Below are 57,671 nucleotides of genomic sequence, written 5' to 3' on the forward strand. Positions count from 1 at the left end.
CGATAGCGGTGGGGCAGTCAAAGAATCTGGTGACTGATCCACCGCTATCGCAGGCAAGCCAGCTCCCACAGGGTATTAGTGGTGGCTGGGCTGTTTCAGATCAGCTCTTCCACCAGTTGCAAGCAATGACCCAGCCCCGGCGATTGATCATTAACCCGCCGGCTGAGAATGATCGGCGACGTCGCGGTGGCCTCGACAATCGGCGTATAGCCGATATCCGCCCGGTGCAGCATCTGCACCGAGGCCGGCACCAGCGTCACCCCCATGCCAGCCCCGACCAGGCCGATGGCGGTCTGCAACTCATTGGTCCATTGCGCCACCTTGATCGCCAGGCCGTGGGTGTCGAACAGTGCGATCACATGGTCGGCATAGCTGGGGCGCGGGTTGCCGGGGTACAGCACCAGTGGCTCGGCGGCCAGTTGCGCGAGGGTCACCGGTGCGCCCAGCAGCGGGTGCCCGGCCGGCAACACCGCCACCAGCCGATCCTCCACCAGCACGCGCTGGACAATGGCCGGGTCATCAATGCGAATCCGCCCGAACCCCACATCGATGCGCCCGGCCTTGAGCGCCTCGACCTGTTGCAGGGTGGTCATCTCCGCCAGGCCCAATTCCAGCTCCAGCGCGTCATGGCTGCGCAGGCGGCGGATCAGCTCTGGCAGCACGCCATACAGGGTCGAGGGGGCAAAGCCGATACCCAGCCAGGTCTTCTGCCCCAGGCCGATGCGCCGGGTGTTGTCGCAGGTCTTGGTCAATTGCTCCAGCAGCACATTGGCGTGTTCATAGAAGTAGCGCCCGGCTTCGGTCAGCCGCAACGGCCGGCCACGCTCCAGCAGGACCACGCCCAACTCGTCTTCCAATTGCTGGATCTGCCGGCTCAACGGCGGCTGGGCGATATGCAGGCGTTCGGCGGCGCGGGTGAAGTTCAGGGTTTCCCCCAGCACCTGGAAGTAACGCAAGTGGCGCAGTTCCATACGGGTTCCTCTCATACCTTGAGGGTATTGTTCGAGACCAATTCTATATTGGAAGCCAACAACAATGGGCGACAGAATCAAGCAAGACCTATAAAGAACCCAACGGGTATTGCCATGCCGATTTGCGCCATCGAGTCGATCGAGACCATCATCGTCGATCTCCCCACCATCCGCCCGCACAAGCTGGCGATGCACACCATGCAAAACCAGACCCTGGTGATCATCCGCGTGCGTTGCGCCGACGGCACCGAAGGCATTGGCGAGTCCACCACCATCGGTGGCCTGAGCTACGGCAATGAAAGCCCCGACAGTATCAAGATCAATATCGACCAACATTTTGCGCCGCTGCTGATCGGTCAGGATGCCAGCAATATCAACGCGGCGATGTTGCGCCTGGAGCGCAGCATCCGTGGCAATACCTTTGCCAAGTCTGGTATTGAAAGCGCCTTGCTCGATGCCCTTGGCAAGCGCCTGGCTTTACCGGTCAGCGAACTGCTCGGCGGCCGCGTGCGCGATGCCTTGCCGGTGGCGTGGACCCTGGCCAGCGGCAACACCGCAAAAGACATCGAAGAGGCCGAGAAGATGCTCGACCTACGCCGCCACCGCATCTTCAAACTGAAGATCGGCGCCGGTGAAGTCAGCCAGGACCTGGCCCATGTGATCGCGATCAAACAAGCCCTGGGCGAGCGCGCCAGCGTGCGGGTAGACGTCAACCAGGCCTGGGACGAAGCCGTGGCCCTGCGCGCCTGCAAGGTGCTGGGCGATAACGGGATCGACCTGATCGAACAGCCGATCTCGCGCAATAACCGTGGCGGCATGGCCCGCCTCAACCTGTCGAGCCCGGCGCCGATCATGGCCGACGAGTCCATCGAATGTGTCGAAGATGCCTTTAACCTGGCCCGCGAAGGCGCGGCCTCGGTATTTGCCCTGAAGATCGCGAAAAACGGCGGCCCGCGCGCGGTGTTGCGCACGGCGGCGATTGCCGAAGCGGCGGGGATCGGCCTGTATGGCGGCACCATGCTCGAAGGCGGGATCGGCACCCTGGCGTCGGCCCATACATTTCTCACCCTGAACAAACTGGCGTGGGACACCGAGCTGTTCGGGCCGCTGCTGCTCACCGAAGATATTCTTACCGAGCCGCTGGTGTATCGCGATTTCCACCTGCATGTCTCGACCGCCCCGGGCCTGGGCCTGGCCATCGATGAGGAACGCCTGGCGTTCTTCCGTCGTGACAAACATTAAGAGGACGCCTGCGATGTTGTTTCACGTAAAAATGACCGTCAACCTGCCCGTGGACATGAACCCCGAGCGCGCGGCGGCCCTCAAGGCCGACGAAAAAGCCCTGGCCCAACGCCTGCAGGCGCAGGGCAAATGGCGCCACCTGTGGCGCATCGCCGGGCTGTACGCCAACTACAGCGTGTTCGATGTCGACAGCGTGCAGGAACTGCATGACCTGTTGATGCAACTGCCGCTCTATCCCTACATGGCCATCGAAGTGAATGCCCTGTGCCGGCATCCGTCGTCGATCCATGAGGATGATCGCTGAGTCTGTCTAGCCACTTAATAATTACAAGATGAGGATTGCACCATGTCCATTCGACTGTCCCAGACTGCCCATGCCCAGCGCTTTCTCGAAGAAGCCAGTGGCAACCTCAATGACGCCGGCAACCCACGGGCCAAGGCGCTGATCTACCGGATCCTGCGCGATACGGTGAATATCATCGAAGACCTGGAAGTGACCCCGGAAGAGTTCTGGAAGGCGGTCAACTACCTCAATGAACTGGGCAAGAACCAGGAAGCCGGGCTGCTTGCCGCAGGCCTGGGCCTGGAGCATTACCTGGACCTGTTGATGGACGCCGCCGACGAGCAAGCCGGCAAGTCCGGCGGCACCCCGCGCACCATCGAAGGGCCGCTGTACGTGGCGGGTGCGCCGCTGTCCAAATACGAAGCGCGCCTGGACGATGGCTTGGATACGGCTGTGCCGCTGTTTATGCGCGGGCAAGTGCGCGACGTCGACGGCAAGCCGTTGGCCGGGGCGATTGTGGATGTGTGGCAGGCCAACACCGGCGGGACTTACTCCTGGTTCGACCCATCGCAATCGGAGTTCAACCTGCGCCGCCGGATCGAGACCGATGCCCAGGGCAATTATCGTTTCCGTAGCATCGTGCCGTCTGGCTACGGCTGCCCACCGACCGGGCCGACCCAGCAGTTGCTCGATCAACTGGGGCGCCACGGCCAGCGGCCGGCGCATATCCACTTCTTTATCTCGGCACCGGGGCATCGGCACCTGACCACGCAGATCAACCTGTCGGATGATCCGTATCTGCATGATGACTTTGCCTACGCGACGCGGGATGAGCTGATTGCCGAGATTCGCTTTAGCGAAGACCCGCAACTGGCGCGGGAGTTTGGCGTAGAGGGCAAGTTTGCGCAGATCGATTTCGACTTCGAGTTGCAGCCGGCGGCCGCGCCCGTAGAGCAAACACGCATGCAACGCGTACGCGCCCTCGAAGACTAAACGCAGTCAAACCTGTGGCAGCTGGCTTTTGTGGGAGCTGGCTTGCCTGCGATAGTATCTCCTCGGTATTGCAGATAAACCGAGGTGTCTGTATCGCGGGCAAGCCCGGCTCCCACAAAAGCCAGCTCCCACAGGTGATCGGCGGTGTTTTGGCTATTTGCGCACGACCAGGTCCAGCACCTCATCCCGATCCTTGATCTTCTGCAACACAATCTCCGAACGGATATCCATCACCCCCGCCGTGCGGTTGAGGTGGTTCACGATAAAGTCGGAAAAGTGCTTGAGGTTGCGCGCCTGTACCCGCAGCACGTAGTTGCTGGCGCCGGTGATCACATAGGCACTGGCCACTTCCGGCCAGCCCTGGACCTTCTTGATAAAGGTCTCGTGCCAGTCCTCCATATCCTGGCGCAACGACAGGTGGACGATGGCTTCCAGCTCGATCCCCAACTGCTCGGCATTGAGCACCGCGCGATAACCGCTGATCACCCCCTCACTCTCCAGCAGGCGCAAGCGACGCAGGCAGGCGGACGGCGACAGGGCGACTTTTTCCGCCAGTTCCTGGTTGCTGATACGGCCATCCTGTTGCAAGAAATACAGGAGGCGCAGGTCGGTGGCGTCGAGAATCATGCTTAGAATTAATCCGCGTATTTGGAGGTTAAATTAGAATTTCCTACAGCTTATTAAGCCAGTTGCCGCGCACTTTGCACGAAAATTCTGCAAATCTTCGTTCATTATTTGGTCCATCGTCACCTATAAAAACAGGACTTTCCATGATCAGCCGCAATCACTGCCAGACCCTCGATGCCCAGGACCCGCTGGCGCCCCTGCGCTATCAGTTCGCCCTGCCGGAAGGGGTGATCTACCTCGACGGCAACTCCCTCGGCGCACGTCCGGTGGCGGCGCTTGCGCGGGCGCAAGCGGTGATTGCCGAGGAGTGGGGCAATGGTTTGATCCGCAGCTGGAACAGCGCCGGCTGGGCCGACCTGTCCCAGCGCCTGGGCAACCGCCTGGCGCCGCTGATCGGCGCGGGCGAGGCTGAAGTGGTGATTACCGATACCACCTCGATCAACCTGTTCAAGGTGCTCAGCGCCGCCTTGAGCGTGCAGCGCCAACGCCAGCCGCAGCGTAAGGTGATTGTCAGCGAGGCGAGCAACTTTCCCACCGACCTGTACATCGCCGAAGGCCTGGCCGCGCTGCTGCAACAGGGCTACAGCCTGCGCCTGGTGAACAGCCCGGACGAACTGCCGGCGGCCATCGACCAGGACACTGCCGTGGTGATGATCACCCACGTCAACTACAAGACCGGCTACATGCACGACATGCAGGCGCTGACCGCCCTGAGCCATGAGTGCGGCGCACTGGCGATCTGGGACCTGGCGCACTCGGCGGGCGCAGTGCCGATTGACCTGCACCAGGCCGGCGCCGACTACGCTATTGGCTGCACCTACAAATACCTCAACGGCGGCCCGGGTTCCCAGGCGTTTGTCTGGGTCAACCCGGCGCTGGTGGAGTTGGTGGCGCAGCCCTTGTCGGGCTGGTTCGGCCATAGCCGCCAGTTCGCCATGGAGTCCAACTACGTGGCGGGCAAGGGCATCACCCGCTACCTGTGCGGCACCCAGCCGATCACCTCGCTGGCGATGGTCGAGTGCGGCCTGGATATCTTCGCCCAGACCGACATGGCCAGCCTGCGCCGCAAATCCCTGGCGCTCACCGACCTGTTTATCGAACGGGTGCAAAGCCGCTGCGCCGCCCATGACCTGACACTGATCACTCCGCTCGACCATGCCAAGCGCGGCAGTCATGTGAGCTTTGAACACCCGCAAGGCTACGCCATCGTCCAGGCCCTGATTGCCCGTGGCGTGATTGGTGATTACCGTGAGCCGAAGATCATGCGCTTTGGTTTTACCCCGCTGTACACCAGCTTTACCGAGGTGTGGGATGCGGTAGAAATCCTTGGCGAAATCCTCGATGAGAAAACCTGGGACCAGCCGCAATTCAAAGTGCGCCACAGCGTCACCTGAAAAACCACAAAACCCATGTAGGAGCTGGCTTGCCTGCGATCAAATCGCCTCGGTCTCACTGACAGACCGAGGTGCCTGCATCGCAGGCAAGCCAGCTCCCACAGGTGCTTGGCCAGCAGTAACCATCACAATAATAAAGGGGCACGCCACGTGACCACGCCAGACAACGGCTTTGCAGCAATCACCAACCGCGAACTGGGCCTGCGGCGCCAGCTCACTTCCGGGCAAATGAGCATGATCGCCATCGGTGGCGCCATCGGCACCGGGTTGTTTATGGGCAGCGCCTATGCCATCGGCTATGCCGGGCCCAGCGTGCTGGTCAGCTACGCCATTGGCGCGTTGATCACCTTGTTGTTGATGGGCTGCCTGGCGGAAATGACGGTGGCCCATTCCACCTCCGGCTCTTTTGGCGCCTACGCCGAGTTCTATATCAGCCCCCTGGCCGGGTTTTTGGTGCGTTATGCGTACTGGGCGGCGATTGTGCTGGCGGTGGGCGCCGAGGTCACGGCGGTGGCGATGTACATGAAGTACTGGTTCGCCAACGTGCCGGAATGGGTGTGGATCGTCTCGTTCTCCAGTGTGCTGATCGTGCTTAACGCCATCAGCGTCAAGACCTTCGGCAACTTCGAGTACTGGTTCTCCACGATCAAGATCAGCGCCATCGTCGGCTTTATCATCCTCGCGGTGTATGTGGTGTTCGGCTCCGGCAACCCGGATTACGGGGTGCAGAACTACACGGCCCATGGCGGGTTTTTCCCCAATGGCCTGAGTGGCATGTGGATCGCGGTGATCGTGTCGATCTTCAGCTACCTGAGCGTGGAGATGATCGCGGTGGCGGCGGGTGAAGCGGCCGACCCGGAGCAGGCGGTGAAAAAAGCTTTCCGCGCGACGATTGTGCGGCTGGTGGTGTTCTACCTGCTGACCCTGGCGCTGATGCTGGCCATCGTGCCGTGGAACCAGGCCGGGCAGAGCCAGAGCCCGTTTGTCACGGTGATGCAGACCATCGGCATTCCCGGCGCCACCGGGGTGATGAACTTCGTGATCCTGATTGCCGCACTGTCGGCCATGAACAGCCAGCTGTACATCACCACGCGCATGATGTTCAGCCTGTCCCGCGCCGGCTTTGCGCCAAAATCCATGGGCGCCCTGAGCAAGAGCGGGATCCCGCTCAATGCCCTGTTGCTGTCCAGCTCGGGCATCGCCCTGGCGACCCTGCTCAACGTGGTGTACCCGGAAAGCTCCTTCACCTTGATGATGGCCATCTCGATGTTTGGCGCGATCTTCACCTGGTTCATGATCTTCCTCACGCATCTGTTCTTCCGCCGCTACCGCAAGCGCCATGGCGGGCCGAAGTTATCGTTCCAACTGCGGCTGTTTCCCTACAGCACGCTGCTGGGGCTGGTGCTGATGGGCGCGGTGATGATCACCACGTTCTTCACCGAGGCGTTCAAGATGACCCTGGTGTTTGGCGTGCCGTTCCTGCTGATTCTCTCGGCGGTGTATTACGTGTTTTTCCGCAAAGGCACGGACAAGGCATCGAGCAAGGCCCTGGCATAACCCGGCAACTGCTCGAACGAACGCGCGCACACCAGCAGTTTGCGACAGGCCCAGTCCTCCGTCAGGGGCTGGGCCTGGAAGGGCTGCGCGTGGGGCCAGCGCTGCAACGCCGCCAGCGGCACAATCCCCAGCCCGGCGCCACGGGCGACCATGCGCATCACCCCATCAAAGCCATCGGCCCGCACCCGGGTCTGCAAGCGAAAGCCCGCGTGCAGCGCCTGCTCCTCCAGGTACACCGCCAACGCGCTGTCGGCGGCCAGGCCTACATAGTCGTAAGGCAGGCTGTCGATAAAACTCACTGCGCCGGCCGTCAGCGGATGCCCTGTCGGCAGGATCAGCATCAACGGGTCGTCGCGAAAGGGGCGGGTCTGCAAGCCATGGGTGTCCACCGCATCGGAAATAATCCCCAGGTCCGCCGCGCCCTGGCGCAGGGCATGGGTGATGCGTAGGCTGGGCAGCTCTTGCAGGTCGATATCGAGGTTGGGGTGGGCGCAGAGAAAATCCGCCAGCAACTCCGGCAGGTATTCGCTAAGGGCGGTGGTGTTGCACAGCAGGCGCACCTGGCCTTTGACGCCGTTGGCGTATTCCGCCAGCTCTTGTTGCAGGCGTTCGGCTTGTTGCAACAGCAGGCGCGCGTGCCGGGCCAGGGCGTTACCGGCGGCGGTCGGGGTCACGCCACGGCGGCCGCGCTGCAGGAATTCGACGCCCAATGAGGCCTCCATGGCGCGGATGCGCGCACTGGCGGCGGCCAGGGACAAGTGGCTGCGGGCGGCGCCGGCGGTGATGTTGCCGGCGTCGAGGATATGCAGGTAGAGGCGCAGGTCGATCAGGTCAAAGTGCATGGCTGGGGTTCTCGGGTGCCTGGACGGGCCTTATCGCAGGCAAGCCAGCTCCCACATTTGGAAGGGTGAACACATTCAGAATGTGGGAGCTGGCTTGCCTGCGATAGCGGTCTGAGCCTCACACAAAACAAGAGGCAGCCTCAGTATATGGCGAATTTCCAACCCCACGCCAAACCCGCAAACTCCCCCCATGACTACCTTCCTCGCGTTCTACCAACACCTCGGCCCAGCCCTGACCCTGCTGGTGATCGGCACCTTCCTGCTGGCCGGCACCGTCAAGGGCGTGATCGGCCTGGGCCTGCCCACCGTTGCCATGGGCCTGCTCGGCCTGGCTATGCTGCCGGCGCAGGCTGCGGCCCTGCTGATCATCCCTTCGACCATCACTAACCTCTGGCAACTGACCTTCGGTGGGCACTTGGGCGCATTGAGCCGGCGCCTGTGGCCCATGTTGCTGCTGATTTTTCTGGGCACCGGGCTCGGTTCGCTGTGGCTGGGCATGGACGGCGGCCCCTGGGTGGTGCGGGCCTTGGGCGGGGCGCTGTTGGTGTATGCGCTGTGCGGGCTGTTGCTGCCGACGCTCCGTGTGCCCGCCCGCACCGAGCGCTGGCTGGGCCCACTGTGCGGGCTGCTGACGGGGATCATCACCTCGGCCACCGGCGTCTTTGTGATCCCGGCCGTGCCTTACCTGCAAGCACTGGGCTTGCACCGTGACCAACTGGTGCAGGCGCTGGGCCTGTCCTTCAGCGTGTCCACCCTGGCCCTGGCTGCCGGGTTGTTCTGGCGCGGCAACCTCGGCGCTGGCGAGCTGAATGCCTCGTTGCTGGCGTTGGTGCCGGCGCTGCTGGGCATGTGGCTGGGGCAACAGCTGCGCCAGCGCATCAGTGCCACGGTATTCAAGCGCGTGTTCTTTATGGGCATGGCGGCCCTGGGCGGGCACCTGTTGATAGGCGGCTAGCGCAACAATCAAATGATTACTCGTGCTTGAAGGTCAAAAGTGTTTTGCCGATCCGAGGCTTACTCACCCGAGGGGTTGCCCGTAGCCTGGGCTCATGCATTTTCAACCTTCAGGTAAACCCTTATGAAAAAAGTTCTGTTGCTCAACGGCGGCAAGCAATTCGCCCACTCCGATGGCCGCTACAACAACACCCTGCATGATGCGGCCCTGGCCGTGTTGGACCGGGGTGGTCTCGACGTGAAAGTCACCCATATCGACGCCGGCTACGACGTGGCCGAAGAGGTCGCCAAGTTCCTCTGGGCCGATGTGATCATCTACCAGATGCCCGGCTGGTGGATGGGCGCCCCGTGGATCGTCAAGAAGTACATCGACGAGGTATTCACCGAAGGCCACGGCAGCCTGTACGCCAGCGATGGCCGCACCCGTTCCGATGCCTCGCAAAAATACGGCAGCGGCGGCCTGATCCAGGGCAAGCAGTACATGTTGTCGCTGACCTGGAACGCGCCGCAGGCGGCATTCGATGACCCGAGCGACTTCTTCGAGGCCAAGGGCGTGGACGCGGTGTACTTCCCGTTCCATAAGGCCAACCAGTTCCTGGGTATGAGCGGCCTGCCGACGTTCCTCTGTGTGGACGTGATGAAGCGCCCCGCCATCGAGGCCGATGTGTTGCGCTATGAACAGCATCTGGCCCAGGTGTTTAACCTGGCGCTGTAATACGGCTAGTATCCACGCAGCCGTATTCACGAGGATGCACGTTGAAAGCCCGATCCGATGAGCTACAGATCTTCGTCTGCGTCATTGAGTGCGGTTCGATTTCCGCCGCCGCCGAGCAAGTCGGGCAGACGCCTTCGGCGATCAGCCGCACCTTGTCGCGGCTCGAAGCCAAGCTCGACACCACCCTGATCAACCGCACCACGCGGCGCATGGACCTGACCGAAGAGGGCAAGTACTTCTTCGAGCAGGCCAAGCGCATCCTGGAGCAGATGGACGAGCTGGAAGAGCGCCTGTCGTCGCGGCAGAAAACCCCGTCCGGGCGCTTGCGGATCAATGCGGCATCGCCGTTCATGCTGCATGCCATCGTGCCGTACGTCGCCGAGTTCCGCCGCCTGTACCCGGATATCCAGCTGGAGCTCAACAGCAACGACCTGATTATCGACCTGCTGGAGCAGAGCACCGACATTGCCATCCGCATCGGCGCCCTGGCGGATTCGACCCTGCACGCCCGCTCTCTGGGCAGCAGCCCGCTGCATATCCTCGCCAGCCCGGCGTACCTTGAGCAACACGGCACGCCAGGCACAGTGGCGGAGCTGGCCAACCACACTTTGCTCGGCTTTACCCAGACCGAAACCCTCAACCACTGGCCGCTGCGCCATGTGCAGGGCGACCGCTGGCAGATCGAGCCGGGCATTGCCGCGTCCAGCGGGGAAACCCTGCGCCAGCTGGCGTTGGAGGGGCAGGGGATCGCCTGCCTGTCGCACTTCATGACCAGCGACGACATCAACGCCGGCCGCTTGCAGTCGATCCTGGCCCCGTTCAACAGCGGTTATCGCCAGCCGATCCACGCGGTGTACTACCGCAACTCGCAACTGGCCCTGCGTATCCAGTGCTTTTTGGACTTTATCCAGGAGAAGCTGGCGCGCTACGCCTGTTGACCGGCGCCTACTGGTCCGGTGTGGTGGTTTTCCGTACCATCGCCCCCTCATTTCCCGCCACGCCCCCGGTAAACCCATGAAGCTCTCTCGTCTGCGCGCCGACGCCCTGGCCGGACTCACCACGTCTTTTGCCTTGTTGCCCGAATGCATCGCCTTTGCCCTGGTGGCTCACCTCACCCCACTGATGGGCCTCTACGGCGCCTTTATCATCTGCACCTTGACCGCCTTGTTCGGCGGTCGGCCGGGGATGGTCTCGGGGGCGGCCGGGTCGATGGCGGTGGTGATCGTCGCGCTGGTGGTGCAGCACGGGGTGGAGTACCTGCTGGCGACGGTATTGCTCGGTGGCCTGATCATGATTGCCTTCGGCCTGCTGCGCCTGGGCAAGCTGGTGCGCATGGTGCCGCACCCGGTGATGCTCGGTTTCGTCAACGGCCTGGCGATCATCATTGCCCTGGCGCAACTGGAGCATTTCAAGAACGGTGAAGCCTGGCTCAGCGGCCCACCGTTGTATGTGATGGGCGCCTTGGTGGCGGCGACCATGGCCATTGTCTACCTGCTGCCGCGCCTGACCCGCGCGGTGCCGCCGGCGCTGGTGGCGATTCTTGGCGTGGGGCTGGCGGTGTACCTGCTGGGTTTGCCTACGCGCACGCTGGGCGACATGGCCCACATCGCCGGCGGCCTGCCGACGTTTGCCTTGCCGCAAATCCCCTGGACCCTGCAAACCCTGGGTATCATCGCGCCTTACGCTTTCCTGATGGCCATGGTCGGGCTGCTGGAAACCCTGCTGACCTTGAACCTCACCGATGAAATCACCGAGACCCGCGGCTACCCCGACCGTGAAAGCGTGGCCCTGGGCGCGGCGAATATGGTCAGCGGGGTGTTTGGCGGCATGGGCGGCTGCGCGATGATCGGGCAGACGGTGATCAACCTCAGTTCGGGCGGGCGCGGGCGTTTTTCCGGGGTGTTGGCCGGGGTCATGATCCTGCTGTTTATTTTGTTCCTGTCGCCGCTGATCGAGCGCATTCCCCTGGCGGCGCTGGTGGGGGTGATGTTTGTGGTATCCCAGCAGACCTTTGCCTGGGCGTCGCTGCGGGTGATCAACAAGGTGCCGCTCAATGATGTGCTGGTGATCATGGCGGTGACGGTGATCACGGTATTCACCGACCTGGCCACGGCGGTGCTGTGCGGGATTGTGATTGCCGCGCTCAATTTTGCCTGGCAGCAGGCGCGGGAGCTGTACGCCGATGAACATCTGGAAGCCGATGGCAGCAAGCTCTATCGCCTGCACGGCACCTTGTTCTTTGCCTCGACCACGCCGTTCTTGAACCAGTTCGACCCGGCCAACGACCCGGCCCAGGTCACGCTCGATTGCCGTCACCTGAGTTTTGTCGACTATTCAGCGATTGCCGCGTTGATGACCCTGCGTGAACGCTACAGCAAGGCCGGCAAGCACCTGCGGGTGCTGCACCTGTCGGAGCGCTGCAAGAAGCTGCTCAAGCGCGCGCGGGTGCAGCACGACTGATCTTCCAGGGATTGGGAGGGGGTTATGGGCCGACGAGGTTTTCCAGTTCCTCGGCGCGGGTCTGGGTCATGTCCAGCACACAGCCGGAGCCGTTGACCTGATCAATATTGCCGCCGGTCGCGGAGCCGGCAAACGCGCAATTGGCATCGCGGTATTTGATCCACAGGCGCTGTACATCCTGCAGTTGCTGCCTGCGCGGGCCTTGCTGGGCTTGCAGTGCGGTCTTATAGGCCGTGTTCAGGCGCTTGTCCTGCACCTTGGTTTCCTGGGCATTGCAGCCGAGCATCGCGGCGGTGGTGTTGGCGGCGTCCAGGCACTGTTGCAGGGCCGGGCTGCTGCCAGCGGCCGTTGCGGTGCCGGACAAGGCCAGCAATAACGCGCTGAGGGCAACGATTCTACGATTCATGACGGGCTTCCTGAAGATGATGCGGTGTGCAATCTGAGACCGGACAGTGGCAGTCGAGTTTCTCGCACTTAGCCCTGCTTGCATGTAAGAACGATCCCCCGATTTACATCCCGGGTCTGCGGGCATGTCCCAAAGCGACAGCGCTTATCCGTGGGCGAAAATTACTTTCATAAAGTTTGAAAATATTCCTCGGTAATGATTTATGAGTTTCACAACCAATTCGACGTGACCCTTTCCGAGGAGTACCGCATGGCCGCATCACCGGGCGTCTGGCTGTTGGCATACGCTGCCATTGCCATCATTGCATTGATCGTGCTGATTGCACGTTATCGGATCAACCCGTTTATCGTCATCACCCTGGTGTCCATCGGCCTGGCGCTGCTGGCCGGGATGCCGGCGGATACGATCATGGGGTCCTACGAGGCGGGGGTCGGCAAGACCCTGGGGCATATCGCGCTGGTGGTGGCCCTGGGCACCATGCTCGGCAAGATGATGGCCGAGTCCGGCGGCGCCGAGCAGGTGGCGCGCACCTTGATCAACCGCTTTGGCGAGCGCAATGCCCACTGGGCCATGGTGTGCATTGCCTTCCTGGTGGGGCTGCCGCTGTTTTTCGAGGTCGGGTTTGTGTTGCTGGTGCCCATTGCCTTTACCGTGGCCCGGCGCGTGGGCGTGTCGATCCTGATGGTCGGCCTGCCGATGGTCGCCGGCCTGTCGGTGGTGCATGCCCTGGTGCCGCCGCACCCGGCGGCGATGATGGCCGTGCTGGCGTATAACGCCTCGGTCGGGCAAACCGTGTTGTATGCGATTTTGATCGGCATCCCCACCGCGATTATCGCCGGCCCGGTGTACGCCAAGTTCATCGTGCCACGCATCCATCTGCCCGCCGAAAACCCGCTGGAACGCCAGTTCATCGAGCGCGAGCCACGCACCCGCCTGCCGAGCTTCAGCCTGACCATGGGCACCATCCTGTTGCCGGTGGTGCTGATGATGATCGGCGGTTGGGCCAACCTGATTTCCACGCCCGGCAGCGGCTTCAACCAGTTCCTGTTGTTTATCGGTAACTCGGTGATCGCCTTGCTGGTGGCGACCCTGATGAGTTTCTGGACCCTGGGCCTGGCCCAGGGCTTCAACCGCGAGTCGATCCTCAAGTTCACCAACGAGTGCCTGGCGCCGACTGCCAGCATCACCCTGCTGGTGGGGGCGGGCGGCGGCTTGAACCGGATCCTGGTGGATGCCGGCGTGACCCATGAAATCCTCGGCATGGCCAATGCCTTCAACCTGTCGCCGCTGGTGATGGGCTGGCTGTTTGCCGCGCTGATGCGCGTGGCCACCGGCTCGGCCACCGTGGCCATGACCACCGCGTCGGGCGTTGTCGCGCCGGTGGCCCTGGGCCTGGGTTATCCACACCCGGAATTGCTGGTGCTGGCAACCGGTGCCGGCTCGGTGATCTTTTCCCACGTCAACGACGGCGGCTTCTGGCTGATCAAGGAATACTTCAATATGACGGTGATCCAGACCTTCAAGACCTGGACCGTGCTGGAAACCCTGATTTCCCTGGTCGCATTCGGTCTTACTTATGGTCTGTCTTGCATCCTGTAACCCGGAGACTCCATGGACATCCTCTACCAGATCCGCGCCCGCCAGGATTCCTTCAGCGCTGGTGAAGGACGTATCGCCCGGCTGATGCTTGAGGATGTGGGCTTTGCCGCATCCGCCAGCCTGGAAGCGCTGTCCCTGCGCGCCGAGGTCAGCACCGCCACCTTGTCGCGGTTCGCTCGCAGCGTCGGTTGCCGCGACTTGCGCGACCTGCGCCTGCAATTGGCCCAGGCCAGCGGCGTGGGCAGTCGTTTCCTGGATCCTGCGGGGTTGCCCGAGCAGTCGGCGTTTCATCGGCAGATCCTCGGCGATATCGAAGCAACCTTGCGCCAGCACCTGTCGGGCTTCAACCAGGCCGCTTTTGTCGATGCGGTGAACCTGCTGGGCAAGGCGCGGATGATCCACGCCTTTGGCATGGGCGGCCCATCGAGCCTGTGCAGCGCCGAGTTGCAGGTGCGCCTGGTACGCCTGGGCTACCCGATTGCCGCCTGCCATGACCCGGTGATGATGCGGGTCACCGCCGCCACATTGAGCGCCGAACACGCACTGCTTGTCTGCTCCCTCACCGGCCTGACCCCCGAGCTGCTGGGCGTGGTGGAACTGGCCCGCAACTATGGCGCACCGATTATCGCCATCACCCTGGCCGACTCGCCGCTGGCGCAGTTGGCCGACGTGTTGCTGCCGCTGCAACCGGCCGAAACCAGTTTTATCTATAAACCCACGGCGGCACGCTACGGCATGCTGCTGGCCATCGATGTACTCGCCACCGAACTGGCCTTGGCCATGCCGGACGACAACCAGGAACGCCTGCGCCGGATCAAGCTGGCCCTGGACGACTATCGCGGCGGCCCTGACAGCCTGCCGCTTGGAGATTGAGATGAAGTACCACACGCTGATTCGCCAGGCGCTGATCATTGATGGCAGTAACACACCGGGGTATATCGCCGACGTGGGGCTGCGCGACGGGCGGATCGAGACGATCGGCGACTTGTCGGCCGCCCAGGGCGAGCATGAAATCGAGGCCAGTGGCCGGGTACTGGCGCCGGGTTTTATCGACGTGCACACCCACGACGACACGGTGGTGATCCGCCAGCCGCAGATGTTGCCCAAGCTCAGCCAGGGCGTGACCACGGTGATCGTCGGCAACTGCGGCATCAGCGCCGCGCCGGTCAGCCTGCGCGGCGATCCGCCGGACCCGATGAACCTGCTGGGCAAGGCCGAGGCGTTTGCCTATCCGCGTTTTCTCGATTACCGCGCGGCAGTGGAAAACGCTCAGCCGGCCCTCAATGTTGCGGCATTGATTGGCCATACCGCTTTACGCAGCAACCATATGGACGACCTGCACCGCACCGCCACCGCCACCGAAATCGCGGCGATGCGCGAGCAGTTGCAGGAAAGCCTCGAAGCGGGCGCCCTCGGCTTATCCACAGGCCTGGCCTACGCCAGCGCGTTCAACGCCGACACCGACGAAGTGCTGCAACTGAGTGAAGAACTGACGGCGTTCGGCGCGCTGTACACCACCCATCTGCGCAGTGAATTCGAGCCGGTGCTGGAGGCCATGGACGAGGCGTTCCTGATCGGCCGCCATGCCAGGGCACCGGTGATCATCTCCCACCTCAAATGTGCCGGCGCGGGCAACTGGGGGCGCAGCCCGCAACTGCTGGCGTCCCTGGAACAGGCGGCGAAGAACCATCCGGTGGGCTGCGATTGTTATCCCTATGCCGCCAGTTCCTCGACCCTGGACCTCAAGCAAGTCACCGATGCCTTTCGCATCACCATCACCTGGTCGACGCCGCACCCGCAAATGGGTGGGCGGGACTTGCAGGAGATTGCCGCCGAGTGGGGCGTGTCCCTGATGGACGCTGCCCGCCGCCTGCAACCGGCGGGGGCGGTGTACTACGGCATGGATGAGGCCGATGTACAACGCATCCTCGCCCATCCGCTGTCGATGGTGGGCTCCGATGGCTTGCCGGAAGACCCGTTCCCCCATCCACGCTTGTGGGGTGCATTCCCGCGGGTACTCGGACATTTCAGCCGCGACCTGGGACTTTTCCCGCTGCACACAGCTGTATACAAAATGACCGGCTTGTCGGCCGCGCGCTTTGGCCTGGCCGGGCGTGGCGAAATCCGCGAGGGGCACTGGGCCGACCTGGTGCTGTTCGACCCGTTGCGGGTAAGGGATGTGGCGGACTTCAAGGACCCGCAACGTGCCGCCGAGGGCATTGAAGGGGTGTGGGTCAATGGTGTGTTGAGCTACTGCGACGCTCGGGCGAACGGTCAGCGGGCAGGGCGTTTCCTGGCGCGTAGTGGTGATTTGCGGACGGGTTTTGTCCTACAGTGATTTGGCGCTATACGACGCCAGATGTGTCAGATTGTGGTCAATGATGGCTTACAAAAAACGGGTTGTGGGTGTGGGGGGGCTATCTAAAGATAGGCAGGACTTTTTACGGAGATCCTGTATGCACAATCAATATGATAGCGTCAGTCGTTTCGGTAACCCGTCCATCTTCACTGCCACTGCGACCGACGGAAAACGCACGGACGAGGCAGATTTGCCAGGCGACAATGGGCTGGAAACCTTTCCGTTCCCCCGCGATACGATCAAAGGCTGGATCCAGGAAAAAGTCTGGAACCTGACCCATCAATGGATCGATCCAGACAAGGTTTACCTGCATAAATTCTCATCCGCCAACAGCACGCACAACACCAGCGCGGTGACGGGCTGGGAGCATAGCGGGCCGCCCGAATCCTCCATGACCCTCACCGAGGCCGTCGCCAGCGATTTCTTTTCGGCAGAGCGCTATGGCACCGCCGGTAAGGCCCAGGCGGTCGCGCATTTCATTTCCTCGAACAAAAGCCCGTTCTCGTTGCTTGACAGTGAAAGTGTCCCGGACTTTTTCAAGCGCCTGGGCCTGTTCATTCTTGATCGGACCGGGCCTGGCTACATCTATTCAAAGTTTCATGAAGATGTACCCAATGCCAAGGAGGCCTGGCGTGATCTGGATTCGGTCTACGGCCTCTATCTGGATGGCCCGCAAAAGGGCAGCTATAACGCTGACAATCAACTGCGCCTGAAACCCAGCGAGTTGTTGGATGTGGTGCGCGAGGGTGACCTGCAGAAGAAGGTGATCGCCAAGCTGGACGACTTCTGGACCCAGAACGGCAGCGAGTGGCGCACATTGGCGAAAAAACAGTTTGTCATCGAGGCTCGCGCTGCCCGGGACCTCAACCAAAAGGATCCCAGCCAGGGCTTGAGCCCTCAGGCGTATGCCAGTGTCATGCAAGCGGCGGCGCCCAACGTGCCGCTCGAAGGGCCGGTGTCGAAGGCGCAATTGCAGGCAGAAGCCACGCCAGCCCAGGATACCAAGGTGCTGTGTTTTGATATCAATGGCTACAGCTCCAACAATATTTTGCGGTTTGTGGCCTCGGACGGCGGTGAAACCTTGTATATCCCCGGGAACACCCCCTCCCTGTTGTCGTTCAAGGACCGCGCGGCGGTGGATCAATGGGTGCTTGAGCAGAGCAAGGACCCGGCGAAGGCCACGGCGCTGGAGGAGCATTTTTCCCTGCGTGATCGTCAGCAGGGCATCTTCGGTGCCCTGAGTAGCAACGGGGTGGACAGCACCCTGAAAAAAATAAGCACCGGGAACATGGCGGCCAACGACAGCCATATCAACACCCTGAATTACCCTATCGGTGGCGACGTGTTTTCCTATATGGCCAGCCAGACCCGCCAGCGCATCAACAACGATGCAGACACCGAAATGAAGTCCAATGCCGAGGTATATAAAGACGATGCCCTGGGTATGTTGCAGGCGGGCAACGCCGTATTTTCGATTCCGATGGCCCTGCTCGGGCCGATTGGAATCGCGATTGGGGCGGCGTCGTATGGCGCGCAGGTGGGGTTGGAGATCGACCAGGCGGTCGAAGGCGATACCCAGGCCGAGCGCAAGAACGGCCTGCACGCCGCCGCGATGGACGTGGCGACCATGGCGTTCTTCCATGCCTTGGGCAAGTCAGGGTCATCTACCGGCGAGGCACCTCTTGAAACGGTCCCGCAGCCAGCGGCGGGTGAGGCCGCAAGCGCATCCGGCAATAAACCCTTTTTCAATTACCGACGGGTGAACGGGAAAATCGGGGTCGTGATGAGCCCGACCGCTCCCCCCCGTTTGCCAGAGCCGCAGGGGGGGAAACTGAATCCGCTATGGGATCCGTCCATGGAGATTTACTTGCAGCCGGGCGCCAAGCGGCCCCCGGTGCAGCCCAGCTATGAGATCGTGGAATCACCCAACCCCAAAAGGCCAAGGCTTGATGAGTCGGAAGGTGAACTGTCGGAGGATGAGCAGTCGCCGCCTTCCGTGGCTTCGGATGCCACGTCATCCGGGGATTACGAGCCTTATGAGGATAATATCATCAAGACCAACCCCTTCAAGGACCGTGTCACCCTGCCTGCCGGTGGTTATTTCAACAGTCGGGGCATGATCGAGCGCACTGACCTGCCCAAGCTGTACCGCGTCGAAAAGGCAGAGCGCGTGGAGCGCCGGGGGAATCCGGAAAATATTGGTTTCAGGGATTCCAATTTCTTTTCCGGTCCCGAAAAAATGATGGACGGCAATGTGGTGGTGGCTTCCCGCTCCAAGGCGGCGGCCATGCACTTTGGCGATACGGAGTTCGGCGGCGATTATAATCTGTACGAAATCGATAGCCGCGGCATTCCTGCTGTGTCCTTCAATGAAAATATCGAGGCCAACCCCCAGTTCGTCGAAGCCCGTCAGTGCGTGGCGCCAGGCACCCTTGAGCGTCTGCGCAAGGAGGGCCGTCTGGATGAGTTTGCGGCAAATTCCTACAAGTTCGATGAAGTACATCTGTCCAATGATGACCTGTCGAACGCGCGGATTACCAAGATTCCCCATTCTTGAGTGCAAAACTGCCAAGCGCTTGGGGTAGGGTGGTGCATTGACAGGACGTTTTCTGGAGTTGGAGAGTCTTATGCAGTTAGGAACAGTCACGCCCATCCTGCGGATTTTCGACGAGGCCAAGGCGCTGGAATTCTACGTCGATTTCCTGGGGTTCAAGGTCGATTGGCAGCACCGGTTCGAGGCGGATTTCCCGTTGTATCTGCAAGTGTCCCTGGGCGAGTGCGTGCTGCATTTATCCGAGCACCATGGCGACGCCTCGCCAGGCGCGGCGGTACGGATTCAGGCGCCGGGGGTGGATGCGTTCCAGCAGCAATTGCAGGCCAAGAATTATCGCTTCGCCAAGCCTGGAGTCGAGGAAACACCCTGGGGCTCACGGGAGATGAGCATCAAGGACCCGTTTGGTAATCGGCTGGTGTTTGTCGAGGAGGGCGAAGGCTGATCGACAAATCGCAGGCAATAAAAAACCGCCTTGGTAGGGCAGTTTTTTATTGCAATCCCCGTTAGTGGCTGGGGTTGCGCGCTCACAGGAAGCACTGACGTGTTGGCGATACTACTGCCGCTTTATGGCTTTATGCAAGACCTGACGAGAAACGTTCGCCACTCTCGTCCGTGCCAGTTTTTGTTACTGGCAAACGCAAAAAACAGCAACAACTTTGCAGGGGGATCCGCCGCTGTTTGTCACACCTTGGCGTGAGGTGCTGAGCTAATATCGCCCTCGTTTTGCGTTCGCCGTGAAGTAGGTTGGCTGGGTTCGCGCGCACATTTTGGACCGACTGCCACGGGCTGGTAATCCGTGCCGGATTCATGCAGGAGGACCATCAACCCCGCCGCCTCACAGGAGCACTGACTAGCGTCCAAAGGCTCACGTGTTCCGGTAAGTGTGCTGGAGGTAAGGCCCAACTCTAGGAGGGCTGAGTATGTCCAAGTTTGCACGACGTACGTGGGACCTCGTTGTGAATTGCCTGCGTGTCTATCACGTCTGGAAATTCCTGCGAGACAGCTTCGATGACCGTTAAGGCCTGAGAAGCGGAGCCGCCCCGGTTTCGGCCGGGGCGGCTTTTTGCTGTTTGCTTGGAATTGCGAAGAAGGCGAGGTTGGATCGACAAATCGCAGGCAATAAAAAACCGCCTTGGTGGGCGGTTTTTTATTGCAATCCCAGTTAGTGGCTGGGGTTGCGGCCTCAAGAGACGCAATCGACCTGCCGGGAAATACTAACGTTGGTCATATCGGTTTGCAAGGTTCAACGATGATTGGCCCCGATCGTTTCTAAAGCTTTTTTCGCATCAAATCAGGCTGCAAAAAACTGCAATAAATCACCTATCAAATACTGGATGTTTGACCACTGTTGGTCACACCTTGGGCCGAAGTTTTGGTTAGGATCTTCCCCGTTCTGCGTTTGTCGTTTTTGGGGGCGTCGGGCACGCACGCGAATTCCGGACCGGCCGCCACGGGCTAGTAATCCGTGCCGGATTCATGCGGAAGGACCATTAGCCCGGCCACCTCAAGAGACGTAACCGACCTGCGTCCAAAGGCTCACGTGTTCCGGTAAGTGTGCTGGAGGTAAGGCCCAACTTTTGGAGGGCTGAGTATGTCCAAGTTTGCACGACGTACGTGGGACCTCGTTGTGAATTGCCTGCGTGTCTATCACGTCTGGAAATTCCTGCGAGACAGCTTCGATGACCGTTAAGGCCTGAGAAGCGGAGCCGCCCCGGTTTTGGCCGGGGCGGCTTTTTGCTGTTTGCTTGGAATTGCGAAGAAGGCGAGGCCGGATCGACAAATCGCAGGCAATAAAAAACCGCCTTGGTGGGCGGTTTTTTATTGCAATCCCAGTTAGTAGCTAGGGTTGCTATCTCAAAAGGAGCAATCGACTCGCAGGGATATTAGCGCTGTTCATATCGGTCTGCAAGATTGAGCGATGATCGTCTCTGAAGGTTTTCTCGCGTCAAATCTGGCTGCAAAAGGCTGCAATAAATCTACCGTCAAATACTGGATGTTTGACCACTGTTGGTCACACCTTTGGCCGAGATGTTGGTTAGGATCTTCCCCGTTCTGCGTTTGTCGCTTTTGAGTGAGTCGGGTACGCGGGCGAATTCCGGACCGGCCGCCACGGGCTAGTAATCCGTGCCGGATTCATGCGGAAGGACCATTAGCCTGGCCACCTCAAGAGGAGCGATCGACTCGCGTCCAAAGGCTCACGTGTTCCGGTAAGTGTGCTGGAGGTAAGGCCCAACTCTAGGAGGGCTGAGTATGTCCAAGTTTGCACGACGTACGTGGGACCTCGTCGTGAATTGCCTGCGTGTCTATCACGTCTGGAAATTCCTGCGAGACAGCTTCGATGACCGTTAAGGCCTGAGAAGCGGAGCCGCCCCGGTTTTGGCCGGGGCGGCTTTTTGTTCAGACCCGGAAATGGCTGACCATCTGCTGCAACTGGCTGCCCAGTCGTGCCAGTTCGACACTGGACTTGGCGGTCTCGTCGCTGGCTGTGGCCGTCTGCTCCGAGACATCACGCACATTGACGATGCTGCGGCTGATTTCTTCGGCCACGGCGCTTTGCTGTTCGGCAGCGGCGGCGATCTGTTGGTTCATCGACTGGATGTTCGACACTGTGCGGGTGATGTTCTCCAGGGAGACGCCGGCCTTGCGGGTCAGTTCGACGCTGCTGTCGGTCAGGCTGCGGCTGTTGTTCATCACAGTGGCCACCTGCTGGGTACCGTTCTGCAAGCCGGCAACCAGGCCTTCGATTTCCTCGGTGGATTTCTGCGTGCGCTGGGCCAGGCCACGCACCTCATCGGCGACCACGGCAAACCCGCGCCCGGCTTCACCGGCGCGTGCGGCTTCGATGGCGGCGTTGAGCGCCAGCAGGTTGGTTTGTTCGGCCACGGCCTTGATCACGTCCATCACACTGCCGATCTTGTTGCTCTCTTGTTGCAGGTGCGCCATGGCGTCGGTAGAGCGCGCCACTTCGTCGGCCAGACGTTCGATCTGGGCGATGGCTTCGGCCACCACCTTGTCGCCCTCGCGGGCCTGGCCATCGGCGGCCGATGCGGCCTGGGAGGCCTGTTCGGCGTTACGCGCCACTTCCTGCACAGTGGCCGTCATCTCATGCATGGCGGTGGCCACTTGATCGGTCTCGATCTTCTGGCTGTTGACCCCGGCGCTGGTCTGTTCGGTCACGGCCGACAGCTCTTCGGCGGCGCTGGCGATCTGCGTGACGCCGTCGCGGATACCGCTAATCAGCTCGCGCAAGGTGCTGCCCATGCGCTGGATGCCTTGTTGCAGCACGCCCAGTTCATCGTGGCGGGTCACCTGGATGTTGTGGCTCAGGTCGCCAGAGGCGATACGCTCGACCACCGCCAGGGTTTCCTGCAGGGGGCGGGTGATCTGCCGGGTGATGACCAGCGCGGCGATAATGCCCACCAACAACGCCAGCACCGTGCTGATCAGTTGCAGGCTGCGGGCCCGGACGCTTTCGGCGTCGCGACGTTGCAGCTGGATGTCATACAGCGCTTCGCTGCGTGACACGATATCGGCGCCCTGCACGGTCATTTCCTGGCGGGCGAGGACGATATTGGCGTTGGCCGTTTTATACACCTGCAGTGCATTGCGGTAGGCGCCCAGGGCGTTTTCCAGGGCGGTCAGCTCGGTTTGCTGGGACTCGCCGAACACGTTCTTCAAGCCTTTGAGGCCATTGATCGCCGATTCGATTTGCGCCGCCGCACGGGCCTCGGTGTCCGGGTTGACGTTGCCGGTGTAGCCGCGCACTTCATAGCGGGCCACCTGGAACTCTTCCTTGGCATGGTTGACCGCTTCGTACTGGGCGAAGCGCTCACTGCTTTCAGGCATCTGGCGTACGCTGTGGTCCAGGGCCGCAATCACCAGGCCGGCGGCGTCGGCGCGCTCGCCCATGGTTTGACGTGCCGCGTTGCCGTTACGGTAGGCCTCGCGCATTTTGTTCAATGACTGCTGGTAAGCGGTGATGATGGCTTTCTGTTCGTTGAGCAGCTTGAGGTTTTCCGGGCTCTTGAAGCTGTTGATCAACTGTTGCTGCTGCGCAGCAAAACTGTCGAGGGTGGCCTGGACATTCTCTGCCACGGTTTCGTCGCCATTGGCGAGCATGTATTGCAGGCGCACGATCCGCAGTTTGGTCAGCGAAGCATTGAGCTGGGTGATATCGCTCATCCAGTTGCTGCGGTCGATCAGGCCGCCGAGGCTGGTCCAGCCAGTGAGCGCAAGGATCGAGGTGAGCACCAGGACCAGGCCGAAGCCCAGGCCCAGTTTCAAGTTGACGCTGATGTTGCCAAACCATGTATTCATCGAATTCCTCCAGGAACAGATTGCGTGTACATCAGTTGCTGGAAGATCGCCCAGCCGATGGAGAGTCAGGGGGTATCGGCAGGCAGGGCGAGAGCTGAAACGGTTTTTTAATCAAGGCAGGCTTCGTGGATGAGTGGTTGCTTTCAACCGCTGGCGCCCAGTGGCGAGCGTGCAAGCCCGCTCGCCACTGGGCGGTGGGGGTCAGCTTGTGGGCAGGATGCTCAGGACCAGGCACGACGCCGCCTCCCGGCTCATGTGCAGACGATTGTGCGCGATGCGCGGGTGCCTGGCCTGGCCCTCGGCTTCGCCGCTGTTGGGGTTGACGTCGAAGCGTGGGAAGTTGCTACTGGATATGTCCAGACGCAGGCGATGGCCCTGCTTGAACAGGTTGCAGGTGGCAAAGGGCTCAATAGTCACCTTCACCCGCTGGCCGGGCGTCAGCGGTGTGGGCTGCTCCCAAGCGTCGCGATAACGGCAGCGGCGGATGCCATCGGTGATGTTCATCGCAAAGCCTTCCGGGTAGGCGGCACTCGGTGGGTAGACGTCCACCAGCTTGGCGGTGAAATCGGTGTCCGGTGCGTCGCTGTCGATCCACAACTCGATCTGCACCGCCCCGGCGACAATCAGGTCGGCCGCCAGGGGCGCGGTCTGGAAACTCAGCACATCGTCACGCTCGCACAAGGGCCGATTGTCACCACGGCTGCCAAAAAAATCTGCGCGTTCGCGCTGGTCGAAGGCCCCGCCGACAAAGATCGGCGCGCCGGACGTCAAGGCCCCGCCCACGGTCGGCACCGGGTTGGCCGGGTCGGCGTAGTAACCCAAGACGGCCTCGTCAGTGCTGGGTGCAACCTCGGTCAATTGCCGTTGCTTATCCAGGTACAAGGTCAGCGCCTGGGTGCCGGGCAGTGGCCAGTGCTCGGCCTGCAACCAGCGCCCGCCATGTTGCAGGCGCCCCTTTTCATCCGGCAAGCCGCTGCCGCCGCCCATCAGGAACACCTTCACCTGGGCCTGCGGTGGCGGCATCCCGGGCTTGAGGGATTGCTCGAACCAGTGCAGGCGGCAACTCAACCAATCCTCGGCCACCTGGCCGTCAAACGCGGCCTGAGCGCCGAACTCCACATCGCCGCTATGGCTGATATTGCGGTCACCGTGCAACCACGGCCCCATGATCAACTGTTGCGGTGCGCGGCTGGCCTGGTTAAAGGCCGCGTAGTTGGCCAGGGTCGAACTGACATAAGCGTCGTACCAACTGGACATGAACAACACGGGAATATCCGGCAAGCGCCCGTAATGCCCTTCGGCATAAATCCCGGGTTTCTGCCAGTAGGGGCCGAAGGTGCCCTGGGCCCACTGCTCCAGCAGATAGGCTTCGTACTCGGGCACATGGCGCAATGGCGACTGACCCGCCTGCCAGGGCATACGGCGGAACCATGCGTGCAGATCTTCCGCTTCCAGCGCCTGGCGCACCTGCGGGTCGGCCAGGGCGGCCGGGCTTTCCTTGGCCTGGCGAAACGCCCAGGTGGCCTGCTTGAGTTCAAACGCGCCGCCCTGGCGAATCCCGCACTGGTAGGCGTTGGCGAAGCCGCCGCTGTCGAGCACCATGCTGCTCAGGCCCGGCGGATGCAGGCAGGCCATCGCCAGTTGGGTATGGGCCGCGTAAGACAGGCCCATGCTGCCGATCCTGCCATTGCACCACGGCTGGCGGACGATCCAGGCCAGGGTGTCGAAACCGTCTTCACCCTCGGCGGTGTACTTGGTGAACAGCCCTTCGGAGGCGTAGCGCCCGCGGCAATCCTGGAAGATCGCGACAAACCCCCGGGCGGTAAAACGCGCCGCCATTTGCTCGCGGGAGATGTGCTGGCCGTCGAGCTGTTTTTCCGAGCGCGACGGTTTGCACTTGTCATAGGGCGTCCGCTCGATCACCACCGGAAACGGTCCTGCGCCGTCCGGCAGGTAGATATCGGTGGCCAGGTGGATGCCATCGCGCATGGCGATCATCTGGTTGTGCAGGGTTTGCATAGGTAAAACACTCATCGACTCAATATCCGGTGTGCACGGCAATCGCCAACAGCACCATCGCCAGCACCGCATAGATCAGGAACAGCGGCAGGATATAGCGCGCCCACTGGCCCCAGCCGACGTTGGCGGTGGCCAGCAGCACCAGCAGGCCGCTGGAGGTCGGGGTGATCATGTTGGTCAGGCCGTTGCCCATCAAAAAGGCAAACACGGTGGTTTGCGGGCTGACCCCGGACAACTGGCCCAGCGGCCCGAATATCGGCATGGTCACCGCGGCCTGGCCGGAGGTGGACGGGATCAGCACATCCAGCCCCAGCTGCGCGAAGAACATGCCGTAGGCCGAGACCACCGGCCCGTGGTCGCCCACCAGGTTGGCCAGGCTGTTGACGATGGTGTCCAAAACCTGGCCCGTGCTGAGGATGATTTCCACGGCGGTCGCCAGGCCGATCAAGACGCCGGCGATCAGGACCTTTTTCATGCCATCGACAAACGCGCTGGCGGCGGTGCTGGCGGCCAGCCCGGCGATCACGGCGAAGGCCACGGTCAGCAGCAGGTAGAACGCCGACAGCTCATGGTATTTCCAGCCCCAGCGGTTGGAGGCATACACCAAAAAACCGATCCCGCCGCCCAGCACCAGCAGGTTCAGCAGGTGGCGAATCGGCAGGGGCTTGCTTTCAAAGGCGATCTGCGCGCTGGCATCAAAGCCGTGCCTGCGAATGCTCCACAACACAAACGCGATGCCCACCAGCAGGAAGGTGCAATAGGCCGCGACGCGCATGCTCAAGCCACTGAAGATTGGCAGGCCGACCATCGGCTGGGCCACGGACAAGGCCACCGGGTTGGAGATGGACGCCAGGTAGCCGATCTTCACCGAGATGGTGACGATGGCCAGGCCAATCAGGTTCGACAGCCCCAGGCGATTGGCCATGGCCACCATCAACGGCACGATCAGGATGAATTCCTTGGCCAGCCCCATAAAGGTACTGCCGGCGGAAAACACCAGCATCAGGCTCGGCACCAGCACGTAGATATTGCCGCGCGTCAGGCCCAGCAGGCGCTCCAGCCCGGCGTCGATGACCCCGGCCTTGTTCAGCACGCCGAACATGCCGCCGATGAACAGCACCATGAAAATCAGCGCCGCACGCTTTTCGATGCCCTGGGGAATGGCCATGAAGCCTTCCACCAACGATACCGGGCGGGCCATGGTGTCGCCGGCCTTGCGTGGTTCCAGGGAGAACAGCTGGCTGAGGGCGTCCTGTTTTTCCAGCACCTGATACGAGCCTGGCACCACCAGGCCATTGTGGCGCTGGAACTTGCCGGCGTTCACTGCATAGGTGAACGCCACGGCGAGCAGGACGATGCTCAGCAGAATAATCGCCGGGTTGATTTGCTTGCGTTGCACGGGTTTGTCTGCGGCCGCCTCGGTGGGCGGTGGGGTACGGAGGATCTGCGGTTCGGTCATACTGGCGGCCCCGGCGCGACCCCGTCTGGGCGGGGTGTGTGCGCTGTTATTGTTGTGGGTAGTGACGCTTGGTTGGGCGGACACTAGGGCAAAGCGCGCAGGCCCACAACGTTATGCATGGGGCGGGTTGGGGTATGCGTTTTACGCAGTCGGTGTGGGGTTATGGGGTTTTTTCGATGAGATTCAGCCGCTGCTTGAGGTGCTCGGCAAAGGCCGTTACCAACTGCGAGCGTGGTTCATCGGCCCGAAACGCCAGGCCAAATGTATAGGGCAGCGCCGGGCGAAACGGCCGGCTGACAATCGGCAGGTGCATGAAGTGGCTGGCCAGCAAGCCATTGACGATCGACACCCCCAGGCCTTCGGCGACAAAGCTGCAGGCGGCGCCCACCGAGTGCACTTCGACCCGCACCTGGGGTGTCAGGTTGGCGGCGCGGAACATCTGGTTCAGCTCGGTACGCACCGCCCGTTGCCGGCCCAACATCACCAGGGGCATATCGCGCAGATGCTGCACCTCGATGAACGCGTGGCGGCTCAATGGGTGGTCGGCCGGCATCACGCACACGCCTTCGGTGTGCAGCACCGGCTCGATATCGAAGTCGGGAATCTCGGTGGGCAGGCGCACAAAACCCAGGTCGGCTGTGCGGTCCAGCACGGCGCGCTCGATCATGTCGTAGGAGCCGGTCAGCAACTCGACCACGATGTCTTCATGGTCCTTGAGAAAGTCCGCAACAATACGCGGCAACAATTGCTGGGTCATGCTGGTGGGCACGCCGACCTTGAGCAGGCTCTTGCGCGAGCGGCCGACGCGCATCTCATCCGCCAGGCGCTGGATACGCTGCATGCCGTCCACCAGGCCGGCGACTTCGGTGAGCAATTCCTCGGCCTCTGGCGTGGCCATCAAACGACCCTTTTTGCGCAGGAACAGGGCAAATCCCAGGGCGTCCTCCAACTGGCTCAACAGGCGGCTGACCGCAGACTGCGACAGGCCCATGCGCGTGGCCGCGCCGATGGTCGAGCCGGTGGACATGATCGCCTTGAAGGCTTCGAGTTGCTTGAGGTTCACCGTGGGTTTCCTGTCGAAGGGCGGCTTTGCGCATAGCGTCATGCGCTTCTCGCATAACGTTGTGGGGCGTTCGGCAAGCCGTTAGTGTCCGCCCCAATGTGACCTGGCGTCCAGCCTGGCACACGGCGCAACTGCCCATAAAAATCGACAATACGGCATTGAGGAAACAGGTATGCGTGAGCGTTTCACGAGGGGCGGCGCGGTCACCGCCGGCTTGCTGGCGAGTCTGTCGCCATCGCTGATGGCCCAGGGGTTCTGGGAGGATTCCCAGGGCAAGCTGACCCTGCGCAATTACTATTTCAACGACGGTTATCGCGACGGTGGCGAGGACCGCAAGGAGTGGGCGCAAGGCTTTCTGCTCAACCTGCAGTCAGGCTACACCGCAGGCACCGTAGGCTTTGGCCTGGATGCCCTGGGGCTGTCGGGGATCAAGCTCGATTCCAGCCGCACCCATGCGGGCACCGGCCTGTTGCCGGTCCACGACGATGGGCGCGCCGCCAATGAGTTTTCCAGCCTTGGCGTGACCGCAAAAATGCGCATCGGCGCGGCCGTGGTGAAAACCGGCACCCTGTTGCCCAAGATCCCGGTGCTGGTGCACAACGACGGGCGCCTGCTGCCCCAGACGTTTCGCGGCACCCAGGTCGAATACAGCGGCATCCGCAACCTGTACCTGCACAGCGGGCATCTGGATCAATTCAAGCAGCGCAACTCCACCGACAGCGTGGATATTTATCCACAGGGCTACAGCGGCAGAAAGGGCAGCGACTTTGATTTTGCCGGCGCCACCTATGCCTTCACGCCTACGCTCAGTGGCACTTGGTACTACGGGGAAATGCGCGAGTTCTATCGCCAGCAATTCCTCGGCCTGGTGCATAAACAGCCGCTGGGCCCGGGCAGCCTGACCAGTGACTTGCGCTACTTCATCAGCAATGAAGCTGGCGAGGCACGCAACGGCAAGGTCGACAGCGACATGTTCAGCGGCCTGTTCACCTATCGCCTGGGGCCGCAGGCATTGGGCGTGGGCTACCAGAAAGTCAGCGGCGACACCGCGTTGCCCTATGCCAGCGTGTCGACGGTGTACTCGTTCAGCAACGCCGGGGTCGGCAAGTTTATCCAGGCCGGTGAGCAAACCTGGATGCTGCGCTATGACTATGACTTCGCCGCCGTGCTGCCGGGCCTGAGCTTCATGACCCGTTACTACAAGGGCCAGAACGGCGACTTCAAGGGCCGCGAAGCGCGCGAGTGGGAGTCCGACACCCACCTGCGCTACGTGATCCAGGACAGTACCCTCAAAGGCCTGGGCGTGGAGTTGCGCAAGGCCACCTACCGCTCCACTTATGCCAGTGACCGCGATAACTACCGGGTCTACCTGACGTACGACCTGGCGCTCTGGTAGGCCTTACTGTTCGACAAAGTAGTAGGGGCGGCTGCCCACAGTGATTTTCTGGAGGGGGGTGACCGGGGTCGGCAGTTCTTCGATGCGGTCCAGCAGCGCCACGTTGCCCGGCTTGGCATCGAGATAGGCGCGCAGTTGCGCTGGCGATTGCAGGATCGGCAGGTTGCGCATGGTGTAGAACACCGTGGCGCCCGCCACGCGCTCATTGGGTTGGTAGAGCACCACCGTGTGGCCTTGGGCTTGCAGTGCCTGGACCTGGTTGGTCAGGGGCACGAAGGATTCACGGCGGTCGGCCTTGGGGGCATACCAGATCGCGGCGCCCAGGTAGCAGGCGATCACCAGGGTAAACACGCCGGCAATCAGGCGGCGGCGCAGGCGTTCGCTCAGGCGCCCGAGCAGGACGGCTCCATACTCGGTGGCCAGGATGGCCGCCGCCGGTGTCAGCGACATCAGGTAGACCGTGCGCTTGCTCGACGCGAAGGTCAGCAGGGTAAATTGCGCCACCAGCCACAGGCTGAAAAACAGCAGGTAACGATTGCTCGCCAGGCGTTTGCGAAAGTGCCACAGGCCCAGGTACACCAGGATATTCCACGGCAAAAAGGCCTCGGGCAGTTTGGCCAGGTAGTAGTAGATCGGCTCGTAATGCCCGGCTTCGACGAAGGAGCCGCTGAAACGTCCGACACTGTTGGTCCATAACACCTCACCGACCGCTTGCATCCCACCGCGCTGATACAAAAAAAACAGCCAGATACATAAAGGCACCAATGCCACTAAAGTGAACACGCCCGGGCGCAGCCATTGGCCAGGCCGCACACGCTTGTCCAACAGGCTGGTGCCGGCCAGGTAGGCAAAAATCACAATGCCCGGCATCGCCAGGCCCAGCACGCCTTTGCTCAAGGTGGCGATCGCCATCCCGGCGCTAAACAACATCCAGCTGCCCATGTTGGAGGTGTGTTGCGCCTCGGGCCGGGTGGCCTGGTAGAACGCCAGCAGCGCCAGGGTCACGCCGAGGCTGAGCAACGCGTCCTCGCCCACGCCGCGCACATTGCTCCAGTAACTGGCCATGGTCGCTAGCATTAACGCCGCGCAAAACGCCAGGGGCTTGGGCCGCCCGAACCGACGCAGCATGGCGTACAGCAGCATCACACTGAACAACCCGGCAAACGCCGAGGCCAGGCGTACCACGCCGGTGCTGGCGCCAAACAGGCGAATCGCCCCGGCATCCAGCCACAGGCTCAGGGGTGGTTTTTCCAGGAACGGCTCACCGAACAGGCGCGGCACCACCCAGTCGTTATCCAGGTGCATAGCCATGGCAATCCCGGCCACTCGGGCTTCGGTAGAGCCTTGCAATGCATGATTGCCCAGGGCCACGAAGAACAGCAGACCGGCAAGCAGCAGCAACAGTGGGGCAGGGCGGGTCATGGGATGGGTTACCGGAGGCAAGGGGGCAGTGTTGGAGTATACGAAGGCAATCCTTAACGAATTGTGAACGCAGAACCTATTGTGGATTGGCCTGCCAAGTAGCCTCGAAGTGGTCGGTTCGCCGCGGCCAGGGAAACCTACCATTGCCTTGTCCCGAGCCATCCCGGCCTGGGGTTCCCGATAGGAGAACGCGATGAGTAACGATCCACAGGCAATCGTGGTCAGGGCAGTGCAACCTGAAGACTATGAGCAATGGCTGCAATTGTGGCTGGCGTACCAGGACTTTTATCAAGTCAGCCTGGATGAGACCACCACCCGCACCGCCTTCAGCCGCTTGCTCGATGCCGATGAAGTCATGGCCTGTGCCGTGGCGGTGCAGGGCGATGAGTTGGTGGGGCTGGTGCATGCGCTGTTGCATCGCTCGACCTGGGCGGTCGCCGACTTCTGCTACCTCGAAGACCTGTACGTGGCCCCCACGGTGCGCGGCGGCGGCACCGGCAAACTGCTGATCGAATGGGTCCAGCGCTATGCGCAATACCACGGCTGCGCACGGTTGTACTGGCATACCCAGCAGACCAATAAGCGCGCGCAGAAACTCTACAACTGGATCGCCGAGGACTCGGGCTGCATCGAATATCGCATGGCCCTGTAGCGCCCGCCCACAACGCTCGCCGATATTGGTCGTGGACATATCGGCGGCATCGCACAAAGATGCATGGTTTTTACCCTCTTGGCCAAGTCAATGACCCACAACCTTGAACTGGACACGCTGAAGATCCGTCTGGCAGACCCCAAGCTGGCCACCCTGGATTTGCGGGTCCGGGTGCAGCGCGTGCTGCGCCAGTTGATCCTCGAGGGCATCCTCGCGCCCGGCAGCCGCTTGCCCGCCACGCGCACGCTGGGCAAGTCACTGGGCATCTCCCGGGATACCGTGGAAATGGCCTACGTCCAACTGCAATTGGACGGTTACCTGTGTCGGCGCGAAGGCTCGGGCAGTTTCGTCTCCGAGAAGATCGGGCCGAGCCTGCTGGGGGCGCGCAAGCGCCGGCCGGTGGTGACGAACCAGGCCTCGGCGTTGAGTGCCAGGGGCGCGCAGATCCTCGCCAGCGGCGGCGTTACCGACCAGCAGGTGGTCAAGGCATTTGCCACGGGGTTGCCGGAAACGCGCACCTTTCCCGTGGGCATCTGGGAGCGCCTGCACCGCCAGGCCTTGAAGGATTATCGCCCGAACCTGCTGTTGCACGGCGACCCGCAAGGCGCCGAACCCCTGCGCCAGGCCATCGCCGACTACCTGAACCTGGAGCGCGGTGCGCGGGTCACGCCGGATCAGGTGCTGGTGCTGTCCAGTACGCGCCAGGCCCTGTATTTGTGCGCGCAGGTGCTGGTGGATGAAGGCCAGCCGATTTTGATGGAAGACCCGGGTTACTTCGGCGCCCGCAAGGCGTTTGAAATGGCCCAGCTCAAGGTGGTGCCGGTGGCAGTGGACGCCAAGGGCCTGTGTATCGACGCCTTGCGCGCCGACCGCAGCGGCGCCAACGCCGTGTATGTCACACCGTCCCATCAATACCCCAGCGGCGCAACCCTGGCGCTGGAGCGGCGCCTGGACCTGATCGCCTGGGCCGCGCAGCGCCAAGGCTGGATCATCGAGGACGACTACGACAGCCAGTTTCACTACGAAGGCCTGCCGACCGCCTGTGTGCAGGGCCTGGACAACTACCAGCGCACGTTGTACCTCGGCACCTTCAGCAAATCCCTGTACCCCGGCTTGCGCATGGGCTTTATGGTGCTGCCCCGGGAGTTGGTCAAGCCCATGACTTACGCCCGCAGCATCCTCGACGGCCACACCCCGCAAATCACCCAGTTGACCCTGGCGCGCTTTATGAGCGATGGGCATTTCGGCAGCCATCTACGCGCCATGCGCAAAATCTACGGCGAGCGACGTGACGCCATGGCCGAGGCGGTCGGGCGCCACTTGAGCCATGTGGTCACCGCCAGCTTGCCGCCCGGGGGCTTGCAGTTGCCTTGTGTGCTGCATGAGGGATGGTCGGAGCTGGAGACGATTCGCCAGGCGGCGCGGGTCGGTATCCAACTGCCAGGTCTCACGCGGCTCTATGCCCAACCACCGGCAAGGGGCGGTTGGCTGCTGGGGTTCTCGGCACTGACACCCAGTGAAATCGACAGCGCCAGCCGACAGTTGGCCAAGGCCCTCAAGGGTGGTCTGGTGCAAGGTGGGGAAGTGGACTGAAAGGACGGTCCGGTGCTTGGTAGCCTTTGCGGCCTTAACCCAAGGAATGCGCCATGAACCGACCCGCCCCACGCCTGCGCCTCGCCGACTACCTGTCCCCCAGCATCAGCGCGCTGATTTCGGTCATCGTCAATTACGCCGGCACTTTTGTCCTGGTGTTCCAGGCCGCACACCTGGCGCAACTGAGCGCGGCGCAAACCGCGTCCTGGGTCTGGTCGGTGAGTATCGGCGTGGGCGTGACCGGCGCGTGGTTGAGCTACCGCCACCGCGAGCCGATCATCACGGCGTGGTCGACGCCGGGGGTGGCCTTTCTGGCGACGGTCATGCCGTTTACACCGTATGCCGAAGTGATCGGCGCCTATGTGATGTGCGCCATCGGTTTTATCGTGCTGGGCCTGAGCGGTGCGTTCGAGCGCTTGGTGCGGCTGATCCCCGGTGGCATTGCGGCGGGTTTGCTGGCGGGGATTCTCCTGCAATTTGGCGTGGCGGCGTTTGGTGGGGCCAGCGCGGACCCGCTGCTGGTGATTGCCCTGGTGGTGTCCTACGCGGTGCTGCGCCGTTTCACTTCACGGTATGCGATGGTCGGGATTCTGTTGATTGGCCTGGGCTTGCTGCTCGCCCAACAGCGGCTGGACCTGCACAGCTTGGAGCTGCAACTGGCGGCACCGGTATTTGAAATGCCGCATTTTTCCATCGCGGCGTTTTTTGGCGTGGCCTTGCCGCTGTTCGTGATCACCCTGACCGGGCAATACATCCCCGGCATGCTGGTGCTGCGCAACGACGGGTTCAAGACCAGCGCCAACCCGATCATCACCGTCACCGGTTTGGGGTCGCTGCTGATGGCGCCGTTCGGGGCCCATGCGTTCAATATCGCGGCGATCACGGCGGCGATCTGCACCGGGCGCGATACCCATCAGGATCCGTCCAAACGCTATATCGCCGGGTTGGTGTGTGGGGCGCTGTACATCCTGGTCGGGGTATTTGGCGTGACGCTGGCGACCTTGTTCATGGTCCTGCCCCGCGCGTTTATCACCACCCTGGCGGGCCTGGCGCTGCTCGGGGCCATCGGTTCAAGCCTAGCCAATGCCATGGCCGATACACGTACCCGGGAAACCGCGCTGATCACCTTTTTGGCGACGGCGGCCAATGTCACGTTGCTGGGCATTGGCGGCGCGTTCTGGGGGCTGGTGGCGGGGCTGTTGGTGCATGGGGTGATTCATGGTGGGCGTAGAACGGTGGGCAGTGTGGCGTGAGGTCATCAGGCGGGGCGTTGGGATGAAAGGGCTTGCTCGGTCAGCCAGTCGATCAGCGCCTTGAGCCGTCTGGGCAGGGTTTCGTGGGCGGGGTGCACCAGATAGTAGCCATAGTTCACCGCCTCCCTGAACTCACCGAACGGCAGCACCAACTCGCCATCCTGCACGCGCTTGCGTACCAGTTGCTCACGGCCAATGGCGACGCCCGCGTGGTTGATTGCCGCGAGGGTGCTCAAGTCGGAGCGGTCAAAGGTCATGAAGCGGTTTGGCAGCTCGCTGTGGTCGCCCACCGCATCCAGCCATAAACGCCATTCTGCATCGAATGCAATGTTGTCCCACGCCGCCACATCGTGCAGCACCGTGCAGTGCGCCAGGCGTTCCGGGTGCCCGATCAAGCCATGGGCCTGGGCATATTGAGGGCTGCACACCGGGGCCATCCGCTCGGGCATCAGGCGGATACTTTCCAGGCCCGGATGCTCGCCATTGGAGTAGCACAGCACCAGGTCGATACGGCGGGTGCGATAGTCGATCGGTTCGTTGCCGACCCGCACATCCAGTTGAATCCCGGGGTAGCGGGCGGTGAAATCGGCCAGCCTTGGCACCAGCCAGCATTGCGCGACGGAAGGCCTGGCGTAGAAGCACAGCTGGCCTTCGATCTGCGTATCGGAACGCTCCTGCACAGCCTCGGACAGGGTGTCCATGGTGTGCTGCATGACCTTGAAAATCCGCTCGCCGTCATCGGTCAGGTCGACCTTGCGCGGCAAGCGATGGAACAGCTTGAGCGACAGTTCCTCTTCCAGGCGCGCTATGCGGTGGCTGACCGCACTGGCGGTCAGGCACAGCTCGTCAGCGGCGCGGGCGAAGCTGAGGTGGCGGGCGGCGACCAGGAACGTATGCAGGTTGGACAGGTGGGCGCCGTTGAGCTTGGGCGCTTTGCTCAGGCCAGGTGCTGCCATGTGGGTATCCCTCTTCGCGTCAACCGCCGGCGATCAGCGATGGGTGGTCGTTTGCAGAGCGCGCCCCTTATCCAGGTAGGTGGCGAACTCTTCAGCGGGGACCATGCTGCCGCCGGTTCCCCAGATCAAGTGCGTGGCGTTGGCCAACTGCGTGGCCCCGACGCCAATGCGTTGCAAATACTGCGCGTCCTTGAGCACCCGCACAATGCCTGGCGCGCCGGCCAGGGCCGAAGGTTCGAGTTTTACCCCTTCAAGCTCATGGGCGAGGAACATCAGGCGGTAGAGTTCTTCGTCGGTGACGGTGTAGTAGCCATCGATCAGGCGCTGCATCGCCTTGCCGACGAAGCCAGAGGGACGGCCCACTGCCAGGCCGTCAGCCGCAGTGAGGTTATCGATGCCGAAGTCCTGCACGCTCACCTGGTCATGCAGCCCGGTATACACACCGAGCAGCATGCAGGGGGAGTGGGTCGGTTCGGCAAACACGCAGTGCACCGCATCGCCAAACGCCAGCTTCAAGCCAAACGCCACGCCACCAGGGCCGCCGCCAACTCCGCAGGGCAAGTACACGAACAGCGGATGCTCGGTGTCCACCCGCACCCCGGCCACTTCAAACTGCCGGGCCAGGCGCTCGGCGGCCACGGCATAGCCGAGGAACAGGTGGGGCGAGTTTTCATCGTCGATGAAATAGCAGGCCGGATCGTTTTGCGCCTGCTGGCGGCCGTTTTCCACGGCAACGCTGTAGTCGGATGCGTACTCCACCACCGTCACGCCGTTGGCGCGCAGTTTGTCCTTCTTCCATTGGCGCGCATCCGATGACATATGCACCGTCGCCTGGAACCCCAGCGTGGCGCTGATGATGCCGATGGACAGGCCAAGGTTGCCGGTGGAGCCCACGGCGATTTTGTACTGGTTGAAGAACGCCCGTGCGTGCTCGCCGGCCAAGGCCGCGTAATTATCGTCGAGGCTGATCAAGCCGGCCTGCAGGGCCAGGTCTTCAGCGTGCTTGAGCACTTCATGGATACCGCCACGGGCCTTGATCGAGCCGGAGATGGGCAAGTCGCAGTCTTTTTTCAGCCACAGCGCGCCGCAGTCGGGGAGGGCGGCTTCGCTCAACAGTGCGTGCTGCATGGCCTTCAGCGGTTGGATTGCCGATTCGATGATGCCACCCGCCGCCGCCGTCTCCGGGAACACCTTGGCGAGATAGGGCGCGAAGCGAAGCAGGCGCGCGCTGGCGTCTTTTACATCGTCCAGGCTCAGGCCGACATCCCCGAGGGCCACAGCGGCCGGGGCGATCGCGGGGTTGAACCAACTGACCTGCTCAAGTGCGACCAGCGCCTTGATGACCGGGTGGCTTTCATACCAGGCGTCGAGCGTTTTACCTTGAATCATGGGCACTGCCTTTGAAGTGGGGGTCATCATACAAACCGGGAAAGGGTGAGGGTAAAGATCAGGGCCGCCACCGAAGCGAGCACGGTGGCGCCGGTGAATTTCTTGAGGGCTTCGGAGAGGGAAATCCCCAGGTACTCTTTTACGACCCAGAACGCCGAGTCCGTCACGTGGGTCCAGCCGATGGCACCGGCACCGATGGCGATCACCAGGATCTCGGGGCTGTATTGCGGGTTCTGCCCGAGGATCGGCAGGACCATGCCGGCGGTGCTGATCATGGCCACGGTGGCCGAGCCGACGGCGAAGTGCATCAGCCCGGCGATCAACCACGCGAGGAGGATCGGGTTGATGTTGGACTGCCCCAGCACATCCGCCAGGACCTTGCCGATACCGCTGCCGACCAGCATGTCGTTGAACGCCCCACCGGCGCCGATCACCAGCAGAATGCCGGCCAGTGGCGGGAAGCAGCGGTGGGTCAGCTCAAGCAGATCGCCCATGCCCAGCCCACGGCGCAGGCCCAGGGACCAGTAGGCAAAGCAAATCGACAGCGCCAGGGCAATCAGCGGGTTGCCCATGAAGGACACCCATTCAAACGCCATCGTGCCTTTGCTCAGTAAAGGTGTTGCCAGGGTTTTGCCGACCATCAACGCCAAGGGCAGCAGCACCGTGATCATCGCCATGGCGAAACTGGGGGCCTGGCTGTCATCGATGCTCCCCTCGCCACGCTCAGCCAGAAACTGAGCCTGACCGGCCGGGGCCTGCCGCGCGCAGGTCAGCTTGACCCAGATCGGCCCGGCAATCACCGCCGTGGGCAACCCGACGATCAGCCCGTACAGAATCACCTTGCCGATATCGGCATTGAGCATGCCGGTAATGGCCGTGGCGGCGGGGTGCGGCGGCAGGATGCAGTGCACTACCATCAGCGAGGTCGCCAGCGGCACGCCCAGGTACAACAGGTTGATCCGGGTCTGCCGGGCAACCACATAAATCAGCGGGATCAGCAGCACAAATCCCACCTCGAAGAACACCGGAATCCCGGCAATAAAGCCCACCAGCATCATCGCCCACGCGGCGTTCTGCTCGCCCAGCAGGCGCAGCAGCGTGGTCGCAATGCGCTTGGCGCCGCCAGACTCTTCCAGCAACTTGCCGAGGATGCTGCCCAAGCCAATGATCCCGGCAAGGAACCCGAGCGTACTGCCCATGCCCTTCTCAAATGCCGAGACAATCGCGGTGGGGGTCATGCCCGTACCGACCCCCACCAGCAGGCTGGCGGCGATCAGGGCCAGGAACGGATGGACACGGCATTTACCGATCAGCACGACAATCAATAGGATCGACGCGCCAAGGATCAATAGAGAAAAGGTCGGGGACATGGGTGGGTCTGCTCCATCGCAGTTATTGTTAGTTGTTTGCGATGGATTAGATTTCAGGCCTATGGCGGGGACAAACGATGATTCGTCAGGCGCTAGCTGAGGCCTGTTCACTTATGGCCAGGGGCGCTGTACGTTCTCAGAAGTCCCAGCGCGTCGACAGCATGACGTTGCGCGGGTCGCCGTAGTAAACCGAGTTGTAGAAGCCAATGTTGGTGTAGTACTTCTTGTCGAAGACGTTGTTGATGTTGAGGGCGGCCGAGACGTTGTCGGTAACTTGATAGCGGGCCATCGCGTCGACTACCCAGAGTGGAGACTGGGAGAAGTTATCCTGGGTGCCCGTCGTGTAGTTGTTCGTCAGTAGCTTCCAACCCGTACCCTGCCAGCGCACGCCGCTGCCCACGGTGAGTTTGTCCAGCGGGCCGGTCAGCTTGTAGGTGGTGTAGATATTGACCTGGTCTTCCGGTTCCCAGGTGGACAGCTTCGCCCCCTGCTTGTCGCGCATGATCTTGTGGGTGTAGCCCGCCTGTAATTGCCAGCCGGGTGCCAGCTCCCCGGAAATTTCCGCTTCGTAGCCCTTGGTCTTGGATTCAACCCCCTTGTAGGCACCATCAAGCCCGGGGATGCTTCCGTTTACGTAGCTGTCGTCGGTGACTGCGCGATTGTCTTCGTGAACCTCAAAGTACGCGAGGCTGGAGTTCAGGCGGCCATCAAAGAACTCACCCTTGAGCCCGATTTCGTAGTTTTTACCTTCGTCCGGCTCCACCGGCTTGTCATTGATATCGCGGTATTCGCGCTGCGGCAGGTAGATATCGGTGTAGCTGGCGTATGCCGAGAAGTTTTCGTTGAGGTCGTAGGTGATGCCGGCGTAAGGCATGACCTTGCCGGTGTCCTTGACCTGGCTGGTGCCGGTCACTTCAAAGTTATTGACCCGGGTGCCGAGCATCAGGTGCAGGTCATCCGTCACGCTGAAACGGGCGGTCATGTAGCCGGCGCTCTGGCGGGTGGTCTCGTCGTTGTAGCTGGTTTCCGGGCCCCGGCCTGGCTTAGTGGCATCGCCGTCCCAGTTGAAGTAGTCGTGGCTATTGCCATCGGTGTAGATGGCGCTGGTGTAGTTGCGGCCGATCCAGCGCGAGCGCGATACCGACGTACCGACCACCAGCTCATGTTCGCGGCCGAATAGGCTGAACGGGCCGGTGGCGTACAGGTCGCCGGTGTCGCTGGTGGTTTCACCGTCGTAGGCACGGGTCAGCAGCATGGCTTTGCCGGTGGTTGCGTTCGGGTTCAGCAGGGCAGAAAGCGGCGCGTCGTAGCCGTTGATCTGGTGGTTGTACTGGGCTTTGCCCACCCAGCCATTGTCGAAGGTGTGTTCCAGCGTCGCGAAGCCGGTGCGCGTGTACTGTGCCCACTTGCTGTACTTGGCCCCGTTGTTGAAGCCGCGCGGTGTGCTGATGCGATTGCCCGCCGAGTCATACAGCGAGGCCGAGCCTGACCAGCTGGAGCCCTGGGGATCGCTGTCCTGGTAGTCGGCGCCGACCGTCAGCAGGGTGTCGGGTGCCAGGTCGAACTCCAGGATGCCGTAGTACACGGCGGTCTGGCGCTGGTAGTGGTCGAGGAATGAGTGTTTATCCTGATAGGCCGCAACGGCCCGCCCACGGACGTTGCCGGACTCGGTCAGCGGGCCGCTGACATCCACTTCGGAGCGATAGTTGTCCCAGGAACCCGCGCCCAGGTCGATGTAGCCCTTGAATTCGGAGGTTGGCTTCTTGCGCACCATGTTGATGGTGCCGCCTGGGCCGCCGGCGCCGGTGAGTAGGCCGGTGGCCCCCTTGAGGACTTCGACACGGTCGTAGATCACGGTGTCTGTGAGGGTGTGGCCGGAAGAATATTGCGCATCTTGCAGGATCGGAATGCCGTCGTACTGGAAGTTGCGAATGGCAAACCCGCGCGAGTAATACGAGGTACGTTCACTGTCATAAGCGGCCACGGTGATGCCAGGGGTATGGCGCATCACGTCGTCGATTGACTTGAGGCTGAAGTCGTCCATGGCCTGGCGGGTCACCACGGAGATTGACTGCGGTGTCTCCCGTGGCGTCAGTACCAATTTGGTGGCGGTAGCGATGGTGCCCGGCGTGTAGGAGCCGGAGCCCTCGGTAACGGTGCCCAGTTGGTTGCTGATCACATTGGTGGTGCCAAGCTCCAGCGGGCCCGACGCTTGGGGGCGAGATTTGAGCAGCACTGCGTTTGCGCCGTTCTGTTCAAAGTCCAGCCGCGTGCCCTTCAGCAGTTGAGCCAACGCCTGTTGGGCGGTCATCTGGCCACTGACGCCCGAGGATTCGACGCCCTGGGCCATGTCCGAGGAATACGCAATTTGCAGCCCGCTCTGCACACTCAACTGATCGAGTGCGTTGACCAGCGACTGCCGTGCAATGGCGAAGCTATGGGTGGTTTGCACCTCGCGGCTGGCCGCTGTGTCGGCGCGCTCGACGGCAACAGCGTGACTGCAGGCCAGGCAAATGGCGAGCGCAAGTATGCTCCGGGCGTGAGTCGAAGTGAGTGCTGGGAAAGGCATGCGGGCTCCGTCATGAATAAGAATTATTTGCAAAAGCAAAATCCTTGACGGGTTGAAGCCCCAAAAACCGTAAAACTTTTTTCGTGCAGGATCGGCCACTGCTTTTAGCGGATGACCAACGACCCGCCCGGCAGACGATAAAGCTGGGTGGCCGTCACTTTGCTCAGTGCTTGCACGATCGCCATCGGATCATCCAGTTGGTAGTTGCCGCTGACACGCTCACCCGCGGCGGCGGCGTTCAGGACAAAGATCGGCGCCGGGTAGTAGCGCTGCACTTCGTCAAGGACTTGCGCCAGGGGGGTGTCCTGGAAGGACAGGCGGCCATTGGTCCAGGCCATCTTCCGTTCAGCGCCTTCCAGGGATAAGGGTTGCAAATGACCGTCATGGAGTTGCTGCCAGTTACCGACTCGCAACAGGCTCTGTTTGCCCTCGCGATTGGCAAAACGCACCAGGCCCTGGCGCACGGCGACGACAACGTCGTTGCCGCGCTTGCTGACACTGAACTGAGTGCCGACCACGGTAATGGTGGCGTCCGTCGTCTCGATACTCAGCGGACGCTTGGCATCGTGAGCGGCATCGACATAGAGCTCGCCGCGCAGGAGGCGGATGCGGCGTTGAGCCGCGTCGAACTCGGTGCTGATCGCACTGTGGCTGCCCAGCACAATGTGCGAGCCGTCTTCCAGGTCAAAGGGTTTGACCTGGGCGATATCGGTCATGTGATCGGCTTGCAGGCGCATGGGCACATCGGCCATCCAGCCGGCGCCGAGGGCGACCAGCAACACGGCCGCACTGGCAAAGAGTCGAGTCTTGCTGCGCCACTTTGAGGCCGATGATGGGGCCGGTGGCAACTCCAGGTCGACGGCCAGGTTTTGCAAGGCTTGCTGGAATGACTGAGCCTCCCACAACGCCTCTAAATGCGCATACGCAGCCGCATGCTGTGGGTCGGCGTCACGCCACCTGGCAAAGCGTTGGCCCGTGGTGGGGTTGCGCGCAATCTCATCACGCTGGGTAAACCAACGGGTCGCCTGCTCTCTGGCAGCATCGTTGGGGATAACGTTTTGAGTCGGTTCAGTCATGGTAAGTCGATAGCTTTGGCACAGGCATTGAGCGCATTGCGCAGGTCTTTTTCCACTGTACTCAAAGATACCTGCAGCCGTTGTGCAATATCGCCCTGAGACAAACCGTGCAGTTTATGCAGAACCAGGATTTGTTGCTGGCGCGTGGGCAAGGTCCCCAGCACCTGCTGAAACTGTTGCAGTTGCTGCTGGCCATGGGCCTGACACTCCGGGCCCGGTGCCGAAGTGGGCACCTCGACCACCATGCTTTGAGCCAGCTGACACTCGAAACGCCTTTTACTGCGCATGCTGCGCAGGTGGTCAAAGGCTAGATACTGAGCGGTCTGATAGAGGAACGGATGCAGGTGTTCAATCGGTCGGCTATACAACGCTTTTGCCACCTTGAGGTAGGTCTCCTGGGCGAGATCCTCCGCCTGACTTGCACAGCCGACCACCCGCGACAACATACGGATTAACGCACTGCGCTGGCCGATAAAAAGCGCGCTGAGTTTCTTTTGATCGCCTTGCATCTCCATTGCCCCTGCTACCTTGGTGCTGAGCGATTGCGCGAATAGTGGCACACTATAATGAGAAGTTATCTCATTTAAAAGGTCTGTAGCATGACCTGCCTGGAGCGGGGGGGGGGCGGAAAGGCGAGAGTTTCATTGGGGCATGAAATCGCCTGGAACTCGAAAGCCTTCGTAGCTTGTGGGTTATAGGATTTCAGGCACAAAAAAAGACGTTCGTGGACGTCTTTAGATGTTGAAGTGGTGGCCGGGGTGAGTTGAATTGATTCTGTAGGTTGTCGATTAATAATGTAAATATCAGTTCGATTTTCTTGGTTGGAATACCAATTGGAATACCGATTAGACCGCGGCGGGTTTTCTTGAGGCCTTGCAAGCTCGCTGGACTGACCCTGACTCGGGGTGATTCCTGCCTTGCAAGGTGGTACGCGTTCTCTTGGTCGTTACAACTCAGACGAAAGGTGTGGTGACCCGTTATCATGCCGGCAATCTTCGCCTGAACCTCTATGGTCGGTTTTTTCAATTTTTACCACGCAATTCATCTGCGTCGAATGTAGGAAGTAGTCCATGACGGATCAAAAGGGTGTCGAACAGACCGCCAGCAGTCTTGCTGAAGAAGCGCTCAATCAGGCACGTGCTCGTTTTTCGTCGAGCGAAAGTCCTGTCATCCCAGAGCCTGAGTCGGTAAAGAGGAAGCCTGGGCGGAAGGCCACAGCTCCGCAAACCAGTAATACCCTGCAGGATCTGCAAAAAACGCTGTGGGCTACTGCAGATAAGATGCGCGCCAACATGGATGCTGCGGAGTACAAGCACATCGTCCTCGGCCTGATCTTCCTCAAATACATCTCTGATAGTTTTGCCGGCCGCCGTGCGGAACTCGTGCGACGTTTTGCCGATGCCAGCGATGACTACTATCTAGGTAGTAACGATGCTGAATTGCTTGTTCAAGAGCTGGAGGAGCGCGACTACTACAAAGAAGTGAATGTGTTCTGGGTGCCGGAAGTGGCGCGTTGGGAGTCGATACGTGCTGCTGCGAAGCAGGTGGATATTGGCAAGCGTATTGATGAAGCTTTGTCTGCCATCGAGGCGGAAAACTCCAGCCTGAAAAACATCCTCGATAAGCGATATGCTCGTGCCCAGCTACCTGACGGTAAGCTCGGTGAGTTGGTCGATTTGATTTCTACTATTGGTTTCAGTGGTGATGCCAACCAGGCCCGCGATCTGCTCGGCCAGGTCTATGAATACTTCCTTGGCCAATTCGCAAGCGCCGAAGGCAAGAAGGGCGGGCAGTTCTATACCCCGGCGAGCATTGTTAAAACCCTGGTTGCGGTGCTCAATCCGCACCATGGCAAGGTCTACGACCCCTGCTGCGGTTCGGGCGGCATGTTCGTCCAGTCTGAAAAGTTCATCGAAGCCCACGGCGGTAAACTCGGCGACGTCTCTATCTACGGCCAAGAGTCTAACCCGACCACCTGGCGTCTGGCGGCGATGAACCTGGCGATCCGTGGCATTGATTTCAATCTTGGCCGTGAGCCCGCCGATACCTTTATCCGTAATCAGCACAGCGATCTGCGTGCCGATTTCGTCCTGGCCAACCCGCCGTTCAACATTAGCGACTGGTGGCACGGCAGCCTCGAAGGCGACCCGCGTTGGGTCTATGGTACGCCGCCGCAAGGCAATGCCAACTACGCCTGGCTGCAACATATGCTGTTTCACCTCAAGTCCAGCGGCCGTGCTGGTATCGTCTTGGCTAACGGCTCAATGAGCTCCAGCCAGAACGGCGAAGGTGATATTCGAAAATCCATGGTCGAGGCCGACGTGGTGGAAGTGATGGTAGCGCTGCCCGGCCAGTTGTTCTTCAATACCCAGATTCCGGCGTGTCTGTGGTTCTTGACCAAACAGAAGCTCGCTCGCCCCGACGAAGTGCTGTTTATCGATGCGCGCAAGCTCGGTAGCAACGTCAGCCGGGTACAGATCGAGCTGCTCGACGGCGATATCGAACGTATTGCCCAGACCGTTGCTAATTGGCGCGGTGTACCGTTGGATGTTGGCGGGGAGATCGCGGAATACGCAGATATCCCCGGCTTTTGCCGAAGCGTGACAATCGCTGAAATAGCGGAGCATGGCCATGTTCTCACTCCGGGCCGCTATGTCGGTGCCGAAGCCGTCGCGGACGACGACGAAGCTTTTGCCGATAAGATGCAAAACCTCACTGTGCTACTGGGCGAGCAGTTGGTAAAAGGCACAGAGCTCGACCAGTTGATCCGACAGAAGTTTGGGAGGCTGGGATATGAGTTCTGAGTGGAGAGAGTTCAAGGTTGGAGAACTTTGTACAGTAACCTCCAGTAAAAGAATATTTGCTCATGATTATGTTGATGATGGAGTCCCTTTTTTAGCTTCGAAGGATGTCATAGATAAGGCTGTTGGTTTATTCTCTGGGCCGGCAGTTTATATTTCTAAAGATAGGTTTTTTGAAGTTTCCAAAAAATTCGGATACCCATTGCGCGGTGATCTTCTTTTGAGTTCTGTTGGTAATAGGGCGGGGATTCCATATGTTGTCCAAGATGAGGGAGAGTTTTATTTTAAGGATGGGAATATAACTTGGTTTAAGGATTTCTCGTCGCTAAATAGTTTGTTTTTGTGCTATTGGCTTAAGTCTGAAATAGGCCAGTCTGCATTGAGTTCAATTATGATTGGGTCGGCGCAAAAGGCATTAACTATTTCAGGCTTGTTAGGGCTTAAAGTTAAAATTCCATCGCTACAAGCCCAAGAGCAAATCGTCTCAATACTCAAAGCTCTAGATGATCGTATTACTTTACTATGTGAAACCAACGCTACCCTAGAAGCCATAGCTCAAACGCTTTTCAAATCCTGGTTTGTGGACTTCGATCCGGTGAGAGCGAAGTCGGAAAGATTTGAACCGGAAGGTATGGACGCCGATACTGCTGGGCTGTTTCCTGATATTTTCGAAGATTCTGAGTTGGGGTTGGTGCCGAAGGGATGGAGTGTGAGGAAAGTTGAAGACCTGATGGAACTGCTATATGGGAAAGCCCTGAAGGCAACTGATAGGGCTGACGGTCCCGTCCCCGTATATGGTTCAGGCGGAATCACCGGCTACCACAATGAAGCACTGGTCAAAGGCTCATCAGTCATCGTTGGGCGGAAAGGGACTGTAGGTAGTTTGTATTGGGAGGATCGGCCATTTTTTCCTATCGACACCGTTTTTTACGTTCGGACAGATAACTCCCTGGCGTATTGTTACTACCTTCTACAAACGCTTGGCCTTGAAAATATGAATACCGATGGTGCTGTTCCTGGTCTGAATCGGAACAATGTTTACAGGTTGCCAGTCGTAGTTGCGACGGAATCTGTTATTAAGGCTTTTGACGAAATTGTTTCTTCTCTGCGAAATAAAATTTTTTTGAACAATCAACAGGCTCAAACCCTCACGCAACTCCGTGACACTTTGTTGCCACGACTTATTTCTGGAAAGTTACGCTTAGTAGCTGTGGGCGTTGGTGCCGAATACGCCCCGTTGGGGGCCACCTAATATGGCTCTGAACCTCCGCCAATGCTTAAACCTACCGGATATCCAGCAAACTGCCCGTGAACTGGGGCTATGGGTTTCTGAGCAGTGCCCTGAGGAATGTGCCACCAAGAAAGAGTCAAGCAATAGCAACTGCATCCAGACCGATAGCGATCTGGTACAGCAACAGGTTGCAGAGTCCTCATTGGCTCATTTCGGCTACTTGGTCGCGGGCATCGTTGAGGGTGATGGCACGCTCAAAAAATTACGTATGCTCGCTTCAGCCCATGGCATAGGCGTAATACAGCTCGACGTAGAGAACCAGGCGGAAAGCCAAATCCTGATCCCCGCTCGCGAACGCAGCGAAATCGACTGGGATATGTGCAATCGACTGACGGAAGAGAATCCCGACTTCGCCGAGTTCATCGGCCGTATACATCGTTTTCACCAAACTGGTGAGGTGTCAACCAAGGAGTGGGAGGTCATTGAGTGACTAAAGAAACGATTTCCGCACTGCCCGAAGGCTACGCCGACTGGCTGACTCAGCTCAAAGTCGATATTGCTCAAGCTCGGCAACGTGCTGCACTGGCCGTCAATGCCGAGTTGGTGCAGCTGTATCACCGCCTCGGTTGCGAAATTCGTCACCGGCAGCAAGTGCAGGGCTGGGGCGCGAAAGTCATTGAGCGATTGGCGCGCGACCTTTCCGATGCTTTTCCCGATATCCGTGGTTTTTCCAGCCGCAACCTCAAGTACATGGCGTTTTTTGCTCAGCATTGCCCTAATGGTCTATTTGGGCAGCAGCCTGCTGCCCAATTGCCCTGGTTCCATGTGGTGACCCTGTTGACCAAGCTGACCAGCCCTGCCGAGCGTGAGTGGTATGCGCAGCAAACCGTCTTGCTTGGTTGGTCACGCAGCACGCTGGAGCAAAATATCAAGAACCGCTTGCAGCAACGTCAGGGCGCGGCAGTCACTAACTTTGTTGCACGTTTACCGGCTGCTGAGTCGGCGTTGGCTCACGAAACCTTGAAAGATCCCTACCTGTTCGACTTTCTCGGCTTGGGCGACGATGCTCACGAGCGTGATATTGAAGATGGATTGATCCGTCATATCACTCGTTTCTTGCTGGAGCTAGGCGCAGGCTTTGCTTTCGTCGGCCGCCAGTTTCGCCTGGACGTGGGTGGTGATGAATTCTTCATCGATTTGCTGTTCTACCACACCCGCCTCAAGTGCTACGTGGTAGTGGAGCTCAAGGCTACGGCTTTCAAGCCCGAACATGCTGGCCAACTGAATTTCTATCTGGCTGCCGTGGATGCGCAGATTAAAGCCGAGGATGACAAACCCACCATCGGCCTGCTGCTGTGCAAACAGCAAAACCGCTTGGTGGCCGAGTACGCTTTGTCGGGCATCGAAAAACCCATCGGCGTTGCCGAATACCAATTGCTGCGCGACTTGCCCGAAACCCTGGGCCGGAATCTGCCGAGCATTGCCGAGATTGAGGCCGAATTGGCCGGTGATCTGAACACAGGAAGTGAGTTGGAATGACCGAAGACCAATTGGAGCAGGAAACCCTCGGCTGGCTGGCAGAGGTGGGTTACACGCATTTGTACGGGCCGAATATCGCTCATGATGGTGAGCAACCCGAGCGTGAAAACTATCGCCAGGTGGTGCTGGCTGAGCGCCTGCGCAGCGCCATGGTGAGGCTCAATCCAAAGGTCCCAGTAGCTGCGCGTGAAGATGCGTTGAAGCAGGTACTGGAATTGGGGCTACCGGTGCAGTTGTCGGCTAACCGTTTGTTCCATCGCCTGCTGGTCAGCGGCGTACCCGTGCAGTATCAAAAAGACGGTGAAACCCGAGGCGACTTCGTTCGCCTGATCGATTGGGCGGATGTGAAAGCCAATAACTGGGTGGCGGTCAATCAGTTCAGTATCCAGGGGCCGAAACACACACGGCGTCCGGACATCATCTTGTTTGTTAATGGGCTACCGTTGGTATTGCTCGAACTGAAAAATCCGGCAGATGTGAAGGCTGACCTGGGTAAAGCCTTTGATCAAATCCAGACCTATAAAGAGCAGATTCCGGACCTGTTCCAATACAACGAAATCCTGGTGATTTCCGACGGTAGTGAGGCCCGTATGGGGTCCTTGTCGGCTGATCTTGAGCGCTTCATGAACTGGCGGACCATCGACGGCCAGGATCTCGACCCATTAGGGCAATTCAACGAGCTGGAGACATTGGTACGCGGTGCTCTGGTACCAGAGATGTTGCTCGACTACTTGCGTTACTTCGTGTTGTTCGAGGACGACGGCCGGTTGGTAAAGAAGATTGCTGGCTATCACCAATTCCATGCAGTTCGCGCAGCCATTCAGCAGGTAGTGACAGCCTCGCGTCCCGGCGGTAGTCATAAGGGCGGGGTGGTCTGGCATACGCAAGGGTCGGGTAAGAGCATCACCATGACGTGTTTTGCTGCTCGGGTGATGCAGGAAACGGCGATGGAAAACCCGACCATTGTGGTGATCACTGACCGTAACGATCTGGATGGTCAGTTATTCGGGGTGTTCTCGCTGTCCCAGGATTTGCTGCGTGAGCAACCCGTCCAGGTGGAATCGCGTGGGGACTTGCGTGCCAAACTGGCCAACCGTCCTAGTGGCGGTATCGTGTTCGCGACCATCCAGAAGTTTATGCCTGGAGTCGATGAAGGCAGCTTCCCGGTACTGTCCTTGCGGCCAAACATTGTTGTTATCGCCGATGAGGCTCATCGCACTCAATATGGCTTTAATGCTGAGCTGAAAGTACCCACGGGGCTTCAGGTTGCTGAGAGCAAAGCACGTTATCAGGTTGGCTTTGCTCATCACCTGCGCAACGCGCTGCCGAACGCCACTTTTGTAGCTTTCACTGGTACTCCAGTATCCGGTGAGGACCGCGACACGCGCTCGGTTTTTGGTGAGTACATTCACGTCTATGACATGCAGCAGGCCACTGAAGATGGTGCGACCGTCGCCATCTATTATGAGTCGCGCTTGGCCAAACTTTCGCTGAAAGAGAGCGAGCTACCTACGATCGACGATCAGGTCGATGAGCTGGCCGAAGATGAAGAAGACGACCAGCAGTCGCGACTGAAAAGCCGCTGGGCCGCGCTGGAAAAGGTCGTCGGGGCAGAACCACGGATTCAGAGCATTGCGTCGGATCTGATCACGCACTTTGAGGCGCGTAATCTGGGGTTGGTCAGTATGGAGCAGATGCCCGGCAAAGCCATGGTGGTCGCCATGAGCCGCGAGATCTGTGTGCACCTTTACAACGAGATCATCGCTCGGCGTCCAGAGTGGCACGACGAGGATCCTGAGAAAGGTGCAATCAAAATCGTGATGACCGGCAGCGCATCGGATAAGGCCTTGCTGCGACCGCATATTTATTCTGGGCAGGTCAAAAAGCGCTTGGAGAAGCGTTTCAAAGATCCACTGGATCCCCTCAAGCTCGTGATCGTCCGCGATATGTGGCTGACCGGGTTTGACGCACCTTGCGTCCATACCTTGTACGTGGACAAACCCATGAAGGGGCACAACCTGATGCAAGCCATTGCCCGGGTTAACCGGGTCTTCAAGGACAAGCAGGGTGGCCTGGTGGTGGATTACATCGGCATTGCCAACGAACTGAAGGCCGCGCTCAAGGAGTACACCGGCAGCAAAGGTAAAGGCCGGCCGACGGTGGATGCCTACGAAGCCTATTCGGTATTAGAGGAAAAACTCGACGTTCTGCGTAGCCTGTTACATGGCTTCGATTACGGTGATTTCCTCACGGGCGGACACAAACTACTGGCCGGAGCAGCGAACCATATCCTGGGAATGGAGGATGGTAAAAAGCGGTTTGCTGATAACGCGTTGGCCATGGGTAAGGCATTTACTTTGTGCTGCACGCTGGATGAGGCCAAAGCCGTTCGCGAAGAGGTGGCGTTCTTTCAGGCTATTAAAGTCATTCTGATCAAACGCGAAGTCAGTCAGCAGAAAAAAACCGACGAAGAGCGTGAGTTAGCTATTCGACAGATCATCGGCAATGCAGTGGTCTCTGGTGATGTTGTAGATATTTTCGAGGCGGTGGGCCTGGAAAAACCCAACATCGGCTTGCTCGATGACGCGTTTCTCGCAGAGGTGCGCAACCTTCCAGAAAGAAATCTGGCAGTGGAGCTCCTGGAGCGATTGCTCGAAGGCGAAATCAAAAGCCGTTACAGCTCTAACCTGACTCAAGAGAAGAAATTCTCTGAGTTGTTGGGCAACGTCATCAAGCGCTACCAGAACCGTTCCATTGAAACGGCGCAGGTCATTGAAGAACTGATTGAAATGGCCAAAAAGTTCGCCCAGGCCAGCAAGCGCGGTGACGTGCTTGGGCTGAACGATGATGAGTTGTCGTTTTACGATGCTTTGGCGACTAACGAAGCTTCTGTGCGGGAGTTGGGTGATGAAATCCTGGCGAAAATTGCCCATGAGCTCACTGCTAGTCTGCGGGCCAATGTCAGTGTCGACTGGAGTAGCCGTGAAAGCGTGAGGGCTAAGCTGCGGATTCTGGTGCGACGGATTTTGCGTAAATACAAGTATCCACCGGATAAGGCAGAGGATGCAGCGCAAATGATACTCGACCAGGCATCGAAGCTGTGTGAGGGGTGGTTATAAGGACAAGCATTTAACGTAGCTCTCGTTTCGGCCCAAAAAATATCGCCTTCGGTGACGATGGCCTGCGACTGCTGAGCCGAAAATGATGATAAAAACCTGTCTGTATGTATAACTTGCCTAACTTTTACAAAGCGCACTCTGCACGCTATATAGTGCTTGCACCAGATAAGAATGGATTATAACAGCCTATGCTATGTATCTTTTGCGAATGCGACTCTACAAAATCTCGTAGCGTTGAGCACATCATGCCGGAGTCAATAGGCAGCAAAAGGCGTGTGCTTCCACGCGGTGTAGTCTGTGATAAGTGTAATAACTACTTTGCTCGGAAAGTCGAGCAGCCAGTGTTGACCCATTCATGAATGAGAAATATTCGAGCATGGCAGCAGGTTCCTAATAAAAAGGGGACATTCCCATCTTTGCTCGGTCATATTGCTGGAACGGATATCGCTGTTAATATGCGCCGTTTACCAAGTGGCGACCTTCAGTTTGACTCGGAAAACGAGCGCAACCGTCGTGATCTTCATAACGTAATGGCTGGCGGCTTTGAGCAGCCACTGATATTTACAATTGAGGACAATCCCCCGCAGAGAGAGATGTCGAGGTTTCTTTGCAAAATGGCTTACGAAACTTTTGCAGAGTTATTTTGTAAAAGCCCGCGGGGAACCTCCCATCTGAGCCGTGAGTCATTTCTTGACAACGTGCGAAAATATGCTCGATATGGTGACAACTTTAAGGCATGGCCCTACTCTCAGCGACGTGTTTTTCCACATGACACTCTAATGAGACATCCAACAACCGATGAGTGGGTTCACGCTGGATTTGGCTGTGGACTTTTTATGAATAAGCGTAAGGAGACGCTTTTTGCGTTTCTTTTCTATGGCATCGAGTTTGTAATTAACGTTGGAGGACCATCAATTGCAGGCTATAACGAGTGGCTAGATGACCACTCAGGCATCAGTCCAATGGTCGAGCGTCTTGGATGCCATCTTGAGCTTGGGGGTGATGGTAAACATTACCTTCATGGTAGCTTTGAAGTCGCCCAAGGTTTGAAATTTGATAAAGAGCATGGGTACTTTTCTTACGATGCGACGACGGATTAACAATATTTGAGCGTTAGACTATAGAGGTTCCACGCTCTAGTCGTTTCCAGATCAAAAGCGCAGTTAGCCGATAATAATATCGAGTTGCGTCTGCGTGATCTTTGAGGTGTTGGGTTAGAAACCAGTTAATATGTTTGATCTGCCAGGTCCATGGGTTATCGCGTTGCCATCGAAGTTGGATGGCCGCTTGCATAACTTTGGCTTGCCGCAGATGTCTTCGTCTCGTGATCGTCGAACCAGTCAGTGCGCCGCTCAGAAACAGCTCCATATCGAAGGGCTTTTTCAAGTTACGCCTCCAATGTAGGTCGAAACCACATCAATTCGGTTATGCCCGAGCTCAATGCTGATCTGTTGCCGCGCCTGCTGATCTAGGTTGCGGTCAATGCGATAGCAGCGGCCACCATTAATCGGTGCGGCGTGCCCCGTGAGTAGCTCGTAACGTTCGCAGGCATAGGCGGCGCGTAACTCATGAAAACCTTTCAGCCCTTGTTTCTGTAGTAATTCACGAGCGGGCCGCACCGTCTGTTGCAGGAAGTTCGCGTAGCTTTCATCTTGCACCAGCAAGTTGCGGCTGCTGATCGGTGAGGCGTCACACGCGATCTGCAACGCTGCGTTCACTTTTTCATTGGCGGCGATCCATCGTGGCGCCCAAGCTCCGGCCCGGCCACCTTTGGTTCCGTCCTGAATATTGATGCGACCGAATCGCTTCGCTTCACGTTGTAGGCGTGGCAGATCAGCCAAAATTGCTTCACGTAGACGCATCCCGGTTGCTCGGGCCAAGCAGACAATCGCTGCTACGCGGTCGTATTGCTGCTGGCGAAGCGCTTCAATCACTCGACTCAGTTGTTGGTGGTCTTGGCCATCCGGTGCGCGGGTGCGGACACTTGATCGCTGCAGGCCAAGTGCCTTGCTCGGACTGGCGATTTTCACGTAGTGATCACCGCGTAGCGCTGCGAGGGTGCGGTTGACGCTACTCAGGCGGTTCTGCGCGGTGGCGATGCAGATTTCACCTTGTCGGATTTGCTGACGCAGGTGTGTGGCGTAGCTGTGCAAGGTACTGCGATCTATCTGGCGGGCGTCGTTGTAACCGGGGCCGTCCGCTGACCGACACCACTTCACGAAAGCCTGCCAGCGATCACTGTGTGCTTTGACCGTAGCGAAGTGGCCGCCGGCAAACATATCTTTCAGCGCTTGTGGGCCGGCATAGCTGAGCTGACGGCCGTAGCCAAAGTTGCGGCCATCACGCCGGCCGACCAATGCCATCGGCTTCACCGTTTTCTGTGTCTTGCAGAAAGCGCAGCACCGCTTTCCAGTGGGCGCTGATCTTGTTCACTTGTTGCCAATGTGTGGGACGAATAATCAGGGCGTTTTGCTGATGCCGCAACATTGCTCCCTCTTCGCGCAGTTGGTGGATCAGTTGGCCGATGTCGACAGGCCCTAAGACGGGTGTGGCGACAACGGCGACAGTGGCGACAACCCTTGTAGTTGCTGCCCTGAAGCTTGGCGACAAGGCGGCGACGGAAGTGGCGACACTTCGCAATGCAGGTCGTGTCTGATGCTGTGCCTGGTAACGGCGCACCGCGTCATTGAGGCGGAACATGGCGCACCTCGAAGGTCTTTCCGTCAGGAGAGTCCAGCCAGCTATGTGAGATCAATTCGACCAGCAGCGTAATTGCGTGATGACTGCTCTTGCGGGCAAAGCGGGGGCCATTGCGGTTGAGGTCGCGGACGGTGAATTGGGTCCAGCCTTTTTGCGTTAGCCAGCGCAATAGTCGATCCGCCTCCTCGCGTAACGTGTTGATGGGCTCTTGCTCCGTCAGGCGCTGGATTTCGGCCAGGTAGTAATCCATCAGCGTCGAGGCGCGCTGGATATGGGGTTCGTCCACTGCATGCGCGTCTTCAATCACCGCCAGTACTCCGGCGATACGCAGTACGTTGGCGGCTGCTTTCCCCGCGACGGATTGAACGCCGGAGAGCTCGCCAAACTCACCAGATTGGCATTCAATGGTGTCGTGAATATCGATCCAGGCAGTGCGCGCTCTGGATGTCAGTTCCAGCCTGTCAGGGTTAAGTGAGCCGTCGTAGTGTAGCGACATCGGCTTATCCAACAGAGCGGTAATGCGCGCTTGATAGCGCTGGATCTTGGCATCTCGCGTCAGGTCGACGGCCTTGTACAAGCGCCGCCCCACCAGGCGTTCGGGCCAACTGATCAGGCAGCGCCCAAGAATGCCTTGGCCGTTGATCATTCGATCTGTGAGTAGCTGGTTGGCCAGGTAAGGTTGCAGCATCAGATGCAGACTGAGACGGCGATCATAAGCTCGTAGGCTTTCGCCAGGCATGGAGCGCGCCCGGTCGATGGGGCTGCCATCCCAGAGCGCTGACAGGGTGGTGATGGCCTTGAGTTGGTTCTCTTTGCTCATCGTGCTGCTGCCCAAAAACTGGCCGCCCTCGTCGTTGAATAACCCCATGCTGGGCAAGCCCCGGCATAGGTTTTTGATCAGCGCCTCAATGGTGGGCTCGGCGATGATCAACCTAGGCGGCACGGGATCGGATAACTCACGAGCGTCGTGCTTTCCTCGAATGGCGGCGCGATTGGCTTTCAGTTGCTCCAAGTACAGCATCCACTGCCGTCGCTCCCACTCACGCGCAGCCGCCAGCGCAAGATGATCCACTGCGCTTTTCCGATCACCCGACGATGCCACTGTCAGAATGTACAGGGACAACGGATAAACACGGCCATCGAGATGCACATTGGCGTGCGACTGGGCCACCAGGGCGGCAGTGGCCAACACCGATTGCGCAGCCATGGCGCAGGGCACGCCGATCACCTCGGCCATGCGTTCGACGGCTGGCCCTAAGATCTTTCCCAACGCTTCGACTGGATACGCAAGCGGCTCGGGCCGGTATTCCAGCAGCGGCTTTGGCAGGTCGAACACTTCGCACAATTGCATCGTCATTCTCCTGGTGCTTCGAATTTCCTCCTCACTCTCCCCGCCACGGTTGTTGAGTGTTATCAGGGATCAAGGCCCCTGCAGCCTGTGAGGATTGTCCACTTACGCGGGACGGGCGGCTCTTTACGACCGGGAGCTTGGGCATCTCATGATCTGGCCTCCTGAGCACCGATAGCGGTGGGCGGGTGGAGGCTGCGTTGGCTGACGAGACCAGCGCCGCGAGATCCTGAGTCTGTTGCAGGCAGTGATGCGATGATCGGGGCGTGCCTGACTGTCAGTCAGGTGCAGTCCATTCCGTGGGCTGCGGCACCATCATCTGCATTGCTGCTGCGGGTGACATCGGGGTTTTTCACGCCGATTGTCACAGTGACAAACGCTGCAATGTGTTGCCCGGCAAGGGCTGCGGCAGTGGTTTCGGCGCCCGTCTCTTTCCTGGAGAAAGAGACGGGCGTGGGCTGCCGCATTTGCACTGTGGATAAGTTGGCTTCGATCACGTTGGGCGTGACTGCGCGCCTAATTGGAAGCGAGCGCGCATGGCTGGGACCACCACTGTAGGGCGTAGCCTTAAAGATCCCTGGCTACCTGGGTAATGCTGTCGATGACAGCGCTCTACGGCTCTGGTGTAGCGCGTGCTCGGAGGGTGGTCAACCGTGTATGGGGTGGGGTTTTTAGGTGATGGATGTGTATGGAAGACGGTGGCTTTGAATGGACGGTGGGCCGTTCGTCGGTTTTTAAAGTGAGCCCCTGAGGACAGGAAGGCAAAGCCTTCCTGTCCTCAGGGGCTGGGCCTTAAAAGCTTGTGGGCGATGCAGATGGTGGCGACGGTCGCCGCTTTGTCGCCATGCGCAGGACCGCTAAATAAGTGGGTTGTCGCCAGGGTCGCCGCTGTCGCCAGTAGGAACTGATTAACGAAACGGGATGACGTTCCCGTTTTTGTTTTCATGAATGGCCGTCACCGACAAATTGCCGGTGGCGGCTTTTTGAATGTAGTCGCTCCACCAAGTCATCATCGGGCGTCTTCGCTCGATGTAGTCCGCTCGGTTGTACGCGCTTCGGACTTCGTCTTTGTCGACATGGGCGAGTGCGACTTCAATCAACTCCGGGTCCCATCCATGTTCGTTGAGGATGGTGCTGGCCATTGATCGCAGGCCGTGGCTGACCAACCGATCCTGGAAGCCCATACGCTTTAATGCCATGTTCGCGGTCTGGCTGTTTGCGTGTGTACGCGGATTTCGGTCGGCCGGAAATACATGTTCCCGGTGGCCGCTGTAGGGCTTGAGTGTCTCTAGCAGCGCGAGCGTCTGGTCGCTTAAGGGGATGGGGTGCGCACGGCGTTTTTTCATGCGCTCCTTTGGAATGGTCCAGATGCGTTTCTCGAAATCTATTTCTGCCCAGGTCGTCCCAGCAGCCTCGGCAGGGCGGGTCATTGTGTGCAGTTGCCATTCGATCAGGCAACGGGTGATGCGTTTGATGCTGGCGTTGGCAATCGCCAGCATCAGGTCGGGTAGTTCTTCGGGAGGAAGTGCCGCCATGTTTTGTTTTTGCGGTTTCTTGAAGGCTGCCCGAATGCCACTGAGCGGGTTCGCAAAGATCAGCCCGCAGTTGACGCCGTAGGCCATGATTTCGTTGAGACGTTGGGAAAGTCGCTTGACCGTCTCCAGGCTGCCTTTGGCCTCGATCGGACGTAGGAGCTTGATGATCATGGGGGCGGTGATGTCTGCGAGGGGTGTGGCTTTGAGGCTGGGGAAAACATGCAGCGTGAGTGAGCGCCAGATGTCTTCGGCGTAGGCCGTTGTGACGGAGTGCTTTTTCAGTTCGAACCAGGCGGTGGCCACCTTCTCGAGGGTGTGTTCGGTCTTCGCCAGCTTGGCTTGCCTGAGCTCATCGCGGTGAGCCTTGGGGTCAATGCCTAGCGCCAGTAGTTCACGTGCTTCTTGAGCTTTCTTTCTGGCGTTCGCCAACGAGAGAGCCGGGTAAGGGCCCAGCGCCATATTGAGGCGGTTTTTGGTTACCGGCTCGCGGTAGTTGAAATTCCATATCATCGAGCCACTGGCTCTGACTCTGAGTTGAAGGCCGTCGCCGTCAGTGAGAACGAAGTCTTTTCCTGTTGCCTTGACTGCCTTGAGTTGGCGGTCTGAGAGGCGGGTTGCATTAGTAGGCATGAGAGCTACCTCCGACACCGTTTTGGTATCCCAAAAATAACACCGGTGGGTCCGGGATACCAAATGGGATACCAAAACGCCTGGAACTCTAAATGCCTCTGCGGAAGCCAATAGCCCTGAAGCCCTTGATTTCGCTGGATTTCAGGCACAAAAAAAGACGTCCGTGGACGTCTTTAGATGATGAAATGGTGGAGCCGGGGGGATTTGAACCCCCGTCCGCCAGTACTCTGCTGTCGGTACTACATGCTTAGCCGTTTCTATTAAGTTAACCCTCAGCGACCCGAAGGGCAGGGTGCTTTGGGCGAGTTGTGTAAGTTTTAGCCGCTTCGTCCACAACGTACTGCACGGCGATTCTGTTCTATATGACAATCACTTTGGGTTTACAGACATCCCCTGATGATTGCTGGACCCGAAGGTACCAGGAGGGAAGGGCTAAGGCTGCTTACGCAGCGAGAGCGTATTCCCCGTAGGTTTCGTCATTGGCAACTATAGAAAGTTGCAACAGTGGATTTACGAGTTCTGTTACCAACTCGGCATGCACCTAAAGGTTCGCAACCGGCGTCGAATCCTAAACGGCCCCGTGCTTGTTACTCGGTGTAATCGTGAGTGACAAGCCTATGCAGTGTACGTCAAACGGTCACAGAAGGCCAACCCGAAAGGTGGGGCTTGAGCGGTTGGCGGGTTATGGGTTGCCGCCTTTGTCCAGGTTCTGCAGGTCTTGCAGGGCCTTGGTGGTGATTTCGATACACTTCTTTTCATCGCCGGACGCGTGGGCTGCCTTGGCTTGGGAGACGGCAGTGTCGATTTCGCCGCGTTTGCCACTGGTGTCGGTGGCGAGCAGCGCCTTGCCGTTGTTGATCTTGTCCAGATTGATCTGACACAAGTCTGCTTCATTGCCTGCGGCAAATACGGGGGAAGTCAGTATCGCAGCGGTAACGAATACACCTGCCAGTACGGAACGCTTCATAGGTATCTCCTTGTGCAAAGAGGTCTCGATGCTGCGCGGTATGTGCGGGCAGCCGGCGAGGTCATTGATCGGCCCCGGTTGCCCGGGGCTTAAGCAAGTGACTACGCCAGTGCGCTGGGGTTCGTTTTTATTGCGCGGGCCTGGGTCACCCGGTCGACCAGGTAGACCAGGCCGTGGTAATCGATCCCTCCGTGCTGGGTCAGGCCGATCTCACAGGTGCGGCTGGTGGAGATGCCTTCGCTGCAGTACTGCACGGCGTCCTTGAGGGAGCGCAGGGAGTGGGCGTTGAGTTCCGGCGTAGTGAAGCCTTT

The 57,671-nt window shown here is 59.8% G+C and carries 47 protein-coding genes, 1 other RNA gene and 1 pseudogene (1 of these 49 running past the window's edge); 25 read left to right on the forward strand and 24 right to left on the reverse strand.

Going from position 1 to position 57,671, the window contains the following annotated elements; genetic code table 11:
* Positions 1-95: 95 nt before the first annotated feature.
* Positions 96-971 carry a LysR family transcriptional regulator gene (locus tag AC07W7_RS14420; RefSeq protein WP_076962682.1) on the reverse strand — a complete coding sequence of 292 codons (876 nt, stop codon included), beginning with the start codon at positions 969-971 and terminating at the stop codon, positions 96-98.
* 114 nt (positions 972-1,085) lie between these two features.
* Here AC07W7_RS14420 and AC07W7_RS14425 point away from each other — a divergent pair, with 114 nt between their 5' ends.
* Genes AC07W7_RS14425 through catA form a run of 3 tightly spaced genes read left to right on the forward strand, consistent with a single transcriptional unit; the run spans position 1,086 to position 3,489 of the window.
* A complete protein-coding gene (locus AC07W7_RS14425) occupies positions 1,086-2,213 on the forward strand; it encodes a muconate cycloisomerase family protein (RefSeq protein ID WP_495039549.1) in 1,128 nt (375 codons plus the stop codon).
* Between the two features lie 13 nt (positions 2,214-2,226).
* The gene (gene catC, locus AC07W7_RS14430; protein ID WP_029299901.1) at positions 2,227-2,517 is read left to right on the forward strand and encodes a muconolactone Delta-isomerase; all 291 of its coding nucleotides are present in this window, start codon (positions 2,227-2,229) and stop codon (positions 2,515-2,517) included.
* Positions 2,518-2,559: 42 nt separating this feature from the next.
* A complete protein-coding gene (catA, locus tag AC07W7_RS14435; protein WP_169866435.1) occupies positions 2,560-3,489 on the forward strand; it encodes a catechol 1,2-dioxygenase in 930 nt (309 codons plus the stop codon).
* 153 nt (positions 3,490-3,642) lie between these two features.
* On the opposite strand, the gene AC07W7_RS14440 is transcribed toward catA, so the two are convergent.
* A complete protein-coding gene (locus tag AC07W7_RS14440) occupies positions 3,643-4,116 on the reverse strand; it encodes an Lrp/AsnC family transcriptional regulator (RefSeq protein WP_076962686.1) in 474 nt (157 codons plus the stop codon).
* 143 nt (positions 4,117-4,259) lie between these two features.
* Here AC07W7_RS14440 and kynU point away from each other — a divergent pair, with 143 nt between their 5' ends.
* The gene (kynU, locus tag AC07W7_RS14445) at positions 4,260-5,510 is read left to right on the forward strand and encodes a kynureninase (protein WP_495039550.1); all 1,251 of its coding nucleotides are present in this window, start codon (positions 4,260-4,262) and stop codon (positions 5,508-5,510) included.
* A 150-nt stretch (positions 5,511-5,660) separates the two neighbouring features.
* Positions 5,661-7,067, forward strand: coding sequence for an amino acid permease (locus AC07W7_RS14450; protein WP_169866437.1), 1,407 nt, complete (start codon positions 5,661-5,663; stop codon positions 7,065-7,067).
* Here AC07W7_RS14450 and AC07W7_RS14455 read toward each other — a convergent pair.
* The gene (locus AC07W7_RS14455) at positions 7,013-7,909 is read right to left on the reverse strand and encodes a LysR substrate-binding domain-containing protein (protein WP_495039551.1); all 897 of its coding nucleotides are present in this window, start codon (positions 7,907-7,909) and stop codon (positions 7,013-7,015) included. The genes AC07W7_RS14450 and AC07W7_RS14455 overlap by 55 nt on opposite strands.
* A 190-nt stretch (positions 7,910-8,099) precedes the next feature.
* Between AC07W7_RS14455 and AC07W7_RS14460 the strand changes: the two genes are divergently transcribed.
* From AC07W7_RS14460 to AC07W7_RS14475, 4 genes are all read left to right on the forward strand, one after another.
* Positions 8,100-8,864, forward strand: a complete 765-nt coding sequence (locus tag AC07W7_RS14460) for a sulfite exporter TauE/SafE family protein (protein ID WP_495039552.1) — start codon at positions 8,100-8,102, stop codon at positions 8,862-8,864.
* 123 nt (positions 8,865-8,987) lie between these two features.
* Complete coding sequence (mdaB, locus tag AC07W7_RS14465; protein WP_099169827.1) at positions 8,988-9,578, forward strand: NADPH:quinone oxidoreductase MdaB; 591 nt, start codon at positions 8,988-8,990, stop codon at positions 9,576-9,578.
* A gap of 41 nt (positions 9,579-9,619) precedes the next feature.
* Positions 9,620-10,516, forward strand: coding sequence for a LysR family transcriptional regulator (locus AC07W7_RS14470; RefSeq protein WP_076962692.1), 897 nt, complete (start codon positions 9,620-9,622; stop codon positions 10,514-10,516).
* Between the two features lie 76 nt (positions 10,517-10,592).
* Complete coding sequence (locus tag AC07W7_RS14475) at positions 10,593-12,038, forward strand: SulP family inorganic anion transporter (protein ID WP_495039553.1); 1,446 nt, start codon at positions 10,593-10,595, stop codon at positions 12,036-12,038.
* Between the two features lie 22 nt (positions 12,039-12,060).
* On the opposite strand, the gene AC07W7_RS14480 is transcribed toward AC07W7_RS14475, so the two are convergent.
* Positions 12,061-12,444: a lysozyme inhibitor LprI family protein gene (locus AC07W7_RS14480; RefSeq protein WP_495039554.1), complete on the reverse strand. Its 384-nt coding sequence runs from the start codon at positions 12,442-12,444 to the stop codon at positions 12,061-12,063.
* Between the two features lie 195 nt (positions 12,445-12,639).
* On the opposite strand from AC07W7_RS14480, the gene AC07W7_RS14485 reads away from it, so the two are divergent.
* From AC07W7_RS14485 to AC07W7_RS14505, 5 genes are all read left to right on the forward strand, one after another.
* Positions 12,640-14,043 carry a GntT/GntP/DsdX family permease gene (locus AC07W7_RS14485; protein WP_076962695.1) on the forward strand — a complete coding sequence of 468 codons (1,404 nt, stop codon included), beginning with the start codon at positions 12,640-12,642 and terminating at the stop codon, positions 14,041-14,043.
* A 12-nt stretch (positions 14,044-14,055) separates the two neighbouring features.
* Entirely contained in the window at positions 14,056-14,916 is an 861-nt protein-coding gene (locus tag AC07W7_RS14490; protein WP_495039555.1) for a MurR/RpiR family transcriptional regulator, read from the forward strand.
* Between the two features lies 1 nt (position 14,917).
* Positions 14,918-16,381, forward strand: coding sequence for an N-acyl-D-amino-acid deacylase family protein (locus AC07W7_RS14495; RefSeq protein ID WP_495039556.1), 1,464 nt, complete (start codon positions 14,918-14,920; stop codon positions 16,379-16,381).
* Between the two features lie 40 nt (positions 16,382-16,421).
* Entirely contained in the window at positions 16,422-18,959 is a 2,538-nt protein-coding gene (locus AC07W7_RS14500) for a dermonecrotic toxin domain-containing protein (protein WP_495039557.1), read from the forward strand.
* A gap of 70 nt (positions 18,960-19,029) precedes the next feature.
* Positions 19,030-19,398 carry a glyoxalase superfamily protein gene (locus tag AC07W7_RS14505; protein WP_495039558.1) on the forward strand — a complete coding sequence of 123 codons (369 nt, stop codon included), beginning with the start codon at positions 19,030-19,032 and terminating at the stop codon, positions 19,396-19,398.
* A gap of 1,955 nt (positions 19,399-21,353) precedes the next feature.
* Here the strand turns inward: AC07W7_RS14505 and AC07W7_RS14510 are convergent.
* The 5 genes and pseudogenes from AC07W7_RS14510 to AC07W7_RS14530 form a co-directional block, all read right to left on the reverse strand.
* A complete protein-coding gene (locus AC07W7_RS14510; protein ID WP_373562149.1) occupies positions 21,354-22,217 on the reverse strand; it encodes a methyl-accepting chemotaxis protein in 864 nt (287 codons plus the stop codon).
* Positions 22,209-23,273: pseudogene (locus AC07W7_RS14515) on the reverse strand (methyl-accepting chemotaxis protein); the annotation flags it as partial. The pseudogene AC07W7_RS14515 and the gene AC07W7_RS14510, both read right to left, overlap by 9 nt.
* A gap of 201 nt (positions 23,274-23,474) precedes the next feature.
* Positions 23,475-25,292 (reverse strand): CocE/NonD family hydrolase, encoded by a 1,818-nt coding sequence (locus AC07W7_RS14520; protein WP_495039598.1) that lies wholly within the window; start codon positions 25,290-25,292, stop codon positions 23,475-23,477.
* A gap of 19 nt (positions 25,293-25,311) precedes the next feature.
* Complete coding sequence (locus tag AC07W7_RS14525) at positions 25,312-26,751, reverse strand: YfcC family protein (protein WP_495039559.1); 1,440 nt, start codon at positions 26,749-26,751, stop codon at positions 25,312-25,314.
* A gap of 160 nt (positions 26,752-26,911) precedes the next feature.
* Positions 26,912-27,814 carry a LysR family transcriptional regulator gene (locus AC07W7_RS14530; protein ID WP_495039560.1) on the reverse strand — a complete coding sequence of 301 codons (903 nt, stop codon included), beginning with the start codon at positions 27,812-27,814 and terminating at the stop codon, positions 26,912-26,914.
* Between the two features lie 172 nt (positions 27,815-27,986).
* Here AC07W7_RS14530 and AC07W7_RS14535 point away from each other — a divergent pair, with 172 nt between their 5' ends.
* Positions 27,987-29,210: an OprD family porin gene (locus AC07W7_RS14535; protein WP_099169819.1), complete on the forward strand. Its 1,224-nt coding sequence runs from the start codon at positions 27,987-27,989 to the stop codon at positions 29,208-29,210.
* A gap of 3 nt (positions 29,211-29,213) precedes the next feature.
* Here AC07W7_RS14535 and AC07W7_RS14540 read toward each other — a convergent pair whose 3' ends face one another.
* Positions 29,214-30,632, reverse strand: coding sequence for an ArnT family glycosyltransferase (locus AC07W7_RS14540; protein ID WP_495039561.1), 1,419 nt, complete (start codon positions 30,630-30,632; stop codon positions 29,214-29,216).
* A 193-nt stretch (positions 30,633-30,825) separates the two neighbouring features.
* Between AC07W7_RS14540 and AC07W7_RS14545 the strand changes: the two genes are divergently transcribed.
* From AC07W7_RS14545 to AC07W7_RS14555, 3 genes are all read left to right on the forward strand, one after another.
* The gene (locus AC07W7_RS14545) at positions 30,826-31,284 is read left to right on the forward strand and encodes a GNAT family N-acetyltransferase (protein WP_495039562.1); all 459 of its coding nucleotides are present in this window, start codon (positions 30,826-30,828) and stop codon (positions 31,282-31,284) included.
* A 90-nt stretch (positions 31,285-31,374) separates the two neighbouring features.
* Complete coding sequence (gene pdxR / locus AC07W7_RS14550) at positions 31,375-32,877, forward strand: MocR-like pyridoxine biosynthesis transcription factor PdxR (protein ID WP_495039599.1); 1,503 nt, start codon at positions 31,375-31,377, stop codon at positions 32,875-32,877.
* A gap of 53 nt (positions 32,878-32,930) precedes the next feature.
* On the forward strand, positions 32,931-34,130 hold the full coding sequence (locus tag AC07W7_RS14555) for a benzoate/H(+) symporter BenE family transporter (protein ID WP_495039563.1): 1,200 nt from the start codon (positions 32,931-32,933) through the stop codon (positions 34,128-34,130).
* Between the two features lie 5 nt (positions 34,131-34,135).
* Here AC07W7_RS14555 and dsdC read toward each other — a convergent pair whose 3' ends face one another.
* The 6 genes from dsdC to AC07W7_RS14585 all read right to left on the reverse strand — a co-directional run bounded on the left by dsdC (position 34,136) and on the right by AC07W7_RS14585 (position 42,005).
* Positions 34,136-35,086: a DNA-binding transcriptional regulator DsdC gene (gene dsdC / locus AC07W7_RS14560; RefSeq protein ID WP_495039564.1), complete on the reverse strand. Its 951-nt coding sequence runs from the start codon at positions 35,084-35,086 to the stop codon at positions 34,136-34,138.
* Positions 35,087-35,119: 33 nt separating this feature from the next.
* Entirely contained in the window at positions 35,120-36,475 is a 1,356-nt protein-coding gene (gene dsdA, locus AC07W7_RS14565; protein WP_495039565.1) for a D-serine ammonia-lyase, read from the reverse strand.
* A 26-nt stretch (positions 36,476-36,501) separates the two neighbouring features.
* A complete protein-coding gene (locus tag AC07W7_RS14570) occupies positions 36,502-37,845 on the reverse strand; it encodes a GntT/GntP/DsdX family permease (protein ID WP_495039566.1) in 1,344 nt (447 codons plus the stop codon).
* Positions 37,846-37,981: 136 nt separating this feature from the next.
* Positions 37,982-40,414, reverse strand: coding sequence for a TonB-dependent siderophore receptor (locus tag AC07W7_RS14575; RefSeq protein WP_495039567.1), 2,433 nt, complete (start codon positions 40,412-40,414; stop codon positions 37,982-37,984).
* A gap of 104 nt (positions 40,415-40,518) precedes the next feature.
* Positions 40,519-41,490 (reverse strand): FecR family protein, encoded by a 972-nt coding sequence (locus tag AC07W7_RS14580; RefSeq protein ID WP_495039568.1) that lies wholly within the window; start codon positions 41,488-41,490, stop codon positions 40,519-40,521.
* A complete protein-coding gene (locus AC07W7_RS14585; protein ID WP_495039569.1) occupies positions 41,487-42,005 on the reverse strand; it encodes an RNA polymerase sigma factor in 519 nt (172 codons plus the stop codon). The genes AC07W7_RS14580 and AC07W7_RS14585 overlap by 4 nt, the downstream gene beginning before the upstream one ends.
* A 555-nt stretch (positions 42,006-42,560) precedes the next feature.
* Between AC07W7_RS14585 and AC07W7_RS14590 the strand changes: the two genes are divergently transcribed.
* From AC07W7_RS14590 to AC07W7_RS14620, 7 genes are all read left to right on the forward strand, one after another.
* Positions 42,561-44,294 carry a class I SAM-dependent DNA methyltransferase gene (locus AC07W7_RS14590; RefSeq protein WP_495039570.1) on the forward strand — a complete coding sequence of 578 codons (1,734 nt, stop codon included), beginning with the start codon at positions 42,561-42,563 and terminating at the stop codon, positions 44,292-44,294.
* Complete coding sequence (locus AC07W7_RS14595; RefSeq protein ID WP_495039571.1) at positions 44,284-45,543, forward strand: restriction endonuclease subunit S; 1,260 nt, start codon at positions 44,284-44,286, stop codon at positions 45,541-45,543. The genes AC07W7_RS14590 and AC07W7_RS14595 overlap by 11 nt, the downstream gene beginning before the upstream one ends.
* A gap of 1 nt (position 45,544) precedes the next feature.
* A complete protein-coding gene (locus AC07W7_RS14600) occupies positions 45,545-46,012 on the forward strand; it encodes a hypothetical protein (protein ID WP_495039572.1) in 468 nt (155 codons plus the stop codon).
* The gene (locus AC07W7_RS14605; protein WP_495039573.1) at positions 46,009-47,061 is read left to right on the forward strand and encodes a PDDEXK nuclease domain-containing protein; all 1,053 of its coding nucleotides are present in this window, start codon (positions 46,009-46,011) and stop codon (positions 47,059-47,061) included. Before AC07W7_RS14600 ends, AC07W7_RS14605 begins: the two co-directional genes overlap by 4 nt.
* Positions 47,058-50,180: a type I restriction endonuclease subunit R gene (locus AC07W7_RS14610; RefSeq protein ID WP_495039574.1), complete on the forward strand. Its 3,123-nt coding sequence runs from the start codon at positions 47,058-47,060 to the stop codon at positions 50,178-50,180. Before AC07W7_RS14605 ends, AC07W7_RS14610 begins: the two co-directional genes overlap by 4 nt.
* Before the next feature lie 188 nt (positions 50,181-50,368).
* On the forward strand, positions 50,369-50,539 hold the full coding sequence (locus tag AC07W7_RS14615; RefSeq protein ID WP_495039575.1) for an HNH endonuclease: 171 nt from the start codon (positions 50,369-50,371) through the stop codon (positions 50,537-50,539).
* Positions 50,540-51,280, forward strand: coding sequence for a hypothetical protein (locus tag AC07W7_RS14620; protein WP_495039576.1), 741 nt, complete (start codon positions 50,540-50,542; stop codon positions 51,278-51,280).
* A gap of 13 nt (positions 51,281-51,293) precedes the next feature.
* Here the strand turns inward: AC07W7_RS14620 and AC07W7_RS14625 are convergent, their stop codons facing one another.
* The 8 genes from AC07W7_RS14625 to AC07W7_RS14660 form a co-directional block, all read right to left on the reverse strand.
* Positions 51,294-51,566 (reverse strand): hypothetical protein, encoded by a 273-nt coding sequence (locus tag AC07W7_RS14625; protein WP_495039577.1) that lies wholly within the window; start codon positions 51,564-51,566, stop codon positions 51,294-51,296.
* A complete protein-coding gene (locus tag AC07W7_RS14630) occupies positions 51,563-52,543 on the reverse strand; it encodes an integrase domain-containing protein (protein WP_495039578.1) in 981 nt (326 codons plus the stop codon). Before AC07W7_RS14630 ends, AC07W7_RS14625 begins: the two co-directional genes overlap by 4 nt.
* The gene (locus AC07W7_RS14635) at positions 52,521-52,880 is read right to left on the reverse strand and encodes a hypothetical protein (protein WP_495039579.1); all 360 of its coding nucleotides are present in this window, start codon (positions 52,878-52,880) and stop codon (positions 52,521-52,523) included. Before AC07W7_RS14635 ends, AC07W7_RS14630 begins: the two co-directional genes overlap by 23 nt.
* Complete coding sequence (locus tag AC07W7_RS14640; RefSeq protein ID WP_495039580.1) at positions 52,864-54,231, reverse strand: YfjI family protein; 1,368 nt, start codon at positions 54,229-54,231, stop codon at positions 52,864-52,866. Before AC07W7_RS14640 ends, AC07W7_RS14635 begins: the two co-directional genes overlap by 17 nt.
* A gap of 905 nt (positions 54,232-55,136) precedes the next feature.
* A complete protein-coding gene (locus AC07W7_RS14645) occupies positions 55,137-56,393 on the reverse strand; it encodes an integrase domain-containing protein (protein WP_170058516.1) in 1,257 nt (418 codons plus the stop codon).
* A gap of 186 nt (positions 56,394-56,579) precedes the next feature.
* Positions 56,580-56,973, reverse strand: a transfer-messenger RNA (tmRNA) gene (ssrA, locus tag AC07W7_RS14650).
* A gap of 102 nt (positions 56,974-57,075) precedes the next feature.
* Complete coding sequence (locus AC07W7_RS14655) at positions 57,076-57,360, reverse strand: PA2433 domain-containing protein (RefSeq protein ID WP_495039581.1); 285 nt, start codon at positions 57,358-57,360, stop codon at positions 57,076-57,078.
* A gap of 101 nt (positions 57,361-57,461) precedes the next feature.
* Positions 57,462-57,671 carry the end of an FAD-binding and (Fe-S)-binding domain-containing protein gene (locus AC07W7_RS14660; protein WP_495039582.1) on the reverse strand. 2,625 nt of this gene lie beyond the right edge of the window, so the window shows 210 of its 2,835 coding nt (coding positions 2,626-2,835); the start codon falls outside the window, past its right edge; its stop codon occupies positions 57,462-57,464.

The organism is Pseudomonas sp. GW821-FHT01D09 (genome assembly GCF_059422465.1).

Coding starts and splice junctions, on each gene's coding strand:
- AC07W7_RS14420 (WP_076962682.1), bottom strand. CDS start 971: ATGGAACTGCGCCACTTGCGTTACTTCCAGGTGCTGGGGGAAACCCTG.
- AC07W7_RS14425 (WP_495039549.1), top strand. CDS start 1,086: ATGCCGATTTGCGCCATCGAGTCGATCGAGACCATCATCGTCGATCTC.
- catC (WP_029299901.1), top strand. CDS start 2,227: ATGTTGTTTCACGTAAAAATGACCGTCAACCTGCCCGTGGACATGAAC.
- catA (WP_169866435.1), top strand. CDS start 2,560: ATGTCCATTCGACTGTCCCAGACTGCCCATGCCCAGCGCTTTCTCGAA.
- AC07W7_RS14440 (WP_076962686.1), bottom strand. CDS start 4,116: ATGATTCTCGACGCCACCGACCTGCGCCTCCTGTATTTCTTGCAACAG.
- kynU (WP_495039550.1), top strand. CDS start 4,260: ATGATCAGCCGCAATCACTGCCAGACCCTCGATGCCCAGGACCCGCTG.
- AC07W7_RS14455 (WP_495039551.1), bottom strand. CDS start 7,909: ATGCACTTTGACCTGATCGACCTGCGCCTCTACCTGCATATCCTCGAC.
- AC07W7_RS14460 (WP_495039552.1), top strand. CDS start 8,100: ATGACTACCTTCCTCGCGTTCTACCAACACCTCGGCCCAGCCCTGACC.
- mdaB (WP_099169827.1), top strand. CDS start 8,988: ATGAAAAAAGTTCTGTTGCTCAACGGCGGCAAGCAATTCGCCCACTCC.
- AC07W7_RS14475 (WP_495039553.1), top strand. CDS start 10,593: ATGAAGCTCTCTCGTCTGCGCGCCGACGCCCTGGCCGGACTCACCACG.
- AC07W7_RS14480 (WP_495039554.1), bottom strand. CDS start 12,444: ATGAATCGTAGAATCGTTGCCCTCAGCGCGTTATTGCTGGCCTTGTCC.
- AC07W7_RS14485 (WP_076962695.1), top strand. CDS start 12,640: ATGATTTATGAGTTTCACAACCAATTCGACGTGACCCTTTCCGAGGAG.
- AC07W7_RS14490 (WP_495039555.1), top strand. CDS start 14,056: ATGGACATCCTCTACCAGATCCGCGCCCGCCAGGATTCCTTCAGCGCT.
- AC07W7_RS14495 (WP_495039556.1), top strand. CDS start 14,918: ATGAAGTACCACACGCTGATTCGCCAGGCGCTGATCATTGATGGCAGT.
- AC07W7_RS14500 (WP_495039557.1), top strand. CDS start 16,422: ATGATGGCTTACAAAAAACGGGTTGTGGGTGTGGGGGGGCTATCTAAA.
- AC07W7_RS14505 (WP_495039558.1), top strand. CDS start 19,030: ATGCAGTTAGGAACAGTCACGCCCATCCTGCGGATTTTCGACGAGGCC.
- AC07W7_RS14510 (WP_373562149.1), bottom strand. CDS start 22,217: ATGGGCAGCACCTTGCGCGAGCTGATTAGCGGTATCCGCGACGGCGTC.
- AC07W7_RS14520 (WP_495039598.1), bottom strand. CDS start 25,292: ATGCAAACCCTGCACAACCAGATGATCGCCATGCGCGATGGCATCCAC.
- AC07W7_RS14525 (WP_495039559.1), bottom strand. CDS start 26,751: ATGACCGAACCGCAGATCCTCCGTACCCCACCGCCCACCGAGGCGGCC.
- AC07W7_RS14535 (WP_099169819.1), top strand. CDS start 27,987: ATGCGTGAGCGTTTCACGAGGGGCGGCGCGGTCACCGCCGGCTTGCTG.
- AC07W7_RS14540 (WP_495039561.1), bottom strand. CDS start 30,632: ATGACCCGCCCTGCCCCACTGTTGCTGCTGCTTGCCGGTCTGCTGTTC.
- AC07W7_RS14545 (WP_495039562.1), top strand. CDS start 30,826: ATGAGTAACGATCCACAGGCAATCGTGGTCAGGGCAGTGCAACCTGAA.
- pdxR (WP_495039599.1), top strand. CDS start 31,375: ATGACCCACAACCTTGAACTGGACACGCTGAAGATCCGTCTGGCAGAC.
- AC07W7_RS14555 (WP_495039563.1), top strand. CDS start 32,931: ATGAACCGACCCGCCCCACGCCTGCGCCTCGCCGACTACCTGTCCCCC.
- dsdC (WP_495039564.1), bottom strand. CDS start 35,086: ATGGCAGCACCTGGCCTGAGCAAAGCGCCCAAGCTCAACGGCGCCCAC.
- dsdA (WP_495039565.1), bottom strand. CDS start 36,475: ATGATTCAAGGTAAAACGCTCGACGCCTGGTATGAAAGCCACCCGGTC.
- AC07W7_RS14570 (WP_495039566.1), bottom strand. CDS start 37,845: ATGTCCCCGACCTTTTCTCTATTGATCCTTGGCGCGTCGATCCTATTG.
- AC07W7_RS14575 (WP_495039567.1), bottom strand. CDS start 40,414: ATGCCTTTCCCAGCACTCACTTCGACTCACGCCCGGAGCATACTTGCG.
- AC07W7_RS14580 (WP_495039568.1), bottom strand. CDS start 41,490: ATGACTGAACCGACTCAAAACGTTATCCCCAACGATGCTGCCAGAGAG.
- AC07W7_RS14585 (WP_495039569.1), bottom strand. CDS start 42,005: ATGGAGATGCAAGGCGATCAAAAGAAACTCAGCGCGCTTTTTATCGGC.
- AC07W7_RS14590 (WP_495039570.1), top strand. CDS start 42,561: ATGACGGATCAAAAGGGTGTCGAACAGACCGCCAGCAGTCTTGCTGAA.
- AC07W7_RS14595 (WP_495039571.1), top strand. CDS start 44,284: ATGAGTTCTGAGTGGAGAGAGTTCAAGGTTGGAGAACTTTGTACAGTA.
- AC07W7_RS14600 (WP_495039572.1), top strand. CDS start 45,545: ATGGCTCTGAACCTCCGCCAATGCTTAAACCTACCGGATATCCAGCAA.
- AC07W7_RS14610 (WP_495039574.1), top strand. CDS start 47,058: ATGACCGAAGACCAATTGGAGCAGGAAACCCTCGGCTGGCTGGCAGAG.
- AC07W7_RS14615 (WP_495039575.1), top strand. CDS start 50,369: ATGCTATGTATCTTTTGCGAATGCGACTCTACAAAATCTCGTAGCGTT.
- AC07W7_RS14620 (WP_495039576.1), top strand. CDS start 50,540: ATGAGAAATATTCGAGCATGGCAGCAGGTTCCTAATAAAAAGGGGACA.
- AC07W7_RS14630 (WP_495039578.1), bottom strand. CDS start 52,543: ATGGCATTGGTCGGCCGGCGTGATGGCCGCAACTTTGGCTACGGCCGT.
- AC07W7_RS14635 (WP_495039579.1), bottom strand. CDS start 52,880: ATGTTCCGCCTCAATGACGCGGTGCGCCGTTACCAGGCACAGCATCAG.
- AC07W7_RS14640 (WP_495039580.1), bottom strand. CDS start 54,231: ATGCAATTGTGCGAAGTGTTCGACCTGCCAAAGCCGCTGCTGGAATAC.
- AC07W7_RS14645 (WP_170058516.1), bottom strand. CDS start 56,393: ATGCCTACTAATGCAACCCGCCTCTCAGACCGCCAACTCAAGGCAGTC.
- AC07W7_RS14655 (WP_495039581.1), bottom strand. CDS start 57,360: ATGAAGCGTTCCGTACTGGCAGGTGTATTCGTTACCGCTGCGATACTG.